This is a genomic window from Micromonospora rhizosphaerae (assembly GCF_900091465.1).
GTDB classification, from domain to species: domain Bacteria; phylum Actinomycetota; class Actinomycetes; order Mycobacteriales; family Micromonosporaceae; genus Micromonospora; species Micromonospora rhizosphaerae.
The window spans coordinates 2701447-2758331 of the sequence record NZ_FMHV01000002.1 but is presented as its reverse complement, the minus strand read 5'-3'; the positions used below and the strand labels follow the sequence as shown (position 1 = coordinate 2758331).

51 protein-coding genes and 5 pseudogenes (1 of these 56 running past the window's edge) are annotated in these 56885 nt (G+C 67.0%); 26 read left to right on the top strand and 30 right to left on the bottom strand.

The features are described 5' to 3' along the window. Positions 1-540, top strand: partial view of a polyprenyl diphosphate synthase gene (gene uppS / locus GA0070624_RS13350; RefSeq protein WP_091340923.1) — the 3' portion only. 243 nt of this gene lie to the left of the window's left edge; only the last 540 of its 783 coding nucleotides appear in the window; its start codon lies off the left edge, out of view; its stop codon occupies positions 538-540. 157 nt (positions 541-697) lie between these two features. Here the strand turns inward: uppS and GA0070624_RS13345 are convergent, their stop codons facing one another. Continuing rightward, entirely contained in the window at positions 698-1837 is a 1140-nt protein-coding gene (locus tag GA0070624_RS13345; RefSeq protein ID WP_091340920.1) for an IS701 family transposase, read from the bottom strand. 174 nt (positions 1838-2011) lie between these two features. Continuing rightward, the gene (locus tag GA0070624_RS13340) at positions 2012-3310 is read right to left on the bottom strand and encodes an IS701 family transposase (protein WP_091339545.1); all 1299 of its coding nucleotides are present in this window, start codon (positions 3308-3310) and stop codon (positions 2012-2014) included. Between the two features lie 273 nt (positions 3311-3583). Between GA0070624_RS13340 and GA0070624_RS33945 the strand changes: the two genes are divergently transcribed. Further along, positions 3584-4006: a hypothetical protein gene (locus tag GA0070624_RS33945; protein WP_141715004.1), complete on the top strand. Its 423-nt coding sequence runs from the start codon at positions 3584-3586 to the stop codon at positions 4004-4006. A gap of 414 nt (positions 4007-4420) precedes the next feature. Here GA0070624_RS33945 and GA0070624_RS13335 read toward each other — a convergent pair whose 3' ends face one another. Both GA0070624_RS13335 and GA0070624_RS13330 read right to left on the bottom strand, forming a co-directional pair. Beyond that, a complete protein-coding gene (locus tag GA0070624_RS13335; RefSeq protein ID WP_091340918.1) occupies positions 4421-4606 on the bottom strand; it encodes a hypothetical protein in 186 nt (61 codons plus the stop codon). Further along, positions 4590-5090, bottom strand: a complete 501-nt coding sequence (locus GA0070624_RS13330) for a VOC family protein (RefSeq protein ID WP_245718770.1) — start codon at positions 5088-5090, stop codon at positions 4590-4592. Before GA0070624_RS13330 ends, GA0070624_RS13335 begins: the two co-directional genes overlap by 17 nt. Before the next feature lie 800 nt (positions 5091-5890). Here GA0070624_RS13330 and GA0070624_RS13320 point away from each other — a divergent pair. The 3 genes from GA0070624_RS13320 (at position 5891) to GA0070624_RS13310 (ending at position 8182) form a co-directional block, all read left to right on the top strand. Then, positions 5891-6292 carry a GntR family transcriptional regulator gene (locus GA0070624_RS13320; RefSeq protein ID WP_091340916.1) on the top strand — a complete coding sequence of 134 codons (402 nt, stop codon included), beginning with the start codon at positions 5891-5893 and terminating at the stop codon, positions 6290-6292. Positions 6293-6473: 181 nt separating this feature from the next. Beyond that, positions 6474-6893 carry a hypothetical protein gene (locus GA0070624_RS13315; protein ID WP_141715003.1) on the top strand — a complete coding sequence of 140 codons (420 nt, stop codon included), beginning with the start codon at positions 6474-6476 and terminating at the stop codon, positions 6891-6893. Positions 6894-7420: 527 nt separating this feature from the next. Continuing rightward, entirely contained in the window at positions 7421-8182 is a 762-nt protein-coding gene (locus tag GA0070624_RS13310) for an SDR family oxidoreductase (RefSeq protein ID WP_091340911.1), read from the top strand. Here the strand turns inward: GA0070624_RS13310 and GA0070624_RS13305 are convergent. Then, positions 8169-8456, bottom strand: a complete 288-nt coding sequence (locus tag GA0070624_RS13305) for a transposase (protein ID WP_091340909.1) — start codon at positions 8454-8456, stop codon at positions 8169-8171. The two genes, GA0070624_RS13310 and GA0070624_RS13305, sit on opposite strands and share 14 nt — an antisense overlap. A 326-nt stretch (positions 8457-8782) precedes the next feature. Further along, a complete protein-coding gene (locus GA0070624_RS13300) occupies positions 8783-9658 on the bottom strand; it encodes a polysaccharide deacetylase family protein (protein ID WP_245718768.1) in 876 nt (291 codons plus the stop codon). 659 nt (positions 9659-10317) lie between these two features. Between GA0070624_RS13300 and GA0070624_RS36615 the strand changes: the two are divergent. Next, positions 10318-10512: pseudogene (locus GA0070624_RS36615) on the top strand (antibiotic biosynthesis monooxygenase family protein); the annotation flags it as partial. Here GA0070624_RS36615 and GA0070624_RS13290 read toward each other — a convergent pair. Beyond that, a complete protein-coding gene (locus tag GA0070624_RS13290; protein WP_342672746.1) occupies positions 10462-11361 on the bottom strand; it encodes a site-specific integrase in 900 nt (299 codons plus the stop codon). The pseudogene GA0070624_RS36615 and the gene GA0070624_RS13290 sit on opposite strands and share 51 nt — an antisense overlap. A gap of 166 nt (positions 11362-11527) precedes the next feature. Between GA0070624_RS13290 and GA0070624_RS13285 the strand changes: the two genes are divergently transcribed. From GA0070624_RS13285 to GA0070624_RS13270, 4 genes are all read left to right on the top strand, one after another. Beyond that, positions 11528-12259 (top strand): class I SAM-dependent methyltransferase, encoded by a 732-nt coding sequence (locus tag GA0070624_RS13285; protein WP_245718767.1) that lies wholly within the window; start codon positions 11528-11530, stop codon positions 12257-12259. 517 nt (positions 12260-12776) lie between these two features. Then, positions 12777-13112, top strand: coding sequence for a YciI family protein (locus GA0070624_RS13280; protein ID WP_091340906.1), 336 nt, complete (start codon positions 12777-12779; stop codon positions 13110-13112). Further along, the gene (locus tag GA0070624_RS13275) at positions 13109-14323 is read left to right on the top strand and encodes an RNA polymerase sigma factor (RefSeq protein WP_091340904.1); all 1215 of its coding nucleotides are present in this window, start codon (positions 13109-13111) and stop codon (positions 14321-14323) included. Before GA0070624_RS13280 ends, GA0070624_RS13275 begins: the two co-directional genes overlap by 4 nt. Beyond that, positions 14323-14823, top strand: coding sequence for a DinB family protein (locus GA0070624_RS13270; RefSeq protein ID WP_091340902.1), 501 nt, complete (start codon positions 14323-14325; stop codon positions 14821-14823). Before GA0070624_RS13275 ends, GA0070624_RS13270 begins: the two co-directional genes overlap by 1 nt. A gap of 252 nt (positions 14824-15075) precedes the next feature. Here the strand turns inward: GA0070624_RS13270 and GA0070624_RS13265 are convergent, their stop codons facing one another. The 3 genes from GA0070624_RS13265 to GA0070624_RS13255 all read right to left on the bottom strand — a co-directional run bounded on the left by GA0070624_RS13265 (position 15076) and on the right by GA0070624_RS13255 (position 16859). Beyond that, on the bottom strand, positions 15076-15522 hold the full coding sequence (locus GA0070624_RS13265) for an SUKH-4 family immunity protein (RefSeq protein WP_176731678.1): 447 nt from the start codon (positions 15520-15522) through the stop codon (positions 15076-15078). A gap of 293 nt (positions 15523-15815) precedes the next feature. After that, complete coding sequence (locus GA0070624_RS13260) at positions 15816-16160, bottom strand: hypothetical protein (protein ID WP_141715002.1); 345 nt, start codon at positions 16158-16160, stop codon at positions 15816-15818. A gap of 183 nt (positions 16161-16343) precedes the next feature. Then, a complete protein-coding gene (locus GA0070624_RS13255; RefSeq protein ID WP_091340894.1) occupies positions 16344-16859 on the bottom strand; it encodes a putative immunity protein in 516 nt (171 codons plus the stop codon). A 297-nt stretch (positions 16860-17156) separates the two neighbouring features. Between GA0070624_RS13255 and GA0070624_RS13250 the strand changes: the two genes are divergently transcribed. Beyond that, positions 17157-17597 carry a VOC family protein gene (locus GA0070624_RS13250; protein ID WP_091340892.1) on the top strand — a complete coding sequence of 147 codons (441 nt, stop codon included), beginning with the start codon at positions 17157-17159 and terminating at the stop codon, positions 17595-17597. Between the two features lie 329 nt (positions 17598-17926). On the opposite strand, the gene GA0070624_RS33940 is transcribed toward GA0070624_RS13250, so the two are convergent. From GA0070624_RS33940 to GA0070624_RS13215, 5 genes and pseudogenes are all read right to left on the bottom strand, one after another. Further along, the gene (locus GA0070624_RS33940) at positions 17927-18379 is read right to left on the bottom strand and encodes a hypothetical protein (protein ID WP_141715001.1); all 453 of its coding nucleotides are present in this window, start codon (positions 18377-18379) and stop codon (positions 17927-17929) included. Between the two features lie 344 nt (positions 18380-18723). Then, positions 18724-21321 carry a rifamycin-inactivating phosphotransferase gene (gene rph / locus GA0070624_RS13240; protein WP_091340888.1) on the bottom strand — a complete coding sequence of 866 codons (2598 nt, stop codon included), beginning with the start codon at positions 21319-21321 and terminating at the stop codon, positions 18724-18726. An 833-nt stretch (positions 21322-22154) separates the two neighbouring features. Next, positions 22155-22726: pseudogene (locus GA0070624_RS13225) on the bottom strand (IS6 family transposase); the annotation flags it as partial. 60 nt (positions 22727-22786) lie between these two features. Beyond that, positions 22787-24481, bottom strand: a complete 1695-nt coding sequence (locus GA0070624_RS13220; RefSeq protein ID WP_218105148.1) for a glycoside hydrolase family 3 protein — start codon at positions 24479-24481, stop codon at positions 22787-22789. A 317-nt stretch (positions 24482-24798) separates the two neighbouring features. Further along, positions 24799-25266: pseudogene (locus tag GA0070624_RS13215) on the bottom strand (hypothetical protein). Positions 25267-25511: 245 nt separating this feature from the next. On the opposite strand from GA0070624_RS13215, the gene GA0070624_RS13210 reads away from it, so the two are divergent. Further along, entirely contained in the window at positions 25512-26582 is a 1071-nt protein-coding gene (locus tag GA0070624_RS13210) for a hypothetical protein (RefSeq protein WP_141715000.1), read from the top strand. Positions 26583-26831: 249 nt separating this feature from the next. Here GA0070624_RS13210 and GA0070624_RS13205 read toward each other — a convergent pair whose 3' ends face one another. Beyond that, entirely contained in the window at positions 26832-27275 is a 444-nt protein-coding gene (locus tag GA0070624_RS13205; RefSeq protein ID WP_091340876.1) for a winged helix-turn-helix transcriptional regulator, read from the bottom strand. Between the two features lie 129 nt (positions 27276-27404). Between GA0070624_RS13205 and GA0070624_RS13200 the strand changes: the two genes are divergently transcribed. After that, positions 27405-28316, top strand: a complete 912-nt coding sequence (locus GA0070624_RS13200; protein ID WP_245719150.1) for an NADP-dependent oxidoreductase — start codon at positions 27405-27407, stop codon at positions 28314-28316. A 389-nt stretch (positions 28317-28705) separates the two neighbouring features. Here the strand turns inward: GA0070624_RS13200 and GA0070624_RS13195 are convergent, their stop codons facing one another. The 3 genes from GA0070624_RS13195 to GA0070624_RS13185 form a co-directional block, all read right to left on the bottom strand. Continuing rightward, positions 28706-29545, bottom strand: a complete 840-nt coding sequence (locus tag GA0070624_RS13195; protein WP_091340872.1) for an amino acid ABC transporter ATP-binding protein — start codon at positions 29543-29545, stop codon at positions 28706-28708. Between the two features lie 5 nt (positions 29546-29550). After that, positions 29551-30345 (bottom strand): amino acid ABC transporter permease, encoded by a 795-nt coding sequence (locus tag GA0070624_RS13190; protein ID WP_091340870.1) that lies wholly within the window; start codon positions 30343-30345, stop codon positions 29551-29553. Between the two features lie 82 nt (positions 30346-30427). Next, the gene (locus GA0070624_RS13185) at positions 30428-31246 is read right to left on the bottom strand and encodes a basic amino acid ABC transporter substrate-binding protein (RefSeq protein ID WP_218105147.1); all 819 of its coding nucleotides are present in this window, start codon (positions 31244-31246) and stop codon (positions 30428-30430) included. Between the two features lie 395 nt (positions 31247-31641). Here GA0070624_RS13185 and GA0070624_RS13180 point away from each other — a divergent pair, with 395 nt between their 5' ends. Beyond that, positions 31642-32007: an ArsR/SmtB family transcription factor gene (locus tag GA0070624_RS13180; protein WP_091340867.1), complete on the top strand. Its 366-nt coding sequence runs from the start codon at positions 31642-31644 to the stop codon at positions 32005-32007. Between the two features lie 175 nt (positions 32008-32182). Further along, the gene (locus tag GA0070624_RS13175; RefSeq protein ID WP_091340865.1) at positions 32183-32572 is read left to right on the top strand and encodes a hypothetical protein; all 390 of its coding nucleotides are present in this window, start codon (positions 32183-32185) and stop codon (positions 32570-32572) included. Between the two features lie 158 nt (positions 32573-32730). Here GA0070624_RS13175 and GA0070624_RS13170 read toward each other — a convergent pair whose 3' ends face one another. Beyond that, positions 32731-33345, bottom strand: coding sequence for a dihydrofolate reductase family protein (locus GA0070624_RS13170; RefSeq protein ID WP_091340863.1), 615 nt, complete (start codon positions 33343-33345; stop codon positions 32731-32733). 135 nt (positions 33346-33480) lie between these two features. Beyond that, positions 33481-33803 (bottom strand): annotated as a pseudogene (locus tag GA0070624_RS36820) (IS701 family transposase); the annotation flags it as partial. 182 nt (positions 33804-33985) lie between these two features. On the opposite strand from GA0070624_RS36820, the gene GA0070624_RS13160 reads away from it, so the two are divergent. Next, positions 33986-34717 carry a Stf0 family sulfotransferase gene (locus GA0070624_RS13160; RefSeq protein WP_245719149.1) on the top strand — a complete coding sequence of 244 codons (732 nt, stop codon included), beginning with the start codon at positions 33986-33988 and terminating at the stop codon, positions 34715-34717. A gap of 44 nt (positions 34718-34761) precedes the next feature. On the opposite strand, the gene GA0070624_RS36610 is transcribed toward GA0070624_RS13160, so the two are convergent. From GA0070624_RS36610 to GA0070624_RS35695, 6 genes and pseudogenes are all read right to left on the bottom strand, one after another. After that, positions 34762-35352 carry a transposase gene (locus tag GA0070624_RS36610; protein ID WP_091348755.1) on the bottom strand — a complete coding sequence of 197 codons (591 nt, stop codon included), beginning with the start codon at positions 35350-35352 and terminating at the stop codon, positions 34762-34764. 225 nt (positions 35353-35577) lie between these two features. Further along, positions 35578-35949: pseudogene (locus GA0070624_RS36605) on the bottom strand (hypothetical protein); the annotation flags it as partial. Between the two features lie 126 nt (positions 35950-36075). Beyond that, the gene (locus GA0070624_RS13140) at positions 36076-37287 is read right to left on the bottom strand and encodes a helix-turn-helix domain-containing protein (protein ID WP_091340860.1); all 1212 of its coding nucleotides are present in this window, start codon (positions 37285-37287) and stop codon (positions 36076-36078) included. 268 nt (positions 37288-37555) lie between these two features. Then, positions 37556-39196, bottom strand: coding sequence for a tetratricopeptide repeat protein (locus GA0070624_RS13135; protein WP_141714998.1), 1641 nt, complete (start codon positions 39194-39196; stop codon positions 37556-37558). A gap of 1577 nt (positions 39197-40773) precedes the next feature. Next, the gene (gene mraY, locus GA0070624_RS13125) at positions 40774-41877 is read right to left on the bottom strand and encodes a phospho-N-acetylmuramoyl-pentapeptide-transferase (RefSeq protein WP_091340855.1); all 1104 of its coding nucleotides are present in this window, start codon (positions 41875-41877) and stop codon (positions 40774-40776) included. A 748-nt stretch (positions 41878-42625) separates the two neighbouring features. After that, positions 42626-42805, bottom strand: coding sequence for a hypothetical protein (locus tag GA0070624_RS35695; protein WP_245718764.1), 180 nt, complete (start codon positions 42803-42805; stop codon positions 42626-42628). Positions 42806-43131: 326 nt separating this feature from the next. On the opposite strand from GA0070624_RS35695, the gene GA0070624_RS13110 reads away from it, so the two are divergent. Next, complete coding sequence (locus GA0070624_RS13110) at positions 43132-43533, top strand: GntR family transcriptional regulator (RefSeq protein ID WP_091340852.1); 402 nt, start codon at positions 43132-43134, stop codon at positions 43531-43533. Between the two features lie 20 nt (positions 43534-43553). Here GA0070624_RS13110 and GA0070624_RS13105 read toward each other — a convergent pair whose 3' ends face one another. The 3 genes from GA0070624_RS13105 to GA0070624_RS13095 all read right to left on the bottom strand — a co-directional run bounded on the left by GA0070624_RS13105 (position 43554) and on the right by GA0070624_RS13095 (position 45658). Then, complete coding sequence (locus tag GA0070624_RS13105) at positions 43554-43796, bottom strand: hypothetical protein (protein WP_091340851.1); 243 nt, start codon at positions 43794-43796, stop codon at positions 43554-43556. A 318-nt stretch (positions 43797-44114) separates the two neighbouring features. Next, complete coding sequence (locus GA0070624_RS13100) at positions 44115-44576, bottom strand: hypothetical protein (RefSeq protein ID WP_091340849.1); 462 nt, start codon at positions 44574-44576, stop codon at positions 44115-44117. A 461-nt stretch (positions 44577-45037) separates the two neighbouring features. Continuing rightward, the gene (locus tag GA0070624_RS13095; protein WP_141714997.1) at positions 45038-45658 is read right to left on the bottom strand and encodes a hypothetical protein; all 621 of its coding nucleotides are present in this window, start codon (positions 45656-45658) and stop codon (positions 45038-45040) included. A gap of 933 nt (positions 45659-46591) precedes the next feature. On the opposite strand from GA0070624_RS13095, the gene GA0070624_RS13090 reads away from it, so the two are divergent. From GA0070624_RS13090 to GA0070624_RS13055, 9 genes are all read left to right on the top strand, one after another. Continuing rightward, the gene (locus tag GA0070624_RS13090; protein WP_091340845.1) at positions 46592-47536 is read left to right on the top strand and encodes a beta/gamma crystallin family protein; all 945 of its coding nucleotides are present in this window, start codon (positions 46592-46594) and stop codon (positions 47534-47536) included. A 1141-nt stretch (positions 47537-48677) separates the two neighbouring features. Further along, positions 48678-49172: a hypothetical protein gene (locus tag GA0070624_RS33920; protein WP_141714996.1), complete on the top strand. Its 495-nt coding sequence runs from the start codon at positions 48678-48680 to the stop codon at positions 49170-49172. A 533-nt stretch (positions 49173-49705) separates the two neighbouring features. After that, entirely contained in the window at positions 49706-50461 is a 756-nt protein-coding gene (locus GA0070624_RS13080) for a YcnI family protein (RefSeq protein ID WP_425413503.1), read from the top strand. Positions 50462-50626: 165 nt separating this feature from the next. Then, complete coding sequence (locus GA0070624_RS13075) at positions 50627-51322, top strand: DUF1775 domain-containing protein (RefSeq protein WP_245718763.1); 696 nt, start codon at positions 50627-50629, stop codon at positions 51320-51322. A gap of 204 nt (positions 51323-51526) precedes the next feature. Next, the gene (locus GA0070624_RS13070) at positions 51527-52081 is read left to right on the top strand and encodes a sigma-70 family RNA polymerase sigma factor (protein WP_245718762.1); all 555 of its coding nucleotides are present in this window, start codon (positions 51527-51529) and stop codon (positions 52079-52081) included. Between the two features lie 77 nt (positions 52082-52158). Then, on the top strand, positions 52159-52914 hold the full coding sequence (locus GA0070624_RS13065; protein WP_091340836.1) for a zf-HC2 domain-containing protein: 756 nt from the start codon (positions 52159-52161) through the stop codon (positions 52912-52914). Between the two features lie 834 nt (positions 52915-53748). After that, positions 53749-54780, top strand: coding sequence for a P-loop ATPase, Sll1717 family (locus tag GA0070624_RS33915; protein ID WP_141714995.1), 1032 nt, complete (start codon positions 53749-53751; stop codon positions 54778-54780). Continuing rightward, positions 54716-55432 carry a P-loop ATPase, Sll1717 family gene (locus tag GA0070624_RS33910; RefSeq protein ID WP_141714994.1) on the top strand — a complete coding sequence of 239 codons (717 nt, stop codon included), beginning with the start codon at positions 54716-54718 and terminating at the stop codon, positions 55430-55432. Before GA0070624_RS33915 ends, GA0070624_RS33910 begins: the two co-directional genes overlap by 65 nt. Positions 55433-55656: 224 nt before the next feature. Continuing rightward, positions 55657-56364, top strand: a complete 708-nt coding sequence (locus GA0070624_RS13055) for a DUF4145 domain-containing protein (protein WP_091340832.1) — start codon at positions 55657-55659, stop codon at positions 56362-56364. Positions 56365-56885: the final 521 nt, after the last annotated feature.

Sequence of the window (56885 nt, the reverse complement as noted above, 5' to 3'; positions counted from 1 at the left end):
GTCGATAACATGCGCAAACGCGCATCCGACGAGGTCGAGAACCTCATGCGGATGATCGAACAGGTCGTCGCGGAGCCACTCCTAGGGCCGGCCAACCCGTGGCAGCTTCACCTGGCCGGCCGCGCGGACGTCCTACCCGACTCAACCCGCCACGCGTTGAAACTCGCCGAAGACGCCACCGCTGAGCGGGGCGCCGGCTTCCACCTCACCGTGGCCGTCGGCTGCGACGGCCGCGAGGAAATCGTCAGCGCCGTTCGTTCCCTGCTAGAGCAGGAGGCACAAGCAGGCGCGACACTGGATGACGTCGCGCAACGCCTCACCGCCGACGCAATCGCGGCGCACCTCTACACGGGCGGCCAGCCCGACCCCGATCTCGTCATCCGCACCAGCGGAGAACGCCGCTTGTCCGGGTTCCTGCTCTGGCAAGCCGCCTACTCCGAGCTGTACTTCTGCGACGTGTACTGGCCCGGCTTCCGGAAGATCGACTTCCTCCGCGCCCTGCGCTCCTACTCCGCCCGCAGCCGACGAATCGGAGCATGATGACAGTACTCAAGCCCTAGGCCAGGTGCCTAGTACTCCAGCCGCACTTCGCTGAGTCGTTGTCTTCGCTGGTAGTGGCTTGTTTTGGCTCGGAACTGGTGGCGGCGGCGCCACCATGACCATCGATTGATGTGGTCGCGGGTTCGTCTGTGGGTGATCAGGTGTGCCAGGAGACGTCGAGTCTCGGCGAGGCTGAGGGGGACGAGCCCGGCCCGGTCGGTGGTGCCCCTTTTTGCGCCTGGGCGGCGGTGACGGCGAGGAAGGCGTGGGCGCACATAGCGAGCGTTATGTGCCGGTACCAAGCGTCGTAGCGGCGCACCTGGTAGTCGTCCAGGCCGACCTGTCCCTTGGCGGTCTGGAAGCACTCTTCGATCGCCCACCGGGCGCCGGCCACACGGATAAGTTCCTCATCGTTGGTGTCGGCCGGTCCGTAGCACAGGTAGTAGGCGTGCTCGGTTGGGTCGGTGATCGACCGGCGGATGAGCAGCCAGCGGGTGAATCCGTGGTCGCCGGTGCCGGTGTCGGGCAGGGTGGCGACGGCCCAGTCGAATAGGCGGGGTCCTTTGGCGCCCTCGCCGCAGCTGCGCCGCTTCCAGGCCGGGGCAGGGGCTGCGGCGGCCAGTTCGTCGGCGCGGGCGCTGCCGCCGTCGGTCGGGATCTTTTGGTTACAGGCCACGGCCAGGACGTAGCCCATGCGCCGGCCCTGCAGCCACAGCCGAAACTTGCTGTCCTTGCCGTAGGCCTCGTCGGCGGTCACCCACCGGGCCGGCAGCCCCGCGTCCAGTGCGCGGCGCAGCATCTGCAACCCCAGTGCCGGCTTGGTCGCGAACCGCACCTTTGCCGGTACCGCGGCTTCGGTACGCCGGGCGTCATCGGCGCACCAGCCTTGCGGCAGATACAGCTCCCGGTCGACCAAGGTGCGCCCCTGCGCGGACGCGTAGGCAAGGAACACCCCGAGCTGGCAGTTTTCGGTCCGGCCGGCGGTCCCGGAGTATTGGCGTTGGACGCCGGCGGACTTGGTTCCCTTCTTCAGGAACCCCGTCTCATCGATGATCAGAATGGCGTCGGCGTCGCCGAGGTGCTCTGCGACGTAGTCGCGTAGGTCGTCGCGGACCGCGTCGGCGTCCCAGACCGCGGTGTTGAGCAGGCGTTGCATGCCGTCAGGTGTGTTCTCCCCGGCCGCCTCGGCCAAGGTCCAGCCGTTCTTGCCGGCCAGCGGCGACAGCAGGCCCAGCACGTACGCGCGGGCACGCCGACGTGGCTCCACCCGCCGAAACCGGCCAGCGATCCGCGCCATCAGGTCATCCAGACCTGCCGCCCACCCCGAAAGATTGTCAATCGCCACGAGTGCGACAGTCTACGATGGACGATCATGTACTCTGACGCCTGATCCGCATCTGCGGACCTAGCTGCCCAAACACAGCCAACGGAAGTGCGGCTGGAGTACTAGTACTCCAGCCGGGGATCGTGATCACGGCTCGATGAGGGCTTGTCGGGCGTAATGGCTTTTCATGGCGCGGGCTTGGTGGCGGCGTCGGCGGACCGACCAGAGCAAGGGATCGGTGTGGCGGCGGGTGGGCTCGATGATCAGGACGTTGAACAGGTGGCGTAGCTCGTTGACGGTTAGCGGGATCAGCCCGGCCGGGTCGGGCCGGTCGCGGTGAGCGGTGGCAGCGGCGAGGAAGGCGTGGGCGAGGATCGCCAGGGTGGTCCAGCGGTGCCAGGACGTCCAGCGGCGGTTCTGGTGCTGGTCGAGGCCGAGGCCGGTCTTCGCGGCTTGGAACGACTCTTCAATTTTCCAGCGCCGCCCGGCCACTGTGACGAGGGTGTGCAGCGGGACGGGTTCGGGTGACCAGCAGCGGTAGAAGGCCAGCTCGCCGGTTGTCCGGTTGCGGCGGATCAGGAGCCAGTGGTGTCCTCCGTGCTGGTCGCGGTGGGCGGGTAGGGCGGTGAAGGACCAGTCGTAGTAGCGGTGTCCCTTGGCGCCTCGACCGGCGGACACGCGCTGCCAGGCAGAAGCGGGCAGTCCCGTGGCCAGCGCGTCTACGCGGTAGACACCGAGGCTGGTGGTCACCTGATGTGAGCAGGCCACCGCCAGGACGTAGCCCAGTTGCAACTGACGAAGCTGGGCGGCCAGGCGCGGGTCAGCGCCGTAGGCTTCGTCGCCGGCCACCCAGCGGCAGGGCAGCCCGGCGGTGACCGCGGTCTCGATCATCCGGGACGCCAGCTGTGGCTTGGTCGCGAACCGCACCTGCTCCGGGACACCCGCCTCAGCCCGGCGTTGCGGGTCGTCGCACCACGATTTCGGGAGGTAGAGGGCCGCGTCGAGCATCGCGTGAACCACCTCGGTGGCGTAGACCAGATGCACGGCGAGCTGGCAGTTCTCGATCTTCCCGGCGGTGCCGGAGTACTGCCGTTGAACGCCGACGGTGTGCCGGCCCTTCTTCAGATCACCGGTCTCGTCGATGACCAGTACCGCTTCGGTGTCGCCGAACTGCTCGCAGATGAACTCACGCACGTCGGCGCGGACCGCCACGTCGTCCCACTTCACCCGGGTCAGTAGGTCCTGCATCCCGTCCGGACCGGCGTCGCCGGCGTGCTCAGCGATCGTCCAGCAGTTCTTACGCGGTAGCGGCGCCAGCAGGCCTCGGACAAAGTCCCGTACCCGCCGCCGGGGCTCCGGCCTGCGGAAACGTTGGCCGACAGTGAACAGCAGGTCGTCGAACAACATCCGCCATCGCTGGGCGTCTACCCTGTATCCGGCAGCCACCGCTGCGTCATGGTCAGTCCACACAACCGTCCATGATCGACGGTGGCTGCCCTCGTTCCCGCGCCGCATCACGCCACAGCTCAGCCAAGGTCAACATCCCCGGCTGGAGTACTAGGTCACACTTGCGTTCTCTCCTCGCAGCCGCCCTACGGGCACCGTGCCGGCCATCGTCGTGAGGACTCGTTTACAAGGCGCTTTTCGGCAAGTCGCCACTGGTGCCGGCTTCCTAAAGGAAGCTCGCCTGAGCCGGATTGGCCGGCCTAGATTGGCGACGTGGAGCCAGCCGCAAGGGATCACTACCCCGATGAGTGGGCGTCACTGCTCACCCGGGCCGAGCGAGAAGACGCCCTCGCTCGAGTGCATCACCCCCACTACCCGGCGATCATGGGGCCGTTGGTGCGCGCGGCCGCAGGCAGCTCGCTGGCCCGGTTCCGGCCGTACATCAGCATGTTCTTGCTCCGGTTCGACGGGCCGCTCTGCAACAACCTGCCGCCACCTGTGAGCATCGGCGTCGCCGCGGGTCCAGTTCAATACCTGGTCTGGTGGGGACAGGTATTCAGCCACCTAGAACGGGCGACGATTGTGCAAGAGACGACCGATCCGCACGAGGCGGTGGCGCTTGCGGAACTCCTGCTGCGCAACTGGCCGTTCCCATACGAGCTACGACGGCCGCCGGCTAGACCGCGGCCGGCCTGAAAGGCGGATCGGAGGCCATCCGCCTCCAGCCAACGCGCGTTCCACCTCGTCGTCCGACGACTCGATTACAAGTTCTGGCCAGCTCGTCCGACACCGTGTCCGCGTCCACCACCTAGGGCAACCGTCCGCCGCCCGCCATCCGGGGCTGTCCTCGTCTCGATGTGGTGGGACAATCACAGGCAGCGTCCGAGTCGACCTAGCCCGGCACGGGCACAACACCGCCTCGGCCCTCGTCGTCCGTGTGGCCTCGGAATCGTTGTGGCTCCACCCCGCGGTCGTTGCCGAAGCCCCCGGGTGCTCCCCCAAGGTGATCGAACGCTCCTTACTCGTCCTACTCGAACACGTCTCGCTACCAGTCTGGGCATGGCCCGCCCCGTCAGCCCGGCGGAACCTTTCCAGGTGTGGCGTAATCGCTCATGTGCTCGCTCCCGGCGGGGCCTGGCCGGGGCGCCCTGCCTGCTCGTCCACCATGTACTGGGCGTACCAGGCCGGCCAGTCCGGGTCAGGTTGCCCGGTCTCCTCCTCGTGGCGGCCGTGGGCCTCCTCTGCACGGCGCAGCGCGGCTGCCAACTCGGCCACCGAATCATAGGTCGCCCGCATTCGAGTACTCCTCCTCGGCAAGAAAAGTGTTGGTCCAGCACTCACCACAGCCGGCCGGGAAAGCGCTCGGTGACCTCTTGGAGGAACCAGCCGTTGCCGTCCGGGTCGTTGAACGAGGCGAACGAGAAGTAGCTCGCCCGGTTCGATGCCAGCCCAGGGACCCGTCCTTGAGGTTCGCGCGGGGCATCCCGCCGCCTGCGTCAGGGAATACCTCGCTCACCTCGGCGCCGCGGCCAACCAGCTCGGCCCGGGCCGCCTCGATGTCGTTCACCGCCAGGTACAGGCCCTGCATGGAGCCGGGCGCGGCCGAGGTGAGCCCGCGGCCGAACATTATCGAGCAGTCCGACCTGGGCGGTGTCATCTGTACCACCCGGATATCTCCCTCTCCGGAGACGTCGAGATCCTCCCGCCAACCAAGCGCCTTGTAGAAGCTCTTGGCCCTGTCCACATCGGCGACGGGCAGTACGACGACCTCGAACCTCATGTCCCCGCTATCGGCTCCTCTCCCTGCGATGTCGGTCGCCCGTATCGCTGCTTCTGGCTCCTGCGCCACTGGGCCGGCTCCGGCATCCATACTCAGCCACTGATCGGCAGAATCAGCACAGAATCCGTAAATCGCCCAAAGATCGCTCGAGTGGTGACGGAGTCGTCGGGGTGGCCGGCGGGTGCAGGACGATGGACGTGCCCGGCTGATTCGCGAGACCGAGCGTGATCCATCCCCTCCACAGCAACAAGGCCGGCGCAGACGATCGCCACGAGTGCCAGGAGCATCCAGGGCCATCGCGGCGCCGGCCTTCTCGCTGACATCAGGCGCGTCCATCCGAGACGAGCTGCCCACCCAAACGCTGCTTCTCTCGACCCCAAAGGCCAAGACAGCCGGGCCTCCGCCGGCCCCACTGCCTTCCACGCTGCTCTCCCCCTTGCTCCTACCTACGCCGCCAACCCAAGCAGCTCGCCGGCGCGAGTGTTGAAGCGTTGGACCTCCGGCACCTTCGGGTAGGGCTTCATCCGCCGTTGCAGGTCGCGGACGCTCGATAGCGCGGGAGGAGTTGACCGTCGCCGACAACTCGACAACTCGCGATGCGCGGGACGCCGCGGCCTCCACGTCCGACCGATCCAGCTCGGCTAGTGGCTGCGGCCTATCGGGATGCGGTGTCGGGCACGGCACGGCAGGTCGGGCCCGCAACGGCAGGTTCGTTGCCAGCGGCGCCACGACCAGACGGGCCGATGTCGGCGGGCGAGGGTCATGGCGACGGCAAGCGTTCGACACGTAGCGTCACACTCGTGATCGACCCCGGCGCGGATCGAGCGGTGTTCCGGCAGCTCGCGGACCTACTGCGGGACCGGATCACGTCCGGCGATCTCGCGCCCGGCGCGTCGCTACCCAGCGAGCTGCGGCTGGCTCAGGAGTATCGGCTGAGTCGAACGAGTGTCCGGCAGGCCATAGCGCTACTCCGCTCGGAGGGGCTCGTGATCGTGGAACCGCCTCGCGGCACGTTCGTCCGCAGCATGGAGCCAACCGAGACGGTGACCCTCCGCAAGGGCGACACCGCCTCCGCCCGAATGCCCACCCCAGCCGAGCGGCGCGAGCTGGACATTGGCGAAGGCGTTCCAGTCCTGGTGGTGTTCCGCGGCGATGGCTCCCGCGAGCTGTACGTCGCCGATCGCATCCGCATCGGCCGCTGACCTGCTCATTACGAGTCAGTCGCGGAGCGCTGGTCAGCCGCTTGGTCGTCCTGTTCGACGTGGTGTCCGCGTCCGCGGTCGTCCGCTGTTGCTCGCCGGTTTGGCTGCTCGTTTGGCTGCTCGGCACTGGCAGAGGTCGTCGGGCACACCGGCCCGGCTGACCGGGTCTAGCATGCGCTCCATGACGACCGCCGATGCCGATCCGCCCCCTGCACCGGGTTCTTCCGGCCGGACCTTGGCGCGTGCGCAATTCGCCCTGGCCGCTGTCTACATCAGCGCCATCGGGATCGCCCTCGCCCGGGCCGCGTCCTTCTCCGGGTACCTCTACCTGCCTCATCAGGGCGACGAGTACACCAGCAGCGCTAATCTCTGGCCGGGCCTCTGGGCGCCAGCGGCGCTGGCGATGATCGTCGTGATCGGCGTAGCGCCGTACCTGGCTGCAGTGGCAGCGCTCGTCGCCGTCACCCGGCTCCTGACGGCCGGCATGCGGACCTCCGTGCACCGGCGAAGCCTGATCCTTAGCACGGTTCTCGCGGCCCTCGTCGCCGCCTCCTCGTTGACTCCACTGGTCAAGGCGTTGCTCAGCTGGCTTCTCGACTAGACACGTTGGCAGCTGGCCGGCTTCATCTCGCGCCTGGCCGGCCGCGTCCCCACTGCTCGCGCCACTGGCCGCCAGATCTTCACATCCCGATAGTCCTACGCACGGCCGATCCGACCACTTGCCCCCCCCGGCAACCAACACGGGATGCTGGCCTGCTGCTCCAATGCTGCTGAGCTGCCAGGACGCTCCTCCAGTGTCCGTCACAGTCCGCCGGTTTGCATCCCGCTACAACGAAGCCCTCTACCGCAAGCCATGCACGCCCGGCACGCCCTCGGCGACGCCGACGGCATCCGCACCCTGCTCCGCGCGCTCACCCAAGGCCCCGGCAGACCTATACGCCGAACCGGAAGAGGAGACCACCGCCCTGGCGACCCAGCTGACCGGATCCCGCCCGGCGGGCTGATGGCGTGTGCTTACATGCGGGGACAGGCGGCGGGTAGGCGGCGGGCGGCGGGCCGATGGGCCCTGCCAGGCTGACTGTTGCCGGAATGGGCTCTGTTGTCCGTAATGTGCAAGGAGATGCCAGCATGCGAGTAGCCGTGGTCGGGGCCACCGGGCGAATCGGATCTCTGACCGTTGCCGCTCTGCAGCGCGATGGGCACGACGTCGTGCCCATAAGTCGGACTCACGGCGTGGACGTCGTCGCCGGCACCGGACTCGACCAAGCCCTGGCCGAGGTAGACGCGGTCATCGACACCACCAGCGTCAACGCCGCGACCGAGGCCGAGGCCGTCGGCTTCTTCACCACCGCCACCGCCAACCTGCTCGCCGCCGAACAGCGCGCCGGGGTCGTCCACCATGTCGTGCTGTCCATCGCCCGGGTGCGCACGGTGCCCGGCAACCCCCACATGGCAGGCAAGCGCGCCCAGGAGGCCGACGTCGAGGCCGGGCCGATCCCGTACACCATCGTCCCCGCGACGCAGTTCTACGACTTCCCCGCGATGGCCGCCGGGTGGGTCGAACACGACGGCGTCGCGCAGCTGCCGCCGCTGTTGATGCAGCCGATCGCCCCCGCCGACGTCGCCGACATCCTTGCCCGGGTCGCCGTGGGTGCCCCGCAGGGCCGCCACCGCGACATCGCCGGACCCGAGCCGCAGGACCTGATCGACATGGCTCGCCGCACGCTCGCTGTCCAAGGCAGAAGCATCCGGCTCGTGCCGACCTGGCATGGCGGCATCTTCGACGAGACCGCGGCCGGCGACGCCCTGCTGCCCGCGGCCGACGCCGAGATAGCCCCGACGACCTTCGATGAGTGGCTGGCGGCTCCACGTGAAGTCAGCGGGAGTTGAGGTGGCCGCGGTGGCGCCGCGACGTGGCGCAGCGGGTGCGCAGTTGCTGGTTGGCGGGGTTACGGAACCCGTAGGCGTCGCGGGCCACGGTCTTGATCACGCGGTTGGTACCCTCCGAGCCGGCATTGGTGATCCCGGCACGGATGAACACGAGGATCTGCGGCCACCAGGTCTGCACCGTGGTGGCCAGACGCTGGAACGCTCCGAGTCCTTGCCTAAGTTCGCAGCCGGTTGTGTTGCGCAGGTCAGGATGGGTGACGGCGTCACTCGGCATAGAGGCGGTGGGGGTTACGAGAGGCAGTACGGGATCGCGCCAGAGGCACCGCTCCCCCAGCCCGGTACTGGCATCGAGCCACCGCTGGAGGAGATCACGGCTGAGGAGTTCGAGATGCTGTGGCGGGTCGCGCGAAGCGCCCCCTCCATTCCGGGAGATCTCAGGGCCAAGGCGACCGCGTTGCGGCGCTCCTCGGCCAGTGCTGCGAGCGCCTACCCTACGCGCCGGCTGACCAGGCGCTACGAGCTCAGGGTCGGCAACGATGCCGCTCAAGCCGTCCACCGCTCGCAATGCCCTTTGCCAGCGCCAGCATGTCGCGAACGACTTCACAGCGGGTTCCTGGGCACAGCGTCGGGCGTGCGGATCGGCGTGACATGGGCGTAGTCCCCCAGGGCAGCCGGCGTCAGCCCGGCCGCCTTGATCGCTCGTAGCGCGGCGACGAAGTCATCCGGGAACGTCGCCCGGAAATGCATCAGGATGATGTCGCCGGCGTGTACCCGATGGTCGGGCCTCTGGTAGGCAACACCGCGGTTCCTCGCTGACTCCCGCCAGTTGAAGCCGGCTAAGAGCCCGCAACTCCAGGCGGCACGAAGTGTGTCGGCGTTCTTTTCGCCATAGGGAGGACGGAATAGCGTGGGTCGCTGGCCGTACCATTCGCCGAGCTGGTCGGCTGCGTGGCAGAGCTCGTACTTCTGCCGCTCGTAGCCAAGCGTTGTCAGTTGCGGGTGCGAGACGGTGTGACTCTCGATGACCGCTCCGGCTTGCTGCAGCGCGCGGAAGTACTCGATGTGATCCCGGATGGTGTTCGTGGTGAGGAAGAGTGTCACCGGAACGTTCGCGGCCTGCAGCAGGGGCAGCGCCCACGGATGCGGCACCGTACCGTCGTCGATCGTGAGGAAGGCGACCTTATCGGTGGTGGGGATCTCGAATTGGAACGCGGCGCTGTCAGGGGTGCGGGGCAGGACGAGTTTCGTTGGTGGTGGCGGCGCGGGAAATCTCGGGATCCGCTCCATGTAGTAGGCGAGCGTTCCCTTGCCGGCATTCGTAACCGGCGCACCCGAGGACCCGGCCAGCTGGCCAGCCGCATCGGGCGTCTGGGTCGGTGACGGGGAACCGGGCTCGACCGTCGCATCGCGCGTATCGCTCGTCCCATCCGCAGGATCGTGCGGTGCGGTGCACGCAGCCACCGCCAGGGTGACCAACGCAACGAGAGCACTCAACCGATTCGCCCGCCTGCCCCTACCCGCTAGAGATCTCACGAGCGGACTTTACCAATTCATCCGGATTTGGAAGCATGTAACCCTCGGCGGCCAACAGTGCGTCTCCCACTTGGACGGTGAATCGCAGAGACGGACACCGATCACTGCTTAGCAGGCCAGTGTGGCCATCGGGGCCGCCGACGCGAGTCTGCCTCCCGCGGTGACAGCGTGACAAGCCACCAACTCCGGGCACCGAACCATCGTCGCCGGCATCGCGCGCCGCGGCGCGCGATGCCGGCCGGAGGTCGCCGGCCAGATCCATGCCTACGCGCCGCCGCTAGCCCAGTTAGGGGCTGGCCCACCGAAACAGCCGGCAGACCCGCCGGTGGTGCCCGCCACGGCGCTGGTCGCGGGAACCAGCGACGAATGCGCCCACATCGGCACGTCCGCGCGTCGCCATCCGTGGGCAGCCGGCCGCGCTCCGTGACGCACGGTCCGCGGCAGATCCGGTCGTCCTGGACAGGTCGCGCCGCCCTGCAGGCGGGCTTGCTCGCGGCGCGCGCTTCGCCGTGTCGGTGCTGATTGGTGGTGCTGGGCGCGGGGTGCGGTAGTTGAGGACGTCCGCGACCTCGGGAGGGAACCGCGCATGTGATCCTTGATCGATGATGTCAAGCCAACCCTTTGCTGACACACCGCAGCCCCCATACGTTGCCGTGATCTTTACGTCTACCCGCACAGAAGGCGACCATGGATACGCGGCGATGGCGGCGTCCATGGAAGCCCTCGCTAAGGAACAACCAGGATTCCTAGGCATCGAGTCGGCGCGGGAAAGCCTCGGGATCAGCGTGTCCTACTGGGCGGATCAGCAGGCGGCACGCGACTGGAAGCAGGTGGCTGGGCATCTGGTGGCTCAGCGACGCGGCCGCGCGGCCTGGTACCAGGACTACCGCGTACGAGTGGCCACTGTCGAGCGCGATTACAGCATGCGGACGTCCACGATCGAGAGCCTTCCTTGAGACCGGCCGGCAGGCCTCGCAACCCGGCCGCACCCAACTCGGCAAAGCCGCGAGCGGCTGGCCATGTCCCGGAGGCCAGGTACGCGCCGGGATGTAGTTGGGGCGCCGGTCGAGGTTCTTGCGGGCCCGGTCGTAGCGCGTGGTGGTTCGCGGGTCGGCGTGGCAGTGGCCGTGCTCCTCGCCCAGGTCGGCGATGCTGGCCCCGCAGGCTTCGAAGATCCGTAGGCCGAGCAGGCCCAGAAGCGCGACCAGGGCGAAGTCGTTCGGGTTGGTCGACAGCCGGGCGGTGGTGATCAGGGCCTCGAACTGCGGGTGACCCAGCCCGGGGGTAGGCGACTCGGCCGGCACCGTGGGCCGGCGGACGTAGTCGGCGGGCGAGTGGTCCAGGATGGCGTCGATGACGCAGACCCGATAGAACCCGACCACGACCGACAGGCGCCGCGAGACCGTCGAGGGCTGGTACCGGCGTACGTCCTGCAGCCAGCGCACGTACCGCTCGATGTCCATCCGTGCCGCAGCCAGCGGGTCGAGGCCCTGGTCGGTGCACCAGCGTAGGAAGACCCGCAGGTCGGAGTCGGTATGGACGCGAATCTGCCCACGGTAGCGGCCCAGGAAGGCGGACACCGCGGCGCGCAAAACGAGCTGATCGGTCGGTACGACACTGGAAGCGGAAGCAGGAAAGGCAGCCATACATCACCGTGCGTCACCAGCGGAGATGAACGCCAGCACGCCCGGAGCGGCAGATGCGGATGTCCTACAGCGGGCTGTAGCCACGCCGGCGCTTGATCGGCCCTCGGTCCGCGCCCGTGGGGCATTAGCTTCTCAGTCATGAGCTTCAACGTCACTGCAGACGCCTATGACCGGTTCATGGGTCGATTTTCCGAACCGTTGGCTGCACGGTTCGCGGAACTGGCCCAGGTGCAGGCGGGGCCAGCGGGCGCTGGACGTCGGGTGCGGGCCAGGCGGACTGACCGCACAGCTGGTGGACCGTCTGGGCGCAGACAACGTCTCGGCGGTCGACCCATCCGCCCCGTTCGTTGCAGCCGTCCGCGCGCGCTTGCCCGGGGTTGACGTGCGCCCCGCTGCGGCTGAACGTCTTCCCTTTCCTGACGACAGCTTCGATCTCGCCCTTGCCCAGCTGGTCGTGCACTTCATGGCCGATCCGGTGTCCGGGCTGTCGGAAATGGCCCGGGTCACCCGTCCCGGCGGCCTGGTCGCCGCCTGCGTGTGGGATCACGCCGGAGGCAGCGGTCCGCTCGCCACCTTCTGGCGGGCTGTGCACGACATCGATCCACCTGTGCGCGACGAGTCGGAGCTGGCCGGGGCTCGCGAAGGTCACCTGGCCGAGCTTTACGAAGCAGCACGCCTGAAGGACATCGAGCCCATGTCGCTGACCGTCACCGTCCGGTTCGCCACATTCGACGACTGGTGGGAGCCGTTCACGCTCGGCGTCGGACCGGCCGGTGCCTATGTCGCGCGGCTGGACGAGGCGCAGCGCGATGGCCTGCGCAGCCGATGTGTGCAGCTCCTGCCACCGTCACCGTTCGAGATCTCTGCTTCAGCCTGGTGCGTGCGGGCTCGCGCCTGACCGCCGCCCAGCGCGAGTCGATTACTCCCAGCTTGTGTCGCCGCCGTTCAAGCACCGGCGCGACGCACCCCATGCGGCATGTCCGCGTGTCCGCAACAGGCATGGGCAAATCGCTACCGGGACGAGGAGGCCTCGACCCCACGAAGCGTCCTTCCGCCGGTAGCGGTCGTCACCCTAGCAACGGGCACCGACAAGGACAGCCGGAACAGCATTCAGCGAGCGCCCCGCGCATTCACCAAGACATCCGCTTCTCGGCACGTCCGGACGTACCTGAGCACATGTGGCAACGACGGATGGTGACGCGCGCTCGGCGGCAGAAGAGGACGCCGCGGTCGTCAGATTCTCCACACCAAGAAGATCACGAATGGCCGTATGGCATACGCCCAGCAAGCCCGTCGCTCTTGAGGAAGGTGCACGCACTGAATTTCTCAAAATACTTTGTCCGCACGCGTCCGGACCGGTCCGGCCCGTTCGTCACTATGTTGTAGCGATCAAGATGAGGAGCAAGGAGAGCCTGATGAAGTACCTGATGTTCGTGTGCACCGACCCGGAACCGGACACCGATAAAGAAAACGAACCCGACATCGACGTCTGGGTAGCCGAGAACGACGCCAACGGCCGCCGCTTGCAGGGCAACGTGCTGGCGCCGAAATCGTCGGCCACGACCGTCCGGGTGCGCAGCGGCGAGCTGCAGATCACCGATGGCCCGTTCGCCGAGACCAGGGAGGTCATCGTCGGCTTTGACCTGCTCCAATGCGCCGACCTCGATGAGGCTATCGAGGTCGCTCGGGCTCACCCGATGGCCCGCCGCGGCCGGATTGAGATCCGCCCGCTGGCCGACTTCGAGCAGTGACCGCGCATACGGCGGTCCGGGACGCGGCCACCGATGCGTATCCGCGCATCGTGGCCGCGCTTATCCGAATCACCGGCGACTGGACGCTCGCCGAGGATTGCGCCCAGGACGCTATGACCCTTGCCCTGCAACGCTGGCCCGAGGAGGGCGTCCCGGGCAATCCGGGCGGATGGCTGATGACGGTGGCTCGCAATCGTGCGATCGACATCGCCCGCCGTGCGTCCGTCGAACGGCGAAAGCTTGAAGAGCTGGCCGTGCTGGCGCCGGCGGAGCCCGTCGAGGAACAGGAGGCGGAAGACATCGTGGACGACCGGCTCCGGCTCATTTTCACGTGCTGCCATCCGGCGCTGGCCCTCGAGGCCCGCGTTGCGCTGACTCTGCGCACGATCTGCGCCGTGCCGACCGCCGACATCGCCCGCGCCTTCCTGGTCACAGAGTCGACGATGACGCGCCGGCTCACCCGGGCCAAAACGAAGATCGCCGATGCCCGGATCCCTTACCGGGTGCCGACCGGGCGCGCGCTGGACGAGCGGTTGCCAGGTGTCCTCGCGGTCCTCTACCTGCTTTTCACCCGGGGCTACGACCCGGGCGGCGAACCGGTCTTCGCCGACGAGGCGATCCGTTTGGCCCGGCTCCTCGCCGAGCTGATGCCGCGCGAGCCCGAGGTCCGTGGGCTGCTTGCGCTGTTCCTGCTTCACCATTCACGCCGCGCGGCCCGCCGGGACTCCGACGGGAACCTGCTCACCCTCGAACGGCAGGACCGCTCCGCCTGGGATCGCGCGGCGATCGCTGAGGGCGTTCAGATTTTGACGGGTACCCCGTCAGCCGGCCCCTATGTCCTGCAAGCTCGCATCGCCGCCGGTCATGCCACCGCCCGCGACGCCGCCGGCACCGACTGGGCGGCCATCGCCGGCTACTACGACGAGCTTGCCGCGCAACAACCCTCGCCCGTCGTCGAGCTCAATCGCGCTGTGGCGCATGGCTTCGCGCACGGGCCGGAGGCCGGTTTGGCGTTGCTGGCCAAGGCCCGCAACGGCGGTGCTCTCGACGACTACCCGCTCACCATCGCCGCCGAGGCGGAACTGACCGCACGCCAAGGCAATCGCGAGCTCGCCGCCGCTCTGTTCCGCCGCGCCGCCGACCTGACAACCACCGACATCGAACGCCGTGCTCTGCTGGAGCGGGCCAACGAGAACCTGGAGAACCTGTGATGCAGACCGAAGCCGCCACCTTACTGTCCTATCTAGACGGCCAGCGCCGTCACATCATCGGGGCCCTGGAGGGCTTGAGCGACAAGGACCTGCGCCGCCCCGTGCTGCCGTCCGGGTGGAGCTGCCTCGGTCTGGTCAACCATCTCGCCCTCGACGTCGAGCGGTTCTGGTTCAACGCCGTCATCGCCGGCCAAACCTCGGTGATCGAAGCCTTGCCGCACACCGAGAACGTGTGGAACGTCGACCCGTCCGTATCGCCGGAGGATATCCTGAACCGGTATCGCACCTCCATCGACGCGACCAACACGGTCATTCGCGAAACCCCGATGGACACCCCGCCCGCCTGGTGGCCGGCGAACAAGTTTGGCAGCTTCCGGCTGCACACCGCCCGCGAGATCATGCTGCATGTGATCACCGAAACCGCTTGCCACGCCGGTCATTTGGACGCCGTCCGGGAGCTGATCGACGGAAAGCAGTGGATGGTGCACGGCGAGGCGTGAGCCTACGGCAGGTCGCCTCTGGGCTGCAAGCGATTCGGCCGCCGTTCCGGGCGAAAACTCGCGCAGTTCTCGCAGGAGCCATTTGCCGGTGCCGGACCAGTGGTCGTTGAGTTTCAGGGCCGCCTTACCCGCCATCCGCCAAACGCCAGGCGAAAACTCCGATGACGGTTGTCTCCCCATCATCGTTGGCGTGGTCCAGGTCGTCGAGCAGGTCGGTCAGCCCATACCGGACCCACCGTCGGTCCGCCTCCGTCAACGGGGGCGGACCGCCCGCAAGTAACTTGCCGCAGCGCTTGGTCCAGGAACCGGGGTCGCCGACAAGCGCGACACCGGTGGCACCATGCGGTGCAGGCTCGGCTTACGCGACGCCAGCTCCTTTGCCAGGTACTCATCCCAAGTCTGGATCGCTGTCGAACTCGAGAACCACATGCCGACCAAGTGCAGCAAGCACAGCCAGTGGTTAATCGACGAGTTGACGAACCTGAGATGTCCGCTGGATGGCTGCAGCACTGACACCAGCCCGGTCTCCGGCTCGGCGAGGTAGATGTAACCGGCGTGGTAGAGCTCGCTCCTGGTCCCGGCGAGGCGATACTTCCCATTCCTCAGCTCCGCTGCGAACAGGGTCACGTCGACCACCCCTTCCAACAGCGGCACGCCGCACGAAGTCAATGCCGCCTTCTGCTGGGTGGGAGGCGCCACCCGGCCACGTCCGAAGCCCAGCACGGATGACCCGTCCAACTCCAGCCCACGCCTCAACTGATTCGAAGTCAGGAGGACTCGGGAGATTGCCTACTGCCACGATCGGGAGGCTAGCTAATGGCCGAACGTCGTATCCGAGGTCAGTCACCAGGCCACCCCCTCATCGGCAAGACAGCGCAACGAGCGAGGCCTTACCTCCGTCACGGACCGTGACGCCGGGGCGGCGGCAGATCCGCGCATCCGCTCATAGGGACGTGCGGCGGCAGGCACCGGCTGCCTCTTCGGTTTGGTGGTCAATAGTGAGCGAGGATCTGCTCAACTGGGTGGCCGAGGAGGTCAGCTACCCTGGCGAGTTCGTCTGTGTCGAGTTCGTATTGCGCTCGAGTCAGGTTCATGGCGCTCACCTCGAACCGCGCGAAACCGATGGGCCAGTCGTAGTGCAGCCTGTTCAGCGGTACGACGGAAGCGCAGCAGGGCACTGTCACGTCCAGGTGGTCGAAACTCAGGCTGCCATTTCCCCTGACCAGGTCGCCCGGCCAGTCCAGACCGATATCCCGACACCAGCGCGAGCATGTGATCTGGCTGGTGTTCGCGCCGGCGTCGATCAGGGTCACCCGGTCGTAGAACTCGTATTCCACCTCCTCGACAGCGTCGTCGAGGCCTGAGAACAAGCTCGCCACGTAGGCAACGGCGGCGGCGGCCGCCTCGTGGGTGGGCTTGCTCTACATGCTCATCCGCCATTTCTGGACTCCGCGCCGGCGTTGCCCGACCAGCGGCAGATTCGAATGAGCGCTGGGGTGGGTCCGCAGCCCCACGCCCGCTCAGCAGTCAAACACCGACCAGCAGATGTCGTTCCGCAACCGCTGGTCGTCGAGCACGAGCTCGCGAATCGCCTCCGGGATTTGGTCACGCTGCCATCGGCACTCGAGTCGCCCTGCGGCATCGCTCTCGCCTTCCGGCGCGGCAGCACGTACGGCCTTGATCGCATAGGCGGCCGCACCGAGTTCGTGCGCGGCGACGTGTGCGACGGCCCCCGCCTGGCCAGCAGCGTACGCGGCATGCCGTGCTGCCCCACTCAGGTCTCTGGCCGCGCCCATTGCATGGCCGCCCGCCGCGCGAGCCTGCATCATCTTGACCTCACCACGCACCCAGGCGCGGGCGTGCTCGATCGCTTCACGTGGTCGCGGGTCCTCAGGCTGAACCGACTCGAACAGGTGAAGGACGTGCTCCGCGCACGACGCCGCCCAAAGAGCGAGCAGATGATGATCCGAATCAGTGAGGGTCCCACCGCGACGAAGCGTGATGAAGCGAGGGTCCCGAACCCTCGGGAGGATCATGGCTGGGCGCTCCTTACAAGGGGACGGACCGCGACTTCAACCGTAGCGTCGTTCGAGCACCAGAGCGGGCCTTCGGGCGTCGCGCGCCCTGACCCGGGATCCGCTCACACATCCTGTACTCGTCCGACTGGCCTGCGGTGTTTTCGTCCGAAGCGGTACGGCTGGCGCGTGATGGGCACCGCCGCGTCACGAGATTTCCCGCAGAAGGTGGTGCACAGTCTGTCGAGAACGGCCTGGCGGCTCCGTCTCAGGAGTGGATGCGGCCACCGTGGCCGCACAAGGCTAAGGAGACCCTGCATGACGATCCAGCGGATGGACAACGTCCTCATCGTTGTCGACGATCTCGACGCTGTAATTGCGTTCTTCGTCGAACTCGGCATGGAGCTGGAGGGCAAGGGGCCAATCGAGGGACGCTGGGTCGAGCGTGTCATCGGGATCGACGACGTCCGACAGGACATCGCAATGCTGCGGACCCCGGACGGCCACGGCCGGATCGAGCTGGCAATGTTCCATACGCCGAAGGCGATCAGCGCCGAGCCGAAGGATGCACCGGCGAACACGCTGGGCATTCGTCGCATCATGTTCGCCGTCGACGACATCGAGGACGTCGTTGCCCGCCTGCGTACCCACGGCGCCGAACTCGTCGGCGAGCTGGCGCAGTACGAGGACAGCTATCGGCTCTGCTACGTCCGCGGCCCGGAGGGCATCATCGTCGGACTGGCCGAACAGCTCAGCTGAAGCCTGCCGAAGGGACCGTGCAGCCAATTGCGCCGGACCGCCGATCGGCCACGGCCACCACCTGAGAAACCCTCGACGGCGGAGCACCTTGGCGATGAGATCGAGCAGGCATTGCGGGCCGTGGGCTGGACCGCTCGCGGCGCTGAGCCGGCTGTGCTCATGTCCGCGGTCAGGCAACGACGATCCGGGGTCCGTCGGCGCGCCATCGTTGCCGAGCGCCCTCGGCGGCATGAGCGGACGCTGGTTGATCTTGTTCGCGAGCTGTGGTCCGTGTCCGTGGCATGGCTCGGTCGGCATTGGCCTGGCCTTGCCCGGCCGAGTTGGCCTCGTCAGCTGCTCTTGAGGCGTTGCAGGGCCAGCATCACGAAGCCGCGCAGAGCGCGATCCCATCCGGCCACCGCCGGCAGGCGATCCGGGTGGACGCGTCGATCAAGATCGACCGCGCCTGATCCGGTAGGTGGCCGCCGAGGCGGTAAGCCAGGGCGATGCCGGTCGGTGATGACCACCGGCTCAGCCGGCACGTCGAGCAGATCGTGCAGCTGTTGATCGATTCGAGGATCGGGTTGCGGCGAGTGGGCCAGCGCGAGGCTAGCGCTGGCGCGGACTGGGACCCGCCGCGGTGGCACGTCGATCAGGACATGCGATGCCGCTGGGCCAGGCGGCAACCGGGGCAGCAGGGCCGCCGACCGGGCAGCGACGTCGTCGTCCGGGTCGGCGACCCAACCGATGATTACCGGCAGGAAGCCGGCGGTGACGTGATAGCCGTCCACCGCCCAGCGCACCACTTCGCCCTCGATCACCTACAGTTCCTCCTCGGTGAGCACGCCGGTACGAGCACAATCGCTCGTCGCAGCCAATCATCGCCATCGCTGGGGCCAATGGACCCCGACGTCGTGGGTGCGACCGTAGCGACCGAGGAAGTCGAGCCGTAGCGACTCCGGTGCGCAGATCATCAGCGCCGGTCCAGTCCGAAGCTCCCATCTGACGAATTTGGAAGTCCCTGCCCACCGACGACGACCTCGACGCCGCCACCGCCCGGCTCACCGTCGACCGCTGACCCAGAAAGATCAACTGCTTGGCGTTGTTTTGGCCGGAAGCTACGGATGGGCGTTCCCGGTGTGATCAGTCAAGGCAGAATCTCGACGTACCCGTCGGTTCCGTGCACGCGGATCCGCTGCCCATCGGGGATCAGTCGGGTGGCATCTACCACGCCGACGACGGCCGGCAGGCCGTACTCCCGTGCGATCACTGCGCCGTGAGTCATCAATCCTCCGACCTCCGTCACTAAGCCTGCGATGGCGACAAAGAGGGGCGTCCAGCTGGGGTCCGTGTGGGCCGTGACGAGGATGTCGCCCGGTTCGAGATCGGCCCGTGCCATGTCCAGGATGACGCGGGCCCGCCCTTCGACGGTCCCGGCGGAGACCGGTAGGCCGATCAGCGCGCCGGCCGGCATATCGTCGCGTCGGTACGCCCCGGCGATGACCTCGCCATCCGACGTGAGCACCCGGGGCGGCGTGAGCGCTTGATACGACCTGAACGCGTCCTTGCGCCGGCCGATGAGCTGGTCATCCACGCGGTTCCTGCGCACGACGTCGTGGAGCTCCTGGAACGTGAGGTAGAAGATGTCTTCCTTCTCACGAAGTACGTGGGCCTGCACGAGGCGCTCGGCTTCTTCCAACAAGGCCTGCTTGTACACGAAGTAGCGGCTGACCATGCCGTACTTCGGATACTCCCGGTACCCGATGAAGGTCCGGACCCGGTCGATCATCCGCTTCGTCTCTTCGGCCTTGCGCTCCCCGTCCGGCAGGGCCCGCAAGCGTTCCAGCAGCTCCTGCTCCTTCTTCCAGGCCTCCTGCCGCCCTTGTTCGAAGCGCCGTTCGCCGGCTCCCGGCTCGAAGTTCTTGATGTTGCCGAGGATCATGGGCACGAGCGTGGAGGGGCGTTCACTCCAACGCGGCCGCGTGATGTCGATCTCGCCGACGCAGCGCATGCCGTACTTGTCGAGCCAGTCCTCGATGGCGTCTCGCGCTTCCCGCCCGCCCGCGAGCTTGGGCAGCTCGTCCAGGAAACCCTCGTCCTCGACGTGCTGCAGAAACGCCACCACGTCCGGATGTGGGCGGATCACGTCAGCGACGCCCAGGAGCGCCAGCCCCATCTCCGACGTGACGTTGTGGGGCACGGACTGCGTGAGCGTGTCCGCCGCGTTCTTCTCGCCCAGCCACGCCTCCAGCTGCTCGTTGAGCCACCACGTGGCCTCCATCGCCGACATGAACACCTGATGGCTCTGCGGATCGAACAAGATCCGCTTCAGCTCCTGGATGTCCGCTCGGATGAAGTCGAGCAGCGCCTCTCCGGACTTCGTGCGGATGTCGCGTTCCGAGGCGGCGATGGATTCCTCGCTGCGCCCGATCAGCTCGGTGACGATCGCCGGATCGGTCTCGATCGGGGCTGGCGCGCCGCCAAACGGTGGTCCGGGGCGACCCTCGTCAGGGAGCGGCCGGATGAAGCCGTCGCGCTCGAGGATGGTCTGCAGCGCGTCCCCGGTCAGCGGATCGGATCTCCCCGCGAGCTCCAGGAGGCCGGCGCGGCTCGTCGGCGAGGCCAGCCTCTGGGTGACGTCGACGAACAGGCGGCCGCCGGCCTCGGCCATGGGCGCGGGGGTCGTCATCTGCCAGAAGGAGAGCCCCAGGGGCTTCATGGGGTCGGTCATCATCTGCTGATGCCCGACGGAGACATAGACGTGGTTCTCCCGGTCGCCGGACTCGGGGATGGGGAACAGCGTGGTGATCGGCCGGCTCTGGACGATCTGGAAGCCGTCGTCGACCAGGCACCATTCGATGTCCTGGGGGCGGCCGAAGTGCGCTTCGATCCGCCGGCCGAGCTGCGCCAGCCACACGACCTGCGCATCCGTCAGCGCCGGCTGCTCCTGCCGCTCCGGGTCGATCGCCTGTTCCTGCGTCCCGCCCGCCGGCGAGGCGTGAACCGCACGCTGCTTGGCGGCGATCGCCTTGGCGACGATTTCGCCGTCGCGCACGTTGTAGACGTCCGGGTTCACCAGGCCGGAGACCAAGGCCTCGCCGAGGCCGAAGCTGGCCTCTACGGAGGCGACCCTTCGGTTGGACGTGATGGGGTCGGCTGTGAACATTATGCCGGCCGCATGCGGGAAGACCATCTGCTGCACGACCACGGCCATGTGGACCGTACGGTGGTCGATGCCGTTGCGCTGGCGGTAGGTCACGGCCCGCTCGGTGAACAGCGAGGCCCAGCACCGGCTGACGTGCTGGAGGATCGCGGCCGGGCCCACGACGTTCAGGTACGTGTCCTGCTGGCCGGCGAAGGAGGCCGTCGGCAGGTCCTCTGCCGTCGCGCTGGATCGGACGGCGTAGGCGGCGTGCTCGCCGAGCTGGGCGAGGGCGCGGGTGATCGCCGCCGTCAGATCGTCGGGGATGGCGATCCCTTCGATGGTCCGGCGGATCTCCGCGCTAAGCGTGCGGATCGCCTCCCGGTCGTCCGGGTTCAGGCGCGACAGCTGATCGAGCCGACTGTCGATCGACGGCGCTTCCGCCATGATCCGCCGGAAGGCGTCCGTCGTGACGCAAAAGCCAGCCGGCACGCGGATGCCGTCGATCCGCGACAGCCCGCCCAGGTGCGCGCCCTTGCCGCCAACGACCGCGACCTGCATCTCGTCAACAGCTTGAAGATCCAACACGTACTGCTCGATCATTCCGATACCTCCGGGGCAGCCGTGCTCCGTTGCCCTGCGCTGGCCGGTCGAACCACCGGCGTCTCGAGCTCTGTCGAACCTCTTGTTGGGCACGTCCTCATCTCTCGTTGCCTTCCCTCTGACGAGTCGGCCGGCCGCTTCGCCCAGTCGGGCGGCGCGCACACCCGCGCCTCCGCGCCGAGCGCCCGCAACCCCACCGCCAGTCCCACCAGCGGTCCGACCTCACCGCGTCCCCAATAGGTCGATAACAACACACGCACGTCGTGCCCCATGTCTTCGTCCGTTCTTGGTCCGGCCGACGATTCTGCAGCGCGACCCGGGTCTTGCGGCAAGTCCCCCAGTCCGCTATACGTTAAAAGTGGCAAGGAGTGAGATCTCCTTGCCTTGCCTTTTGGGTCGTCCGCTGCGGACTGACACCCTTCTGGTGAAGCGGCGGCGCGCCGCGTACGGCGGTACACGTCGTTGGCCCAGGAGGATGTCCCATCGGCCTACGGGTGCGGCCGCGGCACGAGAAGTTTCTTCTCTTCGTCGGCAAGGGCCGAACGTCGTCGAGCGCGCCGCCGTTCTCCCGGACGTCGTCGCGCGAGGCGAGCGCTGGGCGAAACTCGCCAAACGGACGACCGCCGAGCTTGATGGTCGCCCTAGCTCAAATCGGCCGGCACCCAAGCGAGCGGCCCCACGCTACCCCCGCCCGGGTCGACCAGATCGTGGCCCGGCTGCCCCGCCGCACCGACCAGATCCTCAACCTGTGCGCCGCTTACGCCGGCCAACGTCGACGCCCGGCAACGCCGCTGGAGGGCCACCCCCGCCTGCTCATGTGCGGTCTCGTCGGTCCGGAGTCCGCGCATGGGTCGTAGCCGGCGTTCGAGCTGGCTGTGATCGGCCTCGATCGGACTGTTCGCGTGCCGCTCGACGTGGTGCCAGGCCGAGGGGATCAGGTCGTCGAGCACGGCGGGGTGGACCGGGGCGGCGTCGGTGACGACCTCGCTGGGCATCACCTTCAGCATCCGCAGCGCCCGCTGGAAGAACCGCCGGGCCGCGCCAGCATCGCGGGGGCCGAGACGAGCACGTCGCTGACCTGCCCGTGCTGGTCGATCGCGCGGTAGACGTACCGCCACACGCCGTTGACCTTGACGTAGGTTTCGTCGACGAACCACCGGTCACCGGGCGAGTGGCGGGCGAACCGGGCCACGTCGACCAGCAGCGGCGTGAACCGCTGCACCCACCGGAACACGGTGACGTGGTCGACGTCAACACCGCGTTCGATGAGCAGCTCCGCCACGTCTCGATACGAGAGGCAGTACCGCAGGTACCACCGGACCGCGACGACGATCACCTCGGAGGGGAAGCGGAACCCGGTGAACGCCGACTCTGGTGGCGACCAAGGGGCTCGCCCGGACGGCATTTTCGGCACCTACAGGGTTAAGGAGCTCGCTCGCCGGGTGCCACCGCCTGCCTCCGCCGGTCAGCCGTGGTAGCTGAGTCCGTGCCCGAAGGGGTAGAGGGCACCCGACCCGTCCGCGCGCGGGATCGTGACGGGCAGCTTGCCGACGGGGTTGACCTCCCCGAACAGCACGCGGGTCAGCGACTCCAACTGGGCGGCCGTGTAGCCGTACGTGGCAAGGTAGGTCGGCGCCTCGGTGAGGTACGAGATGTCGTAGGGGTTGCGCATCCCCGAAACGACGACCGGCTTGCCCGTCGCGAGCAGCGCCTTGACCAGGGCCTGCTGAGCGGCGGCCGACGCGGTGGGCAGCCCGGTGGTGACGCTGACGCTGGCCGCGTTCATCGTGGACACCACCACGAGGTCGCTGTTTGCGGCTTCGGCGACCACCTGGTTGATCGTGGCCTGGCTGGGCGTCGTGCCCGTCTCCCTGACCGTGACGGTCTGTCCGCGTTGGCCAATCGCGTTGCCGAGCGTACTCGTCGTGGTCACGCCCCAGCCGGTCACCAGAACGTTCCGCGGGTCATCACTTAACGGCAGCACGCCGGCGTCGTTTTTCACGAGCGTCGTGGTGTGATCCGTGATGACCTGCGCGTCGGCGAGGTGGTCCGGCGCGCCAACGACCTTCTCCGCCAGGTCGACGTCGACGAACGGATCGTCGAACAGACCCCTCTTCATCTTCAGGCGCAGGATCCGGTAGACCGACTCGTCGAGGCGCCGCATGGAGATCTCGCCGCTGCGGATCGCGTCGAGCACCGCGTTGTAGGCGACATCCATCTGCGGCGCCAGCACGAGCTGGTCGGCTCCGGCCTTGAACGCCTCGACCGGCGCGACGTTCGGCGGGTACGTGCTCGTCGCCCCGCCCATGTCGAGGGCGTCGGTGACGATGAGCCCGTCGTAGTCGAGCTCCTCGCGCAGCAGCCCGGTGAGGATGGGCTCGGACATCGTCGCCGGTGCGCCGCTGGGATCAACCGACCGGAGCACGACGTGCGCGGTCATGATCGTGTCGACGCCTTCGTCGATGGCCGCCCGGAACGGCGGCAGGTCAATCGCCTCGATCTGCTCGCGGGTGTGGGTGACCTCTGGCAGGCCGAAGTGGCTGTCCACTGCGGTGTCCCCGTGCCCCGGGAAGTGCTTGGCAACCGTGGCCACACCGCCGTCGTGGTACCCGTCTACTTGGGCTGCCACAATGCCGGACACCAGGGCGGGGTCCTCACCGACCGACCGCACGCCAATGACGGGGTTGGCGGGGTTGACGTTGACGTCGGCGACGGGTGCGTAGTTCTGGTTGATCCCAACGGCCGCCAGTTCGGTGCCGATCACCTCGGCCGAGCGGTGTGCGTCCGCCGTCGATCGTGCCGCGCCGAGGGCCATGTTGCCGGGCATCGCGGTGGCCGGTGCGACGAGCCGGAAGACGACCGCGCCGCCTTCCTGGTCGGTGGAGATGAGCAGCGGAATCGGTTGCCGCTGGCTGACGGCGGCCGCCTGTAGCCCGTTGGACAGCGTGCCGATCTGCCGCGGGTTCCGCACGTTGTCGGGCCCGCGCCTGGAGTCGAAGTAAATGACCCCGCCCGGCTTGTACTTGTCAATGACCTGGGCCGGGGTGTCCACACCGTAGAGCGCCCGGTTTCGGGCCGCCATGGCCGGGGACACCGAGTTGGCGTCCTGGCCGTACACCTCGACGACGAACAGCTGCCCAACCTTCTCCTGCAATGTCATGTGCCGAAGCATCTTGATGATCTTGCCGCGGAGCGTCGCGTCGTCCGAATGCCCGGGCCAATCACGGTCCGCCGCGCCGATCGGGACCTCCCCCGCAGCGACCGACGGCACCGCCGTGGACGACAGAAGCGCGCCAACCGAGACAACGGCGACGCAGACTCGAAGACCGAACCGATCGCGCATGCCAACCCTCCGGAGGGGAAGACCAGTGACCGACCTCACTGTAAGCGAACTTAACTGGGAGCGATAGCTCTACCTGCTGGGCGCCGTTGCGTTATCGGATCGGCGGACGTGTTGAACCCGTGCCGGGGTCACGGTCAGATCGCTCGAGCGAGTTCGGTGAACGCAGCGGCGACCCGCAGAGCGGGCGGGGCGCCGACCGCGGGTTCGTAGTGTCCGCGTCGGAGGTTCGTACGAAGGCATGTCCGGCGATGATCACATTTGCTGTCTTGTCGGTCCGTAACCCGCGCACCGATCCCAGTCGATGCTTCAGCTGACTGAGGTCAGCGACGTAGGTCGCGTCGACGAACCACCGGTCGCCCGGCGAGTGGCGGCAAAACCGGGCGGCATCGCCCAGCAGCGGCGTGAGCCGCTGTACGCACCGGTAGACGGTGACGTGGTCGACCTCGACGCCGCGCTCGACCAGTAGCTCCTCAACATCGGTCGGACAGGTTAAAGCGCAGGTACCAGCGAACCGCGACGACGATTACCTCGGCCGGGAACCGGAACCCAGCGAACGCCGACCTCGGAGGCAGCCACGAGCGAGGACGCGTCGGTGACTTCATCGCCCAAGTCTGCCTTGATCATGCCAACCCTCAATGCAACAGTGCCCTCGACGGTCCAACTCGTGTTCACGACACGAGCGACGCGCTTCCTGGCCTCCCCCGGCTTAACGCGACCTTGTTCGTCACCGGCGGCTCACATTCGGATGCCTCTGGGTTTGACCTCTACCGCTGACCGATTTCCGATGGTGACCTTGGGCAGCAGCGGGCCACGCCCACGGGCGTGGGGTGGGCTAGCCCTCCGGTCGGTGTTCCGCATCGGGCGCTGGTCTTACTTTGGGTATGTGACGGTGCGTCGACGGGCGCTGCCGATGTGGCTGACCGCCCTAATGATGTTTACTGTTGCCGGTTGCGGGACCGGCACGTCACCGAAACACGAGCAGGTTGAGGAGCGCCTCAACGAGATCGCCGCCCAGGCCGAACGGCCGGTCTACTACCTCGGCCCACGGTTCCGTGATTGGCCGCTGACCGACGTGGGCGCGGACGACACCGGCCGGGTCGACGCGATCTACGGGACATGTCTCGCGGTCGTCGACGGGTGTTCGCCCCCGCTCGATGTCATCAATCAGCCGCTCGACTTCTCAGCGTGGAGTATGGCCGTGGGTTGCAGCCGCCTGCCGCCGGTCCGTGGCGTCCCCGCCGTGCATTTCGGCGGTGCGCTCGTCCTGCTCACCGGTGACTCGCTGGTCACCATCGCCGTCACCGGTGATGACACGGCGACCGCCGTCGCCGCGGCGGAGCAGCTGCGCGAGGTAGGTGCGGAGCTTTCCCGTGCGGCCCTTCCGCCGCCGGACACCGGGGCCCTGCAGGTCATCGAAGCTGCCTGCGGAAGGAAACCGGGCGACACCGGGCGCAGGGAACCCGACGAGGCACCGGAACCGGTCGGGGAAATGCAGGTGCCTGACTTCACCGTGGGCCGGCTCGGCGGTGGTGACCTCCGTTGGGCGGCATACCTCGGCAAGCCCGTGGTGGTCGTGGTCGGTGACGTGCCATACGTGCTCACCGGGATTCAGCACGTCCTCGCGCTGATCACCAGTCCCCGGCCGGCCGTCATTGGCCTGGTATGGAAGCCGTTCGGTTCCAAAGACGCCCCGGCACCAATCGCGGAGATCGAACAGGAGGCCGGCCAGGTTACCGTTCCAGTCGGTTATGCCGCGATCCCCCGGCCGGCAGTCTGGTTCTTCGACATGGCAGAGATCGACGCGGCGCAGTCAGGCGTGATCGCGTTCGTCAACGCCGACGGCGCCGTCATCCGCCATGTCCGAACGGACGCGGCCGACGACGCCATCGTCGCCGCGCTAGACAGGCTCGCAGGCTGACCGGCACGCTTGCCCATCGCTAACTGCACCGCCGCCACGACGGCCGCCACAGCGGACGTCTACATATCACCGCCAAGGCCGCCCGACGGGGACCGCAGCTACACGGCGTTCGGCCGCCGCGTCCTCATCGAACGCGGCGTCGGCTGGCGCACGATCAAAGTCCAATGGCCGCAGCCGTCAGGTGCAGATTGACGGTGGGGATCCAGGCGGGGTTGATGTGACGGCCTCCGGTGCGCTGATGGTCAGCGTTCAGGCGACGCGGGTGTCATACTGCTCGCGATTGGCGTGCACCTCGTCCATGTGCGCCTCGGCCCATTCCTTGATGCCGCGCATCAGGTGATGGAGCGAGAGACCGAGGTCGGTCAGCTCATATGTGACAGTCACCGGCACGGTCGGCGTCACGGTGCGGGTGACCAGGCCGTCGCGCTCAAGGGAGCGCAGGGTTTGGGTGAGCATCTTCTGGCTGACTCCGGCCAGCCGGCGGGATAACTCGGAGTAGCGCATCGCCCGCGGATCGCCGACGCAGTCGCCCCGGGGGCGGTCCGGGCCGTCGCTGCCGAGCGCGGCCAGGATCAGCGCGACCCACTTATCGGAGATCCGGTCGACTAGCTGGTGGCTGGGGCAGCCGGCCAGGAACGCGTCGTAGTCCGCCCGCGCCTGTGCCCGCTTCTGGGCCGCCGTCTGCGTTGGCATCGGTCGCTCCTTCCTACCGAGTGGTGACCTACGCACTCCCAAGTGCCTACTTCCCGTTGGGGAGTTACCCATCCACGGTAGGTGCAGGACAACCGTTGAAGACAAGCCACAAGGAGCGAAACCTTGAGCATGCCCACCTTCCGCACCGCCGTCGTCCGCACCTCGGGCGGACCTGGCGCGATCGAGATCATCGACGTTCCCGTCGTCGAGCCCGGGCTCGGCGAGGTCCGGGTGGAGATCGCGGCTGCACCGGTCAACCCCGTCGACCTCGGGGTCGCGAGTGGCTTCTTCCACGCCATGGGACTGATCAATCAGCCGGAGCATACCGGCCTGGGTTGGGACTTCGCCGGCATCGTCGTCGCCACCGGCCCCGGCGTGGACCTGGCCGTCGGTACCCCGGTCGCCGGTCTGGTGGTCGGGTTCGACCGCGACTTCGGCACCTACGCCGAGCAGCTTGTCGTGCCGGCCGCCGACCTCGCCGTCGTGCCCGACGGGCTGGACCTGGTCGCGGCGTCGACGGTACCGCTCAACGGGCTGGCTGCGGCGCAGATCGTCGACCTGCTCGGCGACGCGCCCACCGGCGGAAACCGACTGCTGGTGACCGGGGCGGCCGGCGCAGTCGGGGGGTACGTCGCCTCGCTCGCGCAGGATCGCGGCTGGTGGGTGACCGGCCTGGCCCGAGCCGAGGACGAGGAGTTCGTCCACAGCCTCGGCGCTGGCTTCACCACACACGCCGAGCCGGGCTGGGACGCGGTCGCCGATGGTGCCGCACTGCAGGAGCAGGGTCTCGCCTTGGTCCGCGACGGCGGGGCGTTCGTCGGCGTCCGGCCGAACGCCGTGCCGGCCACGGAGCGCGGGATCACCGTAGCCGTCGTGGTAACGCACCCAGACGGCCCGCGATTGGGCGACCTGCTCGCCCGCACCGCGTCCGGCGAACTGCCAGCCCGAGTGCACACGGTCATGCCGCTGGACCAGGTAGCGGACGCCCACCGGGCCATGGCCAAGGGCGGGGTGCGCGGTCGCTACGTGCTCCAGCCCTGATCAGCAACAGCCAGCTCGACCATCCGACCAGCCACGCCTTCGGGCTGATCAACCGCCTGCTCCCGTAGCCGGGCAAGTTCCTGGCTGGACGCGCCCGTCGTGCCCAGCCAGGAACGCCAAACCTCATCGGCCCGACCTCGTGCAGCGAACTACGGACATCCTTGCCAACTTCAGACATCGACAGAGCTTCGTCAGCACCCGACGCCCGGCCCGGAGGATGCCCGACGCCGGGGGGCGGATGGTGCCGGTCTTCGCCCGCAGCGAAGCGCACTGATCTCGGCAGTTGCGGACGCCCCCCGTCGAACGGCCAAGGGTTATTTGACTCGCGGGTTGAGTGGGTCAGGCCGCATGTGCGTGCCTGTCGCACGCAGAGTCAGGATGAGCGGCTGTCACAGGTTGTGGCGGTCGTCGGCCGGCAGGCTAGGCGGCTCGGGTGGCTCGGCGGACTGGTCGGGCTGACCAAGCTGCGCGACATGGGTCGGGTCGAGGACCCGAGAGAGGAACGAGCGGGTCCGTTCGTGCCGCGGCGCGCCGAGCACCTCCTGCGGCGGCCCCTGCTCGACCACCACGCCGCCGTCCATGAACACGACCCGGTCGGCGACGTCCCGGGCGAACGCCATCTCGTGGGTCACCACCATCATCGTCATGCCGTCCTCGGCCAGTTTGCGCATTACGGTGAGGACGTCGCCGACCAGTTCCGGATCGAGCGCGGAGGTCGGCTCGTCGAAGAGCATCAGCTTCGGGTCCATCGACAGCGATCGGGCGATCGCCGCCCGCTGCTGCTGACCGCCGGAGAGCTGCGCCGGGAACGCGCCGGCCTTGTCGGTCAGTCCGACCCGCTCGAGGTTGTCCCGCGCGATCCGCTCGGCCTCGGCGCGGCCGCGCCGGAGCACTCGGCGCTGGGCGATGGTGAGGTTGCCCAGCACGGTCAGATGCGGGAAGAGGTTGAACGACTGGAAGACCATACCGATGCCGCGGCGTACCGAGTCGATCTCGACATCCGGGTCGGTCATCTCGATCCCGTTCACCCAGATCTTGCCGGCGGTCGGCTCCTCCAGCAGGTTGACGCACCGCAGCAGCGTCGATTTGCCGGACCCGGACGGCCCGATGACGCAAACCACCTCGCCGTGGCCGACCTCGAAGTCGATGCCCTTGAGCACTTCGAGCGGCCCGAAGGATTTGTGCAGGTCGCGGATCTCAACGGCGGGCCGGGGTTGGGTAGTCGTCATGTGGGTCACCGAGCCTTGGCGTAGCGGAGTTCGAGGCGCCGTACCACCTGAGAAAGGGGCAGGGTGATGACCAGGTAGGTGAAGCCGGCCACCAGCAGCGGGGTGGCGTTCACCCGATCGTTCAGCGTGTCCCGACCGAACTTGGTGACCTCGATGGTCTGCGCCGTCACGCCGAGCACGTAGGCGAGCGACGAGTCCTTGGTGAGCAGGATGAGTTCGTTCGTCAGCGGCGGGATCACGATCCGGAACGCCTGCGGGATGACGATGGTGCGCATCGCGGTGAAGTGCGACATGCCGAGGGTGCGCGCCGCCTCCATCTGTCCCTTCGGCACGGCCTGGATGCCGGCCCGGATGGTCTCGGCCATGTACGCCGCGGCGGTCAACCCGAGACCGATCGTGATCGACCCGAACACGCCGCCCGGAATTTCCCGCTCCGGGAAGGCGATGGGAATGCCGTACCCGACGAGGAAGAGCACCAGCAGCGCGGGCAGACCCCGGAACAGCTCGATGTACGCCGTCGCCACCCAGCGGTACGGAGCCACCCGGGACAGCCGCATCAGCGCGAGGAGGGTGCCGAACACTAGGCCGAAGGCGAACGCACCCAGCGTGTAAAGGATCGTGTTGCGCAGCGCGACGGTGATGATCGTCGGGAACATCGACTCGATGATGTCGACGCGGAAGAACGCGTCCCTCAGCCTGCCCCAGTCCGCGGCAAAGATCACCACGGCAATGATGGCGACAAAGGCCAGGTACTGGAGCCAGAGGGACAGCCGCTCTCGCTGGCGGCGTCGCAGCTTCACGGTTCGACGCTCCTTGACTGTGCGGAGGTTGCCGACGCGGAGGGCGCGCGCCAGGCGCGCGCCCTCCGGTCAGGAGTGTGAATCACGAGTTCGGCAGCTTGCCGATCCACTTCTCGTAGATCTTGTCGTACGTGCCGTCCTGCTTGGCCTTGGCCAGCACCTCGTTGATCTTCTTGAGCAGTTCCGGGTTGCTGTCCTTCTTCACCGAGAATCCGTACTGCTCGCCGGTGTCGAACTCGGCCGCCACCTCGAATCCGCCCGGGTGCTCCTTGATGTACTCGGTCCAGACCGGCAGGTCGTTGATGGCGGCCTCGATCTGGCCGTTGGCCAGGGCCTGCTGCTCGGCGGCAAGGTCCTCGAACTCGACGAGCTGCAGGCCCTTCTCGTCGGCGAACTTCTTGGCGTAGTCACGGCCGGTCGTCGCGGCCTGGACGCCGAGCTTCTTGCCCTTGAGGTCGTCGAGCGACTTGTACGGCTTGCCGGTCTTGACCAACATCGCCTGAGTCGCGTCGAAGTACGGATTGGAGAAGTTCATCACCTTCTGCCGTTCCTCGGTGATCGTCATACCGGCAGCGGCCGCGTCACACTTGCCCGTGTTCAGGTCCTGGCCGGACTTGATCCCCTCGAACGGCGTATCGACGATCGCCTGCTCGACGCCCAGCTCCTTGGCGACCAGGTCCATCACGTCGACGTCGAACCCGACCACCTTGCCGCTGGGATCCTTGGACTGGAACGGCGCGTACGGCAGGTGGGTGCAGACGGTCAACTTGCCCTTCTCGATGAGCTTGACCCCGCTCGCCTGGACCTCGCCCTCCTCCTTCTTGGCGCATCCCGCGCTCGCTGCGAGGGCGGCAATCGCCACGATGAGGCCAGCCTTGCGGACGGCGCTATGGAACCTCACGGCTGTGTCCCTCCAGTTCCGCGCCCGTATGACGGGCGGCCCGGGTTGGTGCATAGACGATGTGACAGGGGACGGTACCTGATCTGAAGAGCCGTTCCTAGATCACGCCGAGTCGTTGAGTCGATGCCCGAGTCGGTCAGCCCGTGGGCGCAGCAGCGCAGGATGGCCTGGGCTTCAGTCCTCATAGCCAGCTCGCGCATCTGTTCGAGCATCGCGGTCGCGGCGTTGACACGAACGTGTCACGCGGTCCCAGCGTCCATGACGCCTCGAGGATGGGCAGCGGCTGTTCGTAACCTCGCCGCCCCGGCCCCCAGCTTCCCTCGCAACCGGCCTCGCGATCGCCATCGGGGTCATGGTCCCGGTTCCACCGGCCTATCGATGGTGTTGGTGGAACGATGGAGGGCGTGGGAACTGCAAAAATGCCTGCTATCTCGCCGCTTGCTGGCGAGCCGATTAAGCGTGCCGATGCCGAGCGGCTCGCGGGAGTGCTGAAGGCATTCGCCGACCCGGCCCGACTGCGACTACTCAGTCTGATCCAGTCCGCTCCGGAGGGCGAGGCGTCCGTAAGTGACCTCACCGCGCCGCTTGGTCTCTCCCAGCCGACCGTGAGCCATCACCTTCGGATCCTCACCGAGGCCGGCCTGCTCGAGCGCGAGAAGCGCGGCGTCTGGGCGTACTACCGCCTGGTGCCGTCCGCGATCGCGGCGATAGCCGACCTGTTGACGCCGCCCCGCAAGCGGGCGACGAAGAGGGCTCGCTGAGCGGCACTGTCGAGGACCGCGCCGTCATAGAGGGCTGGCAGGATGATCCGGTGCGCATCACCCCTCGCCTCGTGGCGTCCGTCCGCGTGCCGGCGAACGCGCTCCTCGCGTACCCGGTGTCGCCCACACTGGGGACACGCCCGCCGTCCAGCGGTGGCCGCATCGCCGGCTCGTCGTGATCCGCCGGGACGACGAGCTGGCGGCGTACGACCTCGACCGGCTCCTCGCCGGCGACGGCGCTCCAGCCGCCCGGTTTCCGACGCCCTGGCCCCGCCGGGCGGGCGGGATCGATGCGGTGAGCCCCACCCTCGACATGGCGGTCTTCAGCGGTCAGCACGCGCTGCACGCGGTCGACGCCGCCGGCGCAACGGCTGAGCAGCTCGTCGACGTCGTGGTAGACGCCGGCTGGATAGCTGAACCGGGCGCTTCGCGCCACCGGTTCACGGCCGGTTGCCTCACGGCGTGGGTTCGCGCCGAGCCAGCCACCGCGACGATCACGGTCTGCGGGGCGGACTTCGGCTGTCCAGCGGACCTGGACCTCAACGACTTTGGCGAGTCGACCTAATGCAGACTCGGATCCCGCAGTCGCCGCTAGGTGACCACTGGGCTGCCGGGACGTGAGATGTTCGTCCGCAGATCGCGCTCCACTCGGGGCGGTATGAGGTGAGCACATCGCCGACCGACGGATGTGGCCCGGTGCGGCAATCCTCCCCGAGAAGGCGGCTATTTCCCGCCGGGCACCTGGTCCTTGACCTCGTCGTAGCCGACCTTGGTGGGTGCCTCGGTCGGCGCGTAGATCACCCGGATTACGCCCGTCGGAAACGCCTCAGTCGCCGTCATCCTCAGGTGGTACGGCGCATCGCCATCGTCGAACAGCCTGCGGCCCTTACGCGCCGCCACCGGGTGCACCAGCAGGCGCAGCTCATCGACCAGCCCCGCGGCGAGCAGCTGCTGCACCACGGAGATCGAGCCGGGGATGAGGATGCCTCTGATACCAGCATCGGCCTTGAGCGAGGTGACGGCATCGAGGAGATCGCCCTTGATCAGCTCGGAGTTGCGCCAGGAGAACTCCAGCGGCTGGCGCGAGACGACCACCTTGCGCACGTCCCCGAGTTGCTTGGCGAACGGTGCGTCGTCCCCACCCGCCGCCTCGCGGTCGGGCCATGCTCCGGCGAAGCTGTCGTAGGTCTCCCGGCCGATGAGCAGCACGTCAGCGGTGTCATAGTCCTCGCCGACGGCGCGGCCCATGTTCTCGTCGAAGTACGGGAAGTGCCAATCGGGGTCGATCTCGGCCACACCGTCGGCCGAGATGAACAGCGTGGAGATGACCTTTGCCATCGCGGTGATCCCTTCCAGTCAGATGGTGTCGGTAGCTAGACCTGCGCAGCATCCCAAACTCATCGGCCGGCCACAGATCCGTCCGATGGAGAGTCGGCAGTTCGAGCTCGTACACATCGGCAAAGTCGCGATGACCAGGGCATAGTCACGGTTGAGTCGCATGCGTTGGTGGTACCAGCGTGAGCGGGCTTGGTGGCGTCGCCAGTTGCGCCAGTGCGTGTGGTGGTCGGGCGGGTTCGGGTGCCCGATGGCGTCGGCGAGTAGCCGTTTCACCTCGGGGACGGTCAGCGGGATCATCCCGGGTTCGGGGGCGGCGGTTGGTCGGGCGTGTTCGGTGCTGGCGCCTGGGTGTTGGTGCGGTCTTTGAGGCGGGCGGCCACGACGGCGCAGATCGCGAGGGCGGCCATGACCAGCACGGTGTGACGCGCGATCGCGGTGTAGAGCCGGGCCTGGCACCGTCCATCTCACACCGGGTCAGGCACATCCCGCGAGGTCAGACCGCCAACGGCGGCTGCCGTACTCACCGCCGCCGACCCCGATGACCTGCGCCACGCCCTCAAGACCATCCACCGCCAACTCGACCGACGTGCGGGAATTGGATTGGTCCCAGGTCAACGCTTGTCTACCGTCTTCCACTGTGATGCACCCAGATTTTGACTCGTACCTGATCTGCGCGACGCCGCGCTCGGGAAGTACTTTGCTGTGCGGTCTGCTGGACTCGTCCGGGGTTGCTGGCCACCCAGCCTCCTACTTCAATCGCAAGAGTTTGAACGAGTACGCCGACGACTGGCGTATAGCCCGACCGCGTGATGGACGGATCGACGAAGCGTTCGTTCGAGCGGCGCTAACCGCCGGCAAGACTTCGAACGGTGTCTTCGGCGGGAGGATCATGGCAGAGACGCTGCCGGAACTGATAAGTGGCCTTGCCGCCGCCGCATCTATACCAGCGGTGACGGATGTAGACCTATTGAGCGCCCAGTTGGGTCAACTCAGATTCGTTCACCTGCGGCGACGCGACGTCGTGGCCCAGGCGGTGTCGTGGGCAAAGTCACTGCAAACCCATTTCTGGCATCCGGGCGAAGCCGTCGCGCCCGGAGGTCAGGATCCTCATTACGATGAAGAGCTGATTGGTCGACTTGTCGCCACGATCGAGAGATCCGAGGCGGACTGGACAGTCTGGTTCGCCTCTCACAGCATCGTGCCTTGCGAGGTGACGTATGAGGAGTTGGCGGCAGATCCGCTCCGCACAGCACAAAAGGTGCTCGACTATCTCGGTCTGAATGTTCCGCCGGATCGGCAACTGAGGGTCGGGCACCATCGACAGGCCGATCAACTCAACGCAGACTGGATAACGAGATTTAAGTCTCGCTGAACCGTCGGTCCTACCCGAGCGTCTCCCGCTAGTCTAGTGCACCGTCATGCAGCCTTGAACGGGTAATCCGGGTGGCGGATCTTGGATTCGGTAGCGAATCCGGTTTTGGGTCGGGCTCGTTCGTTGCGCCAGCGGATGTAGTCGCCGATGGCGGCGTCCTGCTCGGCGTGGCTGCGGTGGTCGGTGCCGTTGGGGGCGAAGTACCGCACCGCGGCGAACTCGGCTTCGATCCAGTTCAGCCAGGACGCGTAGGTGGGCAGGAAGACCAGTTCGACGTGGTTGGCGGCGCACCAGGCGCGGGCCTCGGGGTGCTTGTGCGGGGAGAAGTTGTGCAGGATCAGGCATAGGCGCTGCTCGGGCCAGCGGCGGCGCAGGGTCTTGATGAAGGCTAGAAACTCGCGCCAGCGCTTGCGGTCACGGATGCGGTAGTGCAGTCGCCCGGTGCCAGGTCGAGGGCAGCAATCATGTGCCACACCCTGGTCGGGGGCGTAGGTGACCCGCAGCCGCGCTGGCTGGCCCTGGGATCGCCAGGCGCGTCCGGGGCGCGCTTGCAGGTTCAGCGGCCCGAACTCGTCGACGCAGATCACCGCCCGTCCGTGGGCGGGTGTTCGTAGAGGTTCAGGGATCCGTCGCATCTTGGCCGTGGACTCGAGGAACCTGCGGTGTAGCTCACCAGCCGGGATCCACTGAAGATCCTTGGCGGCCGGGATGGGATGAGAGCCGAGGTAGAGCGCGAGGGAAACCGGAGCGTCGGCGAACTCGGCACGTAGCTCGCGACGGCGGGTCAGGCAGGGCCAGGGGGCGTCGCAGCCGCCGCAGGTCCAGATCGGCGTGACCGGGCCGTGGGTGGTCACGGTTGGTCCTTGAAAGCGCACGGTGATGGCTCGGGCCTGCCGGCTGGTCGCCCATTCGACCTGCCAGCACGGGTACGGAGCCAGGCGTGACCACCAGGCGCGGCAGCCGGCACACATGCCGTCGACTCCTCGGACGTGTACGGCGAGGACGCTCTGCTCCTGGTCGTCGTTCACCGCGCCTCCTCCCGCGGCCAGTGGTCTCGGTTGATCGGGATGCGGTGTCGGGCATGGCACGGCAGGTCGGCTCCGCAGCGGCAGATCCGCTGGCACCGCCGCCAGGACCAGACGGGCCGATGCCGTCGGGCGAGGGTCATGGCGACGGCGACCAGGTACTCCTCGTACATGACGCGCCGCACCGGATGCCCCCTCGTCAGTCACGAGGGCTTCACGCCCCCACCTGAGAGGGACGCGGCGACCAGGCGAATCCGCACCGCCCGCCGCATCCCGTGAGGGGGAACCTACGTAGCGTTACGGTGCGGCAGGGGTAAGGTTCCTACCCCTAAATCAGCTGACGAGGCCGACCTTCAGCGCGAGGTCGTGAACGTCATTGCGCACGGCCCGGGGGCCGTCCAGCAGGTCGAGGGTGATCTGCCGGGCGTAGCCGTTGAAGCGGATCGTCTCCGGCGCGGACTCGTATGCCTCGCGAAGAGTCGCCACGGTGGCCGCCTTGTCGCCCTTGCCGTAGTGGCCGCGGGCCACCTCGATCAGGTGCCGTGCCCGACGCGGCTTCGACGGGATCGCCGCCGGGTCGAGACGGTTGGCCTGCCGCACCGCCTCACCGACCTTCTGCAACTCGACGGCGACAGTCACGGCGTGGGCGCCCATGATGACCCGCGAGAACGACGTCTGCCGCTGGTAAAAGCCCTTCGGCAGTCGCCGGGCCACCCGGTCCGCCTGATCCCAGTACCGCCAGGCATGGCCCTCCTCGCCGGCCCGAGCGGCGGTGTAGGCCGCTTCGAAGTTCAGGGCACCCCAGAGCGCGAGCAAGTTCCCATTAGCATCGGCCGCCCGCGCTTCCAACGCCGAGACCAGGTCGAGCGTGACCGCCATGGCGCTGTCCCAGTCCCCGGCGTCCCGGTGCACCTGACACAGGAACCACCCCGCGCAGGCCAGCGCCTCCGGGTCTCCCGACTCCTGCGCCGCCACCATTGCCCGGTCAGCCACGCGCCACAGGAGTTCGGCGGCGGGCTGGTAGGCGAGGAACATCTGGGCTAGGCCGAGCACTTCGGCGAGCAGTACATGTGCCTGGCGCCGCTCGTCACCTTCGTACGTCAGCGCTGCGTATTGCGCGTCCCGGACCAGGTCCGGCAGCAGAGCGCCGAGCACCGTCCGGTGGTCTGACGCCTGGTGACGTGCCCGCCAGGCTGCGCTGAGCCGGGCCCTGATCTGCTCCAGTGGCTGCGGTGACAATCCGTCGGACAACGTGAAGCGGTTGACGGCGTCGCGGACCGAGGCGAGCGCCGGATGCTCCGGCCCGTTGACGACCTCAGATCGATCGCTCAACTCCCCGATCAGGACGGATACGTCGACCTTGAGGGCGCGGGCGATGCGATCGAGCATGTGGATCCGCGGCGGCAGGATGCGGTCGGTCTCGACGGCCTTGACCCACTCGGCGCTACGGCCGACCAACCCGCCGAGCACGGCGCGCGTCTTACCCGAGCGTTCACGGTAGACCTTGAGTCGCTGCCCGAAGGTCAGCTCCGGCATCGGGTCCATCCCGAACCTCCTCATAGCGCGGGATGCATCGCAGGCCACTTGGCCGCCGTCGTGCCCCACGGTACCCACGGGCAAAGCACCTGGTAACCCCTTGACCCTGCCGATAGCCCACCCACCAACTCATCGACCAACTGGCGCTGACCCCCGTCGGGGGATCCGCGTACAAGCTGCCAATGGATGTCGAACGCTACCGAACTGGGTGGGCGGATAGCACAAACTAACCGGGTCGTCGTGCTCGGAAGGACGGAAACTGTCGATATAGAGCTACTTAAAGGCGATGTGAGGAATCTTGGCGTGAGTTGAGGGCGAGGCGGGCGAGGCCACGGGCGCCGGCGAAGAGCAACCAACCCAGCCAGGCCACCAGGCCCGCGCAGGTGGCCAGGACCGCCGGCACGGCGACAATCTCCGGCAGTGGCATCGCGGAGGACGGTAGGACCGCGGCCAACGCGATGGCGACCAGCTCCACCAGCGCGGCCAGGGTCAGCGGGCCGAGCAGCATCCCGAGCGCGGCGTTCTGCCGGCCGGGGCGGAGAATGAGCCGGCGCCGCGACCACGCGCCGTAACCGAGGAACCCGGCAAGCGCGATGGTGCCGACGATCGCCCGGCTCGGCCACGGCGCCGGCGGATCCGCGCTCACCAAGAGCGGCACCACCGCGAACAGCGCTCCGGCACGGGCCAGCCGCATCGCCCACCGGCCCGCGTGGGACCCCTCGCGCTGCTCGGCGAGCAGGTCGGTGGCCCGCGGTTGCGCGAACGTGGAGGGGGCCGGCCCCGAGGCGGCTGCCTGCCGAACGCCCGCCGGCGAAGCACCCGCCGGGGAAGTGCCCGGCCCTGAGGAGGATCCGGGCGCGGGGGGCGGCGGGCCGGAGACCTTGCGGTCGACGGTGACAAACGCCGCCGCGCTGACGATCAGCGTCAGGAAGTGCGCCACCATCACGACCGCCATGGCGGCCGACGGCGGCCGGTCCGGATCCTGGCGCAGCGCGTTGATGATCAGCCCGGCTGCGGTGAGCGCGCACAGTGCCAGCCCGAACAGGCGCACGCGGGCCCGGATGTCCGTGCGGACCACGTGTTCGGCGTATACCCGCGCGCCCGGGGAGAGGGCGCGCCAAGTCCGGGCGGCCAACAGCAACCACAGCGCGGGCGGCAGCAGCGCCAGCAGCCACATCCACGGAAGCATGGCGAACATGCCGAAGAAGCCGGCCGTCCAGACCGACATCATCGCCCAACCAACGAAGCCGCCGATGACCACCCGATCCAGTTCGGTGCGGGCGGCATGGTTGGTCGGTTCCGCGGCCAGTACCGCGCTGACATGCCCGGCGGCGGCCGCCAGCCACCCTCGGGTGGCCGCGACGCGACCGAGCCCGGTGAGCGCCGCCTTGTGCTCCGGGTCGAGCGCCAGCGCCCGGCGGTACGACCGACTGGCGAACAGGTTCCAGCCGATCGAGTGGAACATGAGTGCCCGGATGTAGTGCGGGCCGGCCGACTCCGGGGCCAGACCCACCGCCCGCTTGATCGTCCGGAACGCGCGGCGCGGCTGCCCGAGGTTGAGCGAGGCGAGCGCAAGCGCGGCGTACCCGCGCCAATCCTCGGGCGCCAGACGGATCGTCTCCAGCGCGCTGGCTCGTGCCGCCGTCGGGTCTTCCACACCGATCTGGGCGAACGCGAGCAGCAGGTGACCCTCGTGCTGTCCGGGCGCGACCGCAACGGCCCGCGCCGCCGCGTCCTGCATGGCGGCGAACTCGTCCTCCGCCTGGTACGAGCGGGCCAACACGTACAGCGCCTCGACGTTGTCCGGATCGCCGGCCAGCACGGCCGCGATCTCCCGCCGTGCGGCCTCGATCCGGCCGACCTCCAGCAGCACGCTGGCTCGCGCCACACCGGCATCGGACTCCGCGTGCCTCGTCATCGGCCCACCCTCGGTGGCTCGATTCGGCGCGACGACTTGGCCGGTGTCGCCCTCACCAGGGTTGGTGCCACCATCGCGGCTCGCCACAGACCCAGGCCGTCTCAGCGATTCTCGCCGGCTCAGATTGCCGAGGGCCAGGGCGCAGAAGATCAGGACGGTTCCGGCGACCATCCGCGGAGCTGTCTCTACGAGGCTACGCGGTGGGATGCTGTCGTACCTCTGGGAAAAGGCAATGGCCACAGGGTGCAGCGCTAATGAGACCAGGGCCGGAATCACGGATATCGACCCGAGCCATCGAAAAGGTCTCCTGACGGCCAGCCATGTCCCAGACAGGCGTCCCAGTTGGAAGATGATGATCATGATGATGGGCCACCCTACGGTGGTGTTCAACCGCAGGTTGATGGCAATGGCGTGATCAGGAGAACCACCGGGCGGAACCGCTGGCGCGAAACCGGCGACGAGCCCGCTCACCAGGGATGTGCTGAGATAGGTCAGGACGACCAGCGCCAGTACGCGACGTGCCAGCTTCGAACGAGGGACAGGCTCCAGTTCGGGTACGACGCTATTGCGCGCGGCGCGCCAGAGCAGCAACACGGCGAACAATGCCGCCGCCGTGAGCGCCCAGAACGCCGCGCCGCCGTCGGCGACGCCGACCTGGCTCAGGACAAAATAGGTGCTCAGCAGAATCAACAAGGCGGCCCACACGACCGCAGTATTGGGTGATCGCGCAAGCACCACAAGGCCCTCGTCGTCTACCTCCGCACGGTCGAAGTCGAACTACGACGCGTTACAGGCCACCCGCTGTTCCATCCCGATGCTCCTGTGGAGCGGGCCGCCGGCCGGCGGTGCCCCGGCTATCCCGGAGCCGGTGTGCCCCCGCCGGAGGCGCAGTAGCCGCGACCTCGTGACCGCCGCCAGCTCGCCGACGCGGCCGGCGTGCCCTCCCCTACGCCGCGCGGCTGCTGGCCGCGCGGTCCGGCCGGCTGCCGGCCCACCACATCACGGTCAACGGCCTGTCATACTGCGGCGGCCCTCCGGGCTCCCCGCTCTCCGCGTCAGCCGCCGGGCGTCAGGCGTGACGGCCGCAGAGCGACAGCGGCAGCGGCCGGCGCGCGCCCAGGCGGCGGCGCGTGCGGCCCGTTTCGGGCCGCCTTGAAGACGTACAGAAAGTTTGAACAACTCCGCCGGCCTGTCCCGGCCTGTCCCGGCCAGGAAGCCGTTGATCCCTTGAGACGAGTCAACGCCCCTCGATCGAGGGACGTTGAGCTTTATCTATTTATGGTGGGCGATACTGGGATCGAACCAGTGACCTCTTCGGTGTGAACGTCGATCTCGCCTGTCGCCAGTTCACAGCCGATACCACGTGATGTCGTCGCGTGCGCTCCAGTCGCCGCCGGAGGTCGCCCCGTGATGGATGACGCCAGACCTCTTGCTGACTTCTTGCTGACACAGCGACCGAGGGGTCTGGCCGCGACCGGCTTAGGCAATGCTGCTGCCAGGCGATGGCACCCCGGTGGGGAACCAGGCTGCCCGGCGGATCACCGTCGGTGGCACGACACAGGCTTGTCGCGTGGCTTTTATCCAACGACCGCCAAGAAATCCGAGTAGAACAAGCCTAGGCCGACCGCCACGCAGACGCCGGCCACGATCCAAAACCGGACCACAATATTGACCTCGCTCCATCCGGCCAACTCGAAGTGGTGGTGCAACGGCACCATGCGGAAGACACGTCTACCGGTGGTCCGGAACGAGACGATCTGGATCACCCAGGTCGTCGTGATGATGACGAAGAGCCCGCCGATCATGATCGAAAGCAGCGTGGTGCGGGTTGCCACCGCGAGCCCGCCGATCAGGCCGCCGAGCCCGAGCGAGCCCACGTCACCCATGAAGATCCGCGCCGGGGACGTGTTCCACCACAGGAAGCCCACGCAGGCGCCGGCCGCCGCCGCCGCGATCATGGCGATCTCCAGCGGATCCCGGACCTGGTAGCAGTAGTCGTTCACGCGGCCGTACGCGTCGTCGGCGCACCAGTGCCGGTACTGCCAGAAGCCGATCAGCGCGTACGCGCCGAACACCAGGATCGACGCGCCGGTGGCCAGGCCGTCGAGGCCGTCGGTGAGGTTCACGCCGTTCGACATCGCCATGATCACGAAGACGAAGACCATGACCGCGCCGACCTTGCCGACGTTCAGCCAGCTGATGTCGCGGATGAGCGAAATGTGCTCGCTGGCCACGGTCTGGCCGTTGGTGCTCGGCACGTAGAGCGCGGCGATGCCGAACCCGCCGCCGACGATCGCCTGGCCGAGCAGCTTGCCTTTGGCGGACAGTCCGTCGGAGTTGCGCCAGCGCACCTTGAGGAAGTCGTCGAAGAAGCCGACCGCGCCGCAGAAGACGAACAGCCCGAGCAGCACCAGGGCCGTCATGGTCGGCCCCTCCTGCGCGATCTGCCGCTCGGGCAGGGTGGTCAGGGCGAGATGCCCGGCGACGTAGGCGAAGACGGTCGCCACGATGAAGACGACGCCGCCCATCGTGGGCGTGCCCTTCTTGCCCTGGTTGCTGGCGAGCCCGATGGATCGGATCGGCTGGCCGGCCTTGAGCGCGGTGAAGACGCGAATCGCCACCGGCGTGCCGAACAGGGAGATGATGAACGCGACCGCGGCCGCGACGATGACCGCCCTCACGGGCGAACCTCCACACGATCCGGATTTCTAACGGCGTCCCCACCGAGCTTCCAGATCAGCGCCGGACGTATCGACCTGAGCTGGCGGTGCAGATAGTCCTTAGCGAAGTCATGGATCATGAGACACGAGCTTGCCATCCGACGGCGAGCGGAGCAGCCCTGGACCTCACAGCGCCGTGGTTCGTAACTCGCCGACACGAATCCGACGACGATCTTGCAGCGCCAGGCCCGAGGTTCAACTTGTGTCCGAAGCGGCGGAGACAGCCCAAACGACGCGGTCCCTTGTCGACCGTGGTGCGCGATGCAATCTGTCCAGGAGCGGTACACGGCCGAGCGTCATGGCGTTCAGGGTGAGGTATGACAGCGCGGCCGAATACGATCGAACCAGTGACCTCTTCGGTGTGAACTCTCGGCGAGGGGGTGTGGTGGGGGCATCTTCCGAGGTCAGACGGGTTGCTCCGGCTCGTCTCGGTGCCATGTGGCTGGCACGGTTGCTGTACTTCGGTGCTGTACTGCTGGCGTCACCTGGTCGGCTTCTCGGATCCAGCCAAGGAACCTGCGGTGCAGTGCGCCACCCGAGATCCAGTGCAGGTCTTCGGCTGCGCTTACCAGGTGCGCGCCGAGGTAGAGCGCGAGGGACACCGGGGCGCCGGCGTACTCGGCGCGGAGTTCCCGCTTGCGGGTCGGACAGGGCCAGGGCACGGAGCACCCGCCGCACGTCCACAGCGGCGCAACCGGGCCGTGGGCGGTCACCGGATCCCGCCGAGGAAGCGCGCAGTGATCGCCCGGGCGCGTCGGCTGGTCGCCCACTCCACCTGCCAGCACGGGTACGGCGTCAGCCGTGACCACCACAGCTGGCAGCCGACGCAGGTTCCGTCAAGCCCTCGGACGTGCACGGCGAGGATCCGTTGCTCCTGGTTGTCGTTCACTGGGCCTCCTCTCCCGGCCAGTGGCCGCGGTTGATCGGGATGCGGTGGCGGGCACGGCATGGCAGGTCAGCGCCGCAGCGGCAGATTCGCTGCCACTTCTGCCAGCACCACACCGGCCGGTGCCGGCGGGCAAGGGTGAGGGCAACGGCGATCAGGTACTCCTCATACGAGACGCGCGGCACCGGATCTCCAATCGGCATGATTCGAGGGCGCGGCGGCCGGGCCTTCACTGGTCATCCGACCGCCGCACCTGCTCGTTCACCATAACGACGTAGGACTGTAGATACAATAAGATGTAGAGCTGTTGGACACGTAGCGTCACGTACGTGATCGACCCCAGCTCGGATCGGGCCGTATTCCGGCAGCTCGCAGACCTTCTGCGGGGCCGGATTACGTCCGGCGACCTCGCGCCCGGCGCGTCGCTGCCGAGTGAGCTGCGGCTGGCTCAGGAGTACGGATTGAGCCGCACGAGCGTCCGACAGGCGATAGCGCTACTCCGGTCGGAAGGGCTCGTGATCGTGCAACCCCCGCGCGGCACCTTCGTCCGCACCACCGAGCCAACCGAGACGGTGACCCTCCTCAAGGGCGACACCGCGTCCGCCCGAATGCCCACCCCCGCCGAGCGGCGGGAACTGGAAATCGGCGAAGGCGTCCCGGTGCTCGTGGTCTTCCGAGCCGATGGCTCCCGCGAGCTGTACCCGGCCGACCGCATCCGCGTCGGCCGCTGACCTGGGCGGCGGTGCTCGGATCAGTCGTCCTCGTCCAGGAGGCCGAACGCCGCCGGCGTCTCCTCTACAAACTGGCGGTACTGAGGTCGGATGATCTCTGCTCTGGCGGCGATGGCCGCGGCTAGACGTGCCCGGTCGGACGGCTCTGGGCGGCTGAGGCGGTCGGCCGCGTCCTCGAGCTGCTGAACAGCGATGTCCGGGTGGAGTGTCTCGTCGTCGCACAGCTCGAAGAACGCCAGACAGTCGAGCAGGCTGTCGAGCACTGCGGTGAAGACGGGATCATCAGACAGCATGCTATGGCGTTCAGACGTTGAAGCGGAACTTAGAGCCGCTGCCTCGCCACCAGCTGGAACGGCTCCCGACGCCTGCCCACACCGCGTCTCGGGCTGCCATCGTTGATGGCTAGTTCACGACGTTTCACAGTGTCTTGTGCCCCGTATGTGCCCCACACTGCCAGCAGCGGGCGAGGCCGGGTCAATCTCGCCCGGCGCTGCTCAACGAATCCGCCAACGTACGAAGCTGTCCGCCGGGATGAACTGCCTTGGCTACTCGCGTGGCTACTCGTCGACGAGCGGGCGGCGTTACTCGGCGGGCTGCGCACCATCCTGTGCCACCGGCCCGTATACGTGGCGGCGCACGAGGTCGTCCTGCTCCAGAATCAAGTCGACGACCTGCCAGAACTCAGAGAGCCGAGGGTGGCTCAGCCCCTCTTCACGGCTGAGCTTGCGACCGAAGATCGGACTATCGCCTGCAACCTCGCCACCGTTGACGAGCGTCGCAGCAGGCGTCGGTGAGCCGACTACAGGGCCAACTCGGCAGCCGAAGGTGATGTGATCGTCGAAGCGGTCGTGGCCCCAGCTCCCCAAGATGGCATCGATCCAGACCTCGTGAACCCCGTTGTGGTGGTAGCAACTCGCGAAGTAGGCGGCTAGAGCGGTGTGGCCCTCGTAGATGTTGGCCCAAGTCCGGTCCGCTGGCGTGTTGCAGCATTGGCAGACGAACTCTCGTACCTGGCGGCTGCTCTCGTCGATCGTGAGGTTCACGGCGCGAACACTAGGCGGTCAGCGCCGAGCGCGATCCCTCGTTGTAAGTTCTGGGCGCCTCGTCCAGAGGTTTGCGTACGCGTCCGCGACCTCGGTGACTCTCCGCCGCCCACCGCCTACGGCTGTCTTCATGCGGGCCGGTTGCTGTCGGAAGCCGTTGACTGACTCCCACACTGCCAGGGGGGCACTCTCGAACCGCCCTAGCCTGGCGTCGCCCTGGCCTGCGGCCAGACAGTCACTCTCCCCGCCAGTCCCCGTCAAACCCCCGACGGCACCTGTCGACCTGGCACGGATTTGGCATGCCCTGCAACTGCTTCTGCCTGCAACACACGACGCTCCATCCGCTTGGACGCCACGTCCAACATCCGGTCTCCCACGCACTGTGGTGGCACGAGCGGCGGCATCGGTTGGGCCCCGGGAACGACCCCCAGGGCCACCACCGATGATCATGGGACCGACGCTCACACTCCCGCGGTGACGCAGACCGCCTCGACGACCAGGTGCCAGACGGTGAAGTTGTCCGGTTCCCCCTCGAAAGCCTGCACCAACCAACTGTCGTTGGGCTGGTTAACGGTGAACGGGACGCTCGCGTGCATCACAACATGGTTGGCAGTGCCAGATAGGCCGCTGTCGAACTTGACGAAGGCGCCACCGCCTACGGCCTGCTTGCCGGCCGGGCAGGTCGCTGCGTGGGCCTTCTCGTCGAAGGTGTTCGCGGGGCTGTCGGACTGGACGACCTCGTAGCCGCTCACTCCCGCCGGCCCGGCAGGTCCCGTCGGCCCCTGTGGTCCGGGAGGACCCGATGGCCCTGCCGGACCGGGAGGTCCGACCTGTCCCTGCTGGTTGAAGTCGAGTGGCGTCTCAGAGCCCTTGCAGGTGTCCCCGGCGGCCGGGTCGATGACCCGCAGCACTCCTGCCTGGTTGAGACAGCCGTGGATGGTTCCGTCCGGATCAGGAATCGCGGCGTACGCGATCCCGGCGCCACCGACGACCAGTCCAGCGGCGAGCGCTGCCAGAGCGGTCAGCCAGCGCGACCGTCCCAGCGATCCAGGGCGAAGGCGGTTCATTACGTTGTTCGTCATCATCTCGTCTCCTTTACTGGCAGAGCAGCATGCTGCTCGTCGGGCTGCCTCGAGAGCCGAATCATCGTGATTTCCAGCCACGTCCAGCCCTCATCCCCTCCCGGGCGGCGGGCCTGCCTCCGGGCCAGGGATGAGTCAACTCGGACCGCGTCAACGCAGCGTCAACGGCACGGCGACAGGTCAGGCGGGAGGCGGCAGGCGCGAGGAAAGGCGGGGTGCTGTGGTGGCGTCCCCTGTTGGGAAGCGGTATCCAGCAATGGACTGTGACAGCATCACGCAACCGGACGCCGTGTCCTCCGCCGCGAGTTGTTCCGTCGGCCAGACGTCTCGGCCGGCTGAGCCATGGCATCGGCCTTCCTACCCGGGCCGCGGCCACAACGGTCTTGCCACGCTGACACACGGTTTAGGAAAGGGCTAGCCGCCTACTGCCTCCGCGGACTGTTACCTAATGCGGCCTGCTCTAGTCGCGTGATCCGAGATCATTCCGTGGATAGTCCGGATCTTGTGCAGCGTTGCCGATCGGTTGATATGCGTCGTGCTCGGCGTGATGAATCACCGCCAAGCAAGCCTGCGTGGCTGTAGGTACCTGATCATCGCGCCAGTCCGAAGGTGCGGCCAGCGACACTTGCCCGACCTGCGCCATTCGCGAGCCGCCTGTTGGCCGGCTTGCGCCGCAGTCGTCTATCGGAGCTGGCGCTTTGATCGGTTCGTCGCTGGTTCAAAGAGCTGAAGTCAGAAACGTGACTCGCTAGCCCGCCCGTCCACGTCTACCCCGTAACCTCAGGCTAGGTGATACGTCACGCCTACCTGCGCCGTCGTCGCCGGCTGGCGCGAAGAGGAGCTGGTGGCAGACGGTCTTGGGCGAAAGCGGAATTGGCGGCCTCCTTGCCGGCGTGGCCGCACTTGCCCTTCAGGATGCGAGGGGGTACCGGTATGGCAAAGAAGCGCGATGACCTGATGGGCCTCATTTCAGCGGTCGCATCTGGCGACGTCAGCCGTGAGGACGTCGTCGCCGATCTCAAGAAGCAGAAGGTCGACGCCCTCGATGTCCTGATTGAGGTGTTCGCCAGGCAGGCGAGAGCATCCTCCTCCCGCAAGCGCGGTGAGCGCATCGATGTGCAGACGTTTTCGGCCAGGCCTAGCACCGCGCCACCGAAGCCCGTTCACAGAGTGCCCAGGCTGCCGGTCCTGTTGCGCGGGACGCTCTACGACCCACAGGACATCACCCGCTTCGACGGGACCGAGCTGCACTTCGTCGCCACCGGCAGAGACCACATCCTGGCCATCGACGACCGGGCGGTGATGGAGAACTGGTGGCAGACGTCCTACTTGTCGTCGATGGCCAGCTCGAACAACACGATAATGAAGGAAACCACCGACCCGACCATCCCTACCGTCACCACCACCAACACCGGCCGCCCAGGTGGCTTTGGCACCGACCTCGGACCCACCAACTTCACGCCTCCCCCGACACCTGTCCCGACCCCTGTTGTGGTCGGTCCGTGCGTCCTCGTGCCGCTTCCGGCGCCCATCGAGCACACGAACTTCTACGAGCACCCTGACTTCGTGGGTGAACGGCTCGAGCTGGAAGCCGGGCAGGGCGCGATCTCGAACCTCAAGAATGAGCACTTCGGTGGCATATTCTCCGGCGACGACTGGAATGACAAGATCTCCTCGGTCGAGATGGTCCGCACCGAGGTGACCGTCCTTTACGAGCACGTCGGCTTCGTCGGCAACTCCATCACCATCACCGGTGGTGGCGAACGACAGCTCTGGCGCGTGCACAACGAGGCATGGAATGACCGCGCCTCATCTGTCCGGACCTGGGGATCGACGCCTTGGACCAAAATGGGCTGGTACTGCGGCCCCTGGGGGTAGGGCAGGCGATGTCGAGGAGTTCGCTGACGGACCGCAATTCGACTTGATCAGCATCCCCGACCCTTCCCGCATGTGCCGACCGTCCATCGTCGCCCGCCACGTCCTGGCCAGCGCCGTGGTGGGCACGTGTCCGTCCCGCGTCGTCCGCGGCAGTTGATGTCAGCCGTGGGTGTCAGACGGACCTACGCATTACGAGTCGGTTCCAGGCTCCTGCTCCGGCGGTTGCTTCGCAGGCGTTAGGTGGTGTCCGGGTATGTAATCGTTCATCCTCGCTCGCCGGCTTGGCTGCTCGGTTGGCTGCTTGCGGGGCGATGTCCACCTGCAGAAGGTGGGATGATCGATGGGTGGCACGTCGATACGTCGTCTGGCTCGGGTTGGCGGTCGCCTTACTTCCCGGCTGTTCTGAGCCGCAGTACGTGCTGCCTGATCGCAGCACGGCTGCCGTTCGGGCTGAGGAGGAGCGGATCGCGTCGCTTCTGCCTGCCGAGTTGATCAGCGGCCTGGGTACGTGCAAGGTCCGACTACTTGGCCGGGAAGGTTCCACGTCGTTCGCCTGGGCCGAGTGCGAAGGTGCACCGCAGCCAGGGGTTGTGTCGGGTGTCTCCATCCCGGTACGGGTTGATGGTGACCGGGTAACCCGACCTCTGGACGGGAGCGGGTATACCGCGAGCGTGAAGCGTATGTTCCCGGCGAAGCTGGCAGATGCAGTTCTCGACTCTCCCGACACGATGCGCCCGTGAGCTGGGGTAAGGCCTGGCCATCTCGCCGGCCAAGCCACTTGCGAGGGGCCGATCATCAGGTATGGCAGCTGCTGCTCTCGTCCTGGCCCTGGTCCTGAACCTATGGATTTCCGGCGAGGCAGTCGCTGAGAGCTCCATGAGCAGGCACGAGCCTCGGCCGGGTCGGACTGAGACTCCAGCGGTTGGGTCCGTTGCTGTACTTCCGAGCTGTACAGCGTGTCGGCACGTCCCGTCTATTAGGACGGTGTAACGAGCACTAGCGTTCGTAGCGCTTGTGCTGGTAGCAGGGATGGAAGTCGCGCCGGCGGCGTAGCCGGGGCCAGACCTGCAATACCCAGGCGGCATCGTCATCACGTGTTAGGGCGGCTGGTGATGGTATGTCTGGGTGGAAGGGTCTTATTGTGCCTGATCTTTCCTCGATCGCGCGCGAGCGGGAGGTGCTCTCGGCCGTTGCCGATGCGATCGTGGTCGCGGCGGTCGGCAGGGGTCTGCGCGTGGCGGTCCGTTGTCCGGAATCGCACCTTGCCTTCGCCGGTCAGCTCGCGCGAGCGCTGCACGCTCGCGGTCGAGCATGCCGCTGCCTGGTCTCGAAGCCGACCCCGTCCGCCGCCAGCTTGCCGTCGAATCATGGAGCGGCCGAGTCAACTCTCGCCGTGATCACCAGCGAACCGTTCGCGCAGACCGACGATGACGTGCAGCGCCTAAATATCGACTTGACCCTTGGTGCCGCGAAGGCACCCGAAGGCCCCGTCAGTCACAAGCAGATCGGCGACGGGGATGCAGACGCTGACGACGAACCCGACATTGTTCTTGGGTATCACGACCCGCACGGGCTGATCATCCGCCACATGGCGCCCCACCTGTCTCGACTACTCACGTCTCAACAACCCGCCTAGCGCCCAGATGCGGCGGCGGCGTCGACAAGCTGCAGGTCGAACGGCACCGGCGGCCGGTTTGGGGACGCACTGTAAATCCGTCGCGAAAGCTACAGAGGTTCGAATCCTCTACCCGCCACCAGGTGCGAGATCGGCCCCTGACCAGCAGAGAAGCGGTCAGGGGCCGAATCTTTTCTGGTCCCGCCAAGTCCAGCCGCCACCCAGCGTCGCTCGCGGTCCGGGGGCGTATCGGGGGGCGTTCCATCCGGTCAAATGACGCGTGAAGCCCAGCAAAGATCAAGACGGCCAGAGACGCCCCAGCCCGCCGCTCTTGCTGTCACCTTCTGCACACCTTCGGGTCGCGCTTCGTCGCCTGGCTCGTCCTGGTCCCTGCTGGGACGCTCCGAAGCCGGACATTCTCCAGAAGTGCCGGATTTAGGATCTCCGGGAACCCGGCCGGCCCGAGTTGCGACCAACATGCGGTGGCCGACCGGCTACCTCGTGCAGGCGGTGTGGCCGGCTGGCGCGGATATGTGGATCAAGGAGTCTTGTTGATGCGTGCACGATCGGTAGCCAGGCTGGCGGCCGCAACCCTTGCCGGAGCGCTTGCCGCTGCGACCATCGGCGTCGGCGTGGCGTCTGCGCACGTGACGGTCAATCCGCGCGAGGCCACTCAGGGCGGCTACGCCAAGCTCGCCTTCAGGGTGCCGAACGAGCGGGACAACGCCAGCACGACCAAGCTTGAGGTCACGTTGCCGTCCGACGCGCCGGTGGCATCGGTGTCGGTTCGGCCTGTGGCGGGATGGACCGTGCAGGTCGACAAGGCCAAGCTCGCGAAGCCGATCGAGATGCATGGCAGCCAGGTGACCGAGGCGCCGTCAAAGATCACGTGGACGGCCGAGGGTGAGGCAAACGCGATCAAGCCGGGCCAGTTCCAGGAGTTTGAGATCTCCGCCGGTCCGCTGCCCGAAGCCGACACGATGATCTTCAAGGCGCTGCAGACCTACTCGAATGGCGAGGTCGTTCGCTGGATCGAAGAACCCAGCACTGACGGTTCCGAGGTAGAGCACCCTGCCCCGGTCCTCAAGCTGGCCAAGGCCCCGGCCGAGGGGGCTGCTGCCACCGCGGCGGCTGGCTCGAACAACGTGGCCACGGTCCGGACCAGCGACACCACGGACACCGAGGACGACGCCCGGTCGGGCTGGGCGCTCACCTTCGGCATCGCCGGACTGACCGCCGGCCTTGCCGGCCTCGCCTTCGGCCTGCTGGCCTGGAGGCGTCGACCCACCGCTGGCACTGCGGCGGACTGACCCCTTCCCGTGATGCCGGCCGCCAGTCTGCAGCGGCCGGCACCCCCCGCGCCCCGGTTGACCTCCGCCGGACCCTGCCGAGGTCAGCCGTCCTTATACGGCGAGCCAGTGGTCGTGTTTTCTGACCAAACGGAAGGATCGGGACGATCAGGGTAAATTTGGCAAGTGGGCATCGCTGGGTCAGCTTGTCTCGTTCGTGTCGGCGTGGCCGCCGTGGCTGGTGTCGCCACTGCCCTCGTACTCGCCGCACCCGCCATCGCCCACGTCCAAGTCAAGGCCGACAACCCTCAGGCTGGGGCCCGTGACGTCACCATCACGTTCACCGGCGAGGCGGAGTCCCCGCGCGCCGGCATCAAGTCGGAACGCGTGGTCCTTCCACCCGGGATCGGGCCCCAGGACGTCCGACTGGCCAAGGCGCCCACTGACTGGAAGCTGTCTCTCATTCCTGACGGGTTCACGGTGGCCGGACCAGCGCTGAAGGTCGGCCAGGACGCCGTGTGGGCCGTCACGGTCGCGCAGTTGCCGTCCAACGCCACCGAACTGCCGTTCAAGACCCTGGAAACCTACAGCGACGGCACGGTGGCCCGGTGGATCGAAATCCCCGAAACTGGCAAGCCCGAGCCCGCCAACCCCGCCCCGGTCCTCAAACTCAAACCGCCCGCCGCGGTACCGACCGGCGCGTCGCCGACCCCCACCAGCGCAGCTTCCACACCCGGCTCGCCCGCGCCGAGCGCCACCCACCGCCCAACCAGCGGCAACGCGATCGGCAGCAATGTCCTATGGATCTTGCTTATCGTGGTCGTGGTCGCGCTGGCCGCCATCGTCGCCTCCGTCCGGTGGCGACGCCGTTCGAGGAGCTAGCACGGCTAAGGCTGCGGGGCGGGCGGTGAACCGGTCCTCACGCTCATCCCAGACGAATCGATCAAGGGGCAGACGGGGTCCCTTACGCGTACTACTGTGACAAAGGTCAACATCACTCTACTACGCCCTGTCGTAATGGAGAATGGTGGCGGCGGCGGACAGCATCGGGTACCGCGCGGGCAGGCGACCGGACCGGAGGTTGTGGTGGCGACAGGCGAGGACGAGCAGGTCACGGCGTGGGCACTGGCTGCGGGCCGCGGGGACCAGCAGGCGTTGGCGGCGTTCGTGCGGGCGACCCAGCACCAGACCTGGCGGTTCCTGCACCATCTGCTCGGTTCGTCGGACACCGATGACCTTGTGCAGGAGACCTACCTGCGCGCGCTGCGGAGTCTGCCGCGGTTCGAGGGTCGGTCGTCGGCGCGGACGTGGTTGTTCGGCATCGCCCGGCGGGTGGCCGCTGACCACCTGCGCTCGGCCGCGACGCGTCCCCGGACGACTCCGCTTCAGGACTGGGAGCCGCCGGGCAGTGGTGGGCGGTTCGAGGACGAGGTGGTGTTGCGCCGGCTGCTGCTGGGGCTGTCCCCGGAGCGGCGGGAGGCGTTCATCGCCACTCAGATTCTCGGCCTGTCGTACGCGGAGGCGGCGCAGGTGTGTGGCTGCCCGATCGGAACGATCCGTTCCCGGGTCGCCCGGGCCCGCGAGGACCTGGTCCTCGCGGTCGACGGTCAGTTCGACCGGCGGGCGGGCCGCGCCAGCTAACCCAAGGCGGGGTACGAGCGCTCGACCCATCTGGCCGGGTCGGGAACCCGGTAGGGGCGGTAAGCGACTATCGGTATATGCGGTGTGAGCAGTGGCGGGAGATCCTGTCGGCCCAGCTCGACGGTGAGGAGACGCCGGCGGAGCGGGCCGGGGCCGAAGAGCACCTGGACTCGTGTGAGAACTGCCGACGGTGGTTCGATGCGGCAGCCGCGGTGACCCGGCGGGCCCGTACGCAGGTCGTGACGTCGCTGCCCGATCTGACCGATGCGATCCTCGCCGCCGCACCGCCGCAGGCCCGCCGGTCGCGACGGCAGCCCACGGCGTGGCGCGGTCGGCTGCTGGCCGGGCTGCGTGGCGCGCTGGGCCTGCTCGGCGCGGTGCAACTTGTGCTGGGGCTTGCTCAGATCGGCAGGGGCGCCGTCACCGATCACCTGCACGCCGGGCAGCACCTGTGGCACGAGTCCGCGGCCTGGAACGTGGCGGTCGGGGCAGGCTTCCTGCTCGTGGCGCTGCGGCGGACCCCGCCTGCCGGTTTGCTGCCAATGCTCAGTGTCTTCGTCGCGACCCTGGTGCTGCTGTCAGTGAACGACCTGATTACCGCTCAGGTCGATGTGACCCGGCTGGTGAGCCACGGGTTCCTGCTGGGTGGCTACCTGATCACCCTTTTGCTGTCCCGCCCCGGCCTGCGGCCCGGCCCACCGCCGCAACAGGGTCAACCGCGGCCGTCGCGGTGGCGGGCCCAACTGGACGACGCCGAACAGCCTGCGGTCCCGCTGCGGCTACTGCCGCCGCAGCCGTACTCGGCGCAGGCCGTGCACCGCCGCGCCGCCTGACGGCGTCGATGCCGAGCGGTGGCCCCCACGTGGCACAACCACTCTGTGATGGGTCGTACTGGCTTGAGTCGAGCGGCCTGCTGCGTCGTCGCGGGCCCCCGGCCGCGTCCCGGTCGCCGCAGTGGCCCTGAACCTATGGATTACGGGCGAGGCGGTTGCTGACGGCTCGGTACGCAGGTCGCGAGCCTCGGCCGGTCGGTCAAGGGCGGTGACGGTGCGATGGGTTGCTGTACTTCGGTGTTGTACGGCGACCAGGTCGGGAGGGAACTTGGACCCCCGTCTGGGGAGCCTGGTCGGGGTGGTCAGGAAGCGTCAATAGGCATCATCCCGTGCGCTGAACCGCGGTGCCGTTGCCGCTCTTTCCACCCGCCATCCTCGCGTGGCGGCCTGTTTGCTGACTCACTGCTGACTTCGCCCGGACGTAGGGAGGCCGCCAGCGTACGCAGAGACGCCCCACGCGCCTTGGTCCCTGAAGGGCGTGGAGTTGCCAGCGAGTGGCGTGCCACCTCCGGGCTGAAAAGTGTCTGAATGCTGACAGAAGCGGACTCAGCTCCTTGCCCGCCGCCGGCGCCAACTCGCCGGGGACCACCCACCGCCCGGCCACTTCCTATCGAAGCAGCAGCGTAAGGGCCTGTTACGGACTCGATGCGACCCGGCCATCAGCCCTTAGCCGCTCCCCGCAATGAGTAGCGGTCGGGGGGCGATATCAGCTTAAGGCAACATAGTATCCGTAAAGAGGTGATTTGCCGGTGATTGTTACATGAGGGTTGCCACAGAATTCGCCCTCATGCTAATTGTTACCTAGCGACTACTGTCCGATCAAAAGACGAGGATGTGTTGCTCGTGCCGAGAGCTCGTCGACTCCGGAGCGACTTCAATCTGGGAGCCGGGCAGGCCGAGGCCGACCCTCTTCTCAGTGAAGCCTTCTACGAATCAGGCGATTACTGCGCCATCCGCTCGCGTCGAGACCCTCGTTGCTTTGTCGTTGCACGAACTGGTGCGGGCAAATCAGCAGCACTGACCCGCTTGGAGGAGGAGTTTCCAGGCAAGGTCATCAGAATTGCCCCACAGGACCTGTCGCTCCCTTACATCACTGATATGCAGGCCGTGAAATACCTGGATCAGCTTGACGTTCGGCTCGATCTCTTCTTTGAAGCACTCTGGAAACATGTTCTTCTCGTCGAGATCATTCGTCACAGGTACAACGTTGATTCGCCTGTAGCCAAGCAGAACTTCCTTCGGACGCTTATGGAGAAGATAAGCCGCGATCCTGGGAAGCGGGAAGCGTTGAAATACCTCGAAGAATTCGAGGGAAAATTCTGGTGCGAAACCGATCAGCGGGTCCGAGAAATCGTGGAGAAGTTTGAGAGGAGTGTCGAGCGAGATGCGGGAGCAAAACTCACCTTAGCCGGGCAGGCTGGAAATCTCAGCGGCAAAGGCCGTGTCGGAACCTCAAGCGAATCCCGGACCGAGGAAGCTGAGCGCTATCAGCGGATTGTCAACGAGACGCAGCTTGCTCGACTAAACAAGATGATATCCGTCCTGAACGAGGATATTATCGATAGCCCCCAGAATTCTGTCTATGTGATCATAGACGATCTGGATACCCAGTGGGTCGACGAGCGCCTCTCTAACGATCTAGTGCGGTGCCTATTCAGTGCGGTTCTAAGCCTGAAGCGGGTTCAGAACCTAAAGGTTCTTGTGGCACTCCGAACCAATATCTTCGAAACAATCGACTTCGGGCAGCGTGGGGCCCAAGGGGAGAAGTTCCGTTCCCTCGTGCTGAACATGAAGTGGACACGTGCAGACCTGCGAGAACTTCTGGACGAGAGAGCGCGAGCGGCAGGTCGTGAGGCCAGGTCTTGAAATAGACTCTCTGGCAGATGTGATCCCACATAGCAACGCTCGCCGCGGCGACCCCATCGATCACATCCTCGATCGCACTCTTCTGCGGCCACGAGACGCCATATCCTACCTGAATGAGTGTTTCAGCTCGGCCATTGGCGGTGGGAGCCGACTGACGTGGGAGGATATTAGCGGCTCAGAACGGGCCTACTCGACAGATCGGCTGTTGGCGCTTCGCGATGAGTGGGGTCCGTCGTATCCCGGAGTAATGGACGCCTTCGAGGTCTTCCGAGGATGTTCTTACCCTATGACCCGACCTGATTTTCAGAGTCGTCTCGACGAAGTAATGCTCCTGCCCGCAAAGAGAAACTTCCCGGGCGTCGAGTGGGTTGAATCACTCTCGCGAGATATGTGGAGCTCGGGCGATGGAAAACTCGACTGGATAAAGGTCTACAAGCCCCTCACTGCCCTCTTTTTCAAGTTCGGGTTCATGGGTTGCCGTGAGGGCAGAAGCCCAGATGTCGTCTACTCACATGATGATCCCGATCATGTAGACCATCACGTGAGGTTCGGCCCCGACTGCGAGTTCTTTATCCATCCAGCTTTTCATTGCGCTCTGGATGTACAGCTCGCCGAGTCGGAGTGGCGGCGCCTATCGAGCCACCGTCACTAATATGAAAGTCAGACACGGCCCAATGCTTCAGTCCCCACTCTGCGGTACAGCAACTACAGATAAGGCCAGCCTCTCGCCCCTGCTAGCGGTTGCTCGTACGAACCGCTACCAGGGAGGGCATACGCAGTCATGGCTAGTTGTTCTTGGTCAGCCTCAGCCAGCCTTTCACGGCCTGGAGACGGCCTGGATCGAAGTTGATGCGACCACCCTCGTAGGAGTCATCCGTGACTACTGACACCCCCACCCCCGACGCCTCCGCCCCCGAGGATTTGGTGCCAGATCCGTACCCCTATGAAGATCGCTTCATCTGCCCTCAGCCCACTTGTGGTGTCTTCGCGCATCAGATGACCGCTGACGTATCCATCGACGCTGTAGTCGGCGTCTACCCGGCGTTCAAGGCCACAGTCTGTCAGCGCTGTCATGGGCCTGCTATGTGGGTAAGAGCCGAGGATGGGGGAAGCTGGCTACTCGCCTTCCCTCAGCGCGCGCTTGGGCTTCCGCCGCACTCTGACATGCCGCCCACGGTGACCGCGATCTACGAAGAGGCACGGGCGGTGGCACAGCGCTCGCCTCGTAGCGGGGCTGGCCTCCTGCGGCTGGCACTTCAAATGCTTATCGATGACCTAGAGCCGGGGGCCGGCACCCTAGACGTCAAAATCGGGAAGCTTGTCGGCTCAGGGCTAGACCCACGCGTCCAAAAGGCCATGGACATCGTGCGAGTCGTAGGCAACAACGCGGTGCATCCGGGTCAGATCAGTCTGGACGACGACCCGAACCTGCTGCCGTCCTTGTTCCGGTTGATCAACATGGTTGTCGAGGAGATGATCTCTCGACCGAAGCACCTTGACCAACTCTTCGAGCTACTTCCCGAACAAGCGCGAGAGGGCATAGAACGCCGAAACTCCCGAGCCATGGAAGCCAGCGGATCTTGATCCCTGAAGAAACGATCGCCGCTCCGTGGAGCCGTCTCAGCAGCACGCTAGACCTGCACGGACCGTCCCCCACTGTCCACGGCCGTCCGGTCGGGTACGTCGCGGTTGTCACCCAGTTCGTCACTCACCCACTCAGGTTTAGACGCCGCGCCAGTACTCCTCGCGGGAGCCCTTGAAGTCATCGGGCCTGGTCCGTCGCAGAAGCTCGTACCGCTCCGCGAAGACGTCAATCGCTCGCTGGAGGCTGCACTCCTTGCTTCACGGATTGCCTGCATCGCCGGGATGATCCGCCGTTGCACGATCAGGTCGTCGATCGACTGCCAAGGGTCTACGCGGCCATCTTGCAGGACGACTGTCAGCTTGGGAATCGGATTGAGTCGCAGCCTTCGGGCCTGGTGTCGGCTGGTCATGTAGGCACGGGCGGCGTGGCTCAGCTCTGCGGCGGACCTCAGCTGGCCGGTGTTGTCCGCTGTGTCGGCACGTATCGGGCACGGTCTCAGGCCGTCGGCCTGTAGCCGTAC

Excerpts from the sequence above, each read along its gene's own strand:
- GA0070624_RS13280 (WP_091340906.1), top strand. The coding sequence starts at position 12,777 with ATGAAGTACCTGATGTTCGTGTGCACCGACCCGGAACCGGACACCGAT.
- GA0070624_RS13220 (WP_218105148.1), bottom strand. The coding sequence starts at position 24,481 with ATGACATTGCAGGAGAAGGTTGGGCAGCTGTTCGTCGTCGAGGTGTAC.
- GA0070624_RS13160 (WP_245719149.1), top strand. The coding sequence starts at position 33,986 with ATGCACCCAGATTTTGACTCGTACCTGATCTGCGCGACGCCGCGCTCG.
- GA0070624_RS13205 (WP_091340876.1), bottom strand. The coding sequence starts at position 27,275 with ATGCCAACGCAGACGGCGGCCCAGAAGCGGGCACAGGCGCGGGCGGAC.
- GA0070624_RS13315 (WP_141715003.1), top strand. The coding sequence starts at position 6,474 with ATGACGACCGCCGATGCCGATCCGCCCCCTGCACCGGGTTCTTCCGGC.
- GA0070624_RS13255 (WP_091340894.1), bottom strand. The coding sequence starts at position 16,859 with ATGATCCTCCCGAGGGTTCGGGACCCTCGCTTCATCACGCTTCGTCGC.
- GA0070624_RS13200 (WP_245719150.1), top strand. The coding sequence starts at position 27,405 with ATGCCCACCTTCCGCACCGCCGTCGTCCGCACCTCGGGCGGACCTGGC.
- GA0070624_RS13290 (WP_342672746.1), bottom strand. The coding sequence starts at position 11,361 with ATGGCTGCCTTTCCTGCTTCCGCTTCCAGTGTCGTACCGACCGATCAG.
- GA0070624_RS13310 (WP_091340911.1), top strand. The coding sequence starts at position 7,421 with ATGCGAGTAGCCGTGGTCGGGGCCACCGGGCGAATCGGATCTCTGACC.
- rph (WP_091340888.1), bottom strand. The coding sequence starts at position 21,321 with ATGATCGAGCAGTACGTGTTGGATCTTCAAGCTGTTGACGAGATGCAG.
- GA0070624_RS36610 (WP_091348755.1), bottom strand. The coding sequence starts at position 35,352 with ATGCGACGGATCCCTGAACCTCTACGAACACCCGCCCACGGACGGGCG.
- GA0070624_RS13270 (WP_091340902.1), top strand. The coding sequence starts at position 14,323 with ATGCAGACCGAAGCCGCCACCTTACTGTCCTATCTAGACGGCCAGCGC.
- GA0070624_RS13095 (WP_141714997.1), bottom strand. The coding sequence starts at position 45,658 with ATGACGAACAACGTAATGAACCGCCTTCGCCCTGGATCGCTGGGACGG.
- GA0070624_RS13135 (WP_141714998.1), bottom strand. The coding sequence starts at position 39,196 with ATGACGAGGCACGCGGAGTCCGATGCCGGTGTGGCGCGAGCCAGCGTG.
- GA0070624_RS13180 (WP_091340867.1), top strand. The coding sequence starts at position 31,642 with ATGGAGGGCGTGGGAACTGCAAAAATGCCTGCTATCTCGCCGCTTGCT.
- GA0070624_RS13195 (WP_091340872.1), bottom strand. The coding sequence starts at position 29,545 with ATGACGACTACCCAACCCCGGCCCGCCGTTGAGATCCGCGACCTGCAC.
- GA0070624_RS13305 (WP_091340909.1), bottom strand. The coding sequence starts at position 8,456 with ATGCCGAGTGACGCCGTCACCCATCCTGACCTGCGCAACACAACCGGC.
- GA0070624_RS13250 (WP_091340892.1), top strand. The coding sequence starts at position 17,157 with ATGACGATCCAGCGGATGGACAACGTCCTCATCGTTGTCGACGATCTC.
- GA0070624_RS13090 (WP_091340845.1), top strand. The coding sequence starts at position 46,592 with ATGGCAAAGAAGCGCGATGACCTGATGGGCCTCATTTCAGCGGTCGCA.
- GA0070624_RS13335 (WP_091340918.1), bottom strand. The coding sequence starts at position 4,606 with ATGCGGGCGACCTATGATTCGGTGGCCGAGTTGGCAGCCGCGCTGCGC.
- GA0070624_RS13285 (WP_245718767.1), top strand. The coding sequence starts at position 11,528 with ATGACCGGTTCATGGGTCGATTTTCCGAACCGTTGGCTGCACGGTTCG.
- GA0070624_RS13140 (WP_091340860.1), bottom strand. The coding sequence starts at position 37,287 with ATGGACCCGATGCCGGAGCTGACCTTCGGGCAGCGACTCAAGGTCTAC.
- GA0070624_RS13170 (WP_091340863.1), bottom strand. The coding sequence starts at position 33,345 with ATGGCAAAGGTCATCTCCACGCTGTTCATCTCGGCCGACGGTGTGGCC.
- GA0070624_RS13065 (WP_091340836.1), top strand. The coding sequence starts at position 52,159 with ATGCGGTGTGAGCAGTGGCGGGAGATCCTGTCGGCCCAGCTCGACGGT.
- GA0070624_RS13080 (WP_425413503.1), top strand. The coding sequence starts at position 49,706 with ATGCGTGCACGATCGGTAGCCAGGCTGGCGGCCGCAACCCTTGCCGGA.
- GA0070624_RS13330 (WP_245718770.1), bottom strand. The coding sequence starts at position 5,090 with ATGAGGTTCGAGGTCGTCGTACTGCCCGTCGCCGATGTGGACAGGGCC.
- GA0070624_RS13345 (WP_091340920.1), bottom strand. The coding sequence starts at position 1,837 with ATGGCGCGGATCGCTGGCCGGTTTCGGCGGGTGGAGCCACGTCGGCGT.